This window comes from Rhodococcus sp. NPDC003348, from assembly GCF_053589375.1.
The window spans coordinates 57,292-98,100 of record NZ_JBSFRT010000021.1; the positions used below are offsets into that span (position 1 = coordinate 57,292).

A 40,809-nucleotide genomic window follows, 5' to 3' on the forward strand; every position below is an offset into this window, starting at 1 on the left:
CGGTCCGACAGGCTCGGCTCCACGGCACGGGCGGCGCGGACCATGTCGACGACGGCGTGCGCCTCCGACGCCCCGTCCAGGTAGGGGTGCACGCCCTCGGTGCCGAGGCCGACGTAGTCGGTCGCGACGATCGCGTAGCCCTGCGCGAGCCATCGACCCAGGTAGGGTCCTCCGATCTTGCCGGTGACGGTGGGTGCGCAGCCGTCCGCGATGCCGACGGCACCGTGTGCCCACGAGAGCACCGGCCATCCACCCGGCGGGGGAGTTCCCGACGGAAGGAACACCGCGCCGGTGCTGATCGCGGGCCGATTCTGCGCGCCGAGGGTGCCGTAGGTCAGTGCAGAACCGGAGACCGCGCCGGGGATCCACTGTTCCGCGGGCAGTGCGCGGACCGCTGCCACCTCACCCGGGGCGACCGTCGTCGTGGCCGCCGAGGGCGAGGTCGCCAGCACCAGTGCGGCGAGGGTTGCCGTCGCGAGTCGCGTGAGCACGGTTCTCAGTGGACCACGGGGGGCGCCGCGCGACGAATCATGTTGGTTTCTTCTTGGATTCGTCTTGATATCGGCCCGATGTAGGTGGGGGTGAGCGCTCAGCGTGGGCCGATCGGTGCACCCGTGTAAGACTCGAGGAGCCGGAGGTTGGTCTCGGCGTAGGTCTGAGCCGCGCCGGGCGACAGCAGCGTCGACGGCGTGCTGACGATGTCACATCCAGGTGCGGTGGGAGCGCCGGTGAGCCGGTCGCGCAGCCAGTTCAGCGTGTCCGAGGCGCCGGTGATGAGCACCGTCGCGTGCAGTCCGGTCTCGTGTCGTCGGTAGGTGACCGGCGTGCCGCCCCGGCAGTACTGATCGACGAGGTGATCCACCGTGCCGATCGGGACGATCTCGTCGGTTACGGCGCTATAGACGTACACCGGCGCCATGGGAGCGGCCGAGCCCAGCTTGATCTCCCGCACGGCGGCCGTGATCGCAGGCAGTTCCATCAGCTGCGCGTACGGGACCGTGAGGTAGGGGCTGTTGTCCCGGAGGATGTTCGAGGCGACGGTAGCGATCACGCACTGGTCACCCATCTCGTCCAGGGCGGCCCGACCCGCCGGGGTGAGGTGCGCGTCGATCTCGCGCGCGGCCTCCGGGAAGATCTGCCGGGTGCCTGCGATTCCGATCAACTGCAGACCCGCCCAGAACGTCCCGCTGAGGTGGTTCATGGCGACGGGGTCCGGGACCGGTGAGCCGAGCGCGGCGCCGCGGATGTTCAGCTCCGGCGCGTACGACGGCTGCAGCTGCGCGGCCCAGCCGGTGACGAGTCCGCCACCGGAGTAGCCCCACAGTCCCACCGGTGTGCCCGACGCGGAAAGTTCGAGCGGCGCGAACTGCTCGGCGGCCCGGACGCCGTCCAGGACCGCGTAACCGGGCTCGCGCGGTGCGCCGATGCGTGCCGCGGGACCCTCGTGATCGGGAACCGACACCGCCCAGCCCTGTTGCAGGGCATAGGTGATGAAGGTCATCTCGCCCTGGGTGAAGAAGCCCTCGGGGTCGGAGCCGGCCTGCATCGTGACCGAGGGTCCGCACGCGGGATCGACGCTGTCGTGCGCGACCTGGTAGGAGAGCAGCGGCCGCCCGCCCGGAGCGGGCGCGCCGGAGGGTCGGATCACGGTGGTGACTGTCGCGGTGGGCTCACCGGCGAGATCGGTTGTCCGGTAGAGGAGTTGCCATGCCTCCGCGTGGAACGGCAGGACGGAGTAGGACGCGAGCTCCACGGGCCGCTCCCTCAGGATCGAGCCGGGTGTCGCGGATTCGAATCCGTCCGGGGGAGTGTAGAACGCGTCGATGGCAGGCTGGGCTTGTGCGGATGCCGTGGGGACCGCGGCGGCGCCGGTGCCGAGAAGGGTCGTCGCGACGAGGGTGGCGAGGACTCCCGACAGGCGCATGAGCGGCAGCGTAGTCGGCCGATCGCGAGTGCGAGGCGCCTTGTGTGACGTGACTCCCGCACGTCGGTGGCGGCCGGTCGGACCGAGTGCGTGATTCCATACCCGGAGCGAGGTGTTCCGGCTTCGCCGCCGGCGAGAGGAACGATCCAGATGCACTTCCACGTGGCCGGACGACCGGACCGCGAGCCCTGCTCCGCGCTCGTGGCGGTGACGAAGTGATCGATCCTCGGGTCGTGCAGCTCGGCGTCGCGGAGTCGATCGAGACGGTGCGCGAGGTGGCGCAGTTGATCACTCGGTTGCGTTCCGCCGCAGAGGATCTCGGCAACCGCGAGGCCGTCGGTGCTCAGCTCGACCAGGCCGCCGCCGCGCTCGCCGTGGCAATGGATGCACTGTCGGGAGCCGCTGGGTCGCTTGCCGAGGTGACGCAGGTCGAGCGCGCCGAAAGAGGTGTGCCCGTGGGGGAGTGCACCGCCGTCATCGACCCGGAGGGCGAGACCCGCTGGGTCGAGAGCCCCGACCCGCTCGAGCGTGCGCGCACGTACGGATGTATCCGCGTCGTCAGTGGAGATGACGGTGACGAGGTCGCGGTTGTGGCATTCGACTCGGTGGCCCGGTGGGAGCCGGGGATCTACGACAGGGTGCTGTTCGACGCGGGCTGGGTCCGTGTCGGGCCGTGGTGCGGGCAGAGCTTCTGCGCGGTCGAGCCGGGTCCGGGAGCGTTCCCCGGGTCCGACTGACCCGCCCGGCAGATCCGGTGCGCCCGGGCGCGGTTCAGCGCCGGGCGTGCTCGCCGAGCCGGCTGCGGACGCCGTCCACGAAGAGGCTCAGTCCGTAGTCGAAACGCGCTGTGCCGCTGGTGCTGTCGTACAGCGGCGAGGCGTCCTCGGTGAGTGCGCCGTGGCTGTCCATCTGCATCCGGGACTGCTCGTCCGTCGTCTGCCCGAGGATGTAGAACAGCAGCGTGTCGGCGGCGAACTCGGCCTCGTCGGCCGGCAGTCCGGCCTCGGTGCACGACCGTGCCAGGGTGTCGCGGGCGTCGTTGGTCGCCAGTCGTGCCGCGTAGGAGGCGGCCGCCAGCTCCGCGCCGTCGCGGTGGGCGAGCAGGGCGTCCCGGATGCGGTGTGCCAGCACGTCGAGGCGCTCGTCCCACGCGGACGCGTCGATCGGCCCGGACACCCGGCCGAGCATGTCGTCGGTGATCGCCGCCAGCAGCGTCTGCTTGTTGGGGAAGTGCCAGTACAGCGCGCCGGGCTGCACGCCGAGCGAGGTGGCCAGCCTGCGCATGGTCAGGTCGCCCAGGCCGTACTCGTCGAGGATGGTGATCGCCCCGGCCAGGACGTCGGCTCGTCGCAGCTGCACGTGTTGTCCGTTTCCGTCGGTGTTGGTTGACACCATTTCACCACGACCCTAACCTGAACGCCGTTCAACTTGTACGGTGTTCAAGTTCGTCGAGCTAATCACTTCGCGACCGGAACACTCGCCCGGCATTCAGGAGCTACCCGTGACCCAGGCCCCCGTCCGCACCGACATCCTCGCGATCGCGCGGGAGCAGGTCCTCGAGCGTGGTGAGGGCCTGACCCAGGAGCAGACGCTGCAGGTGCTGCAGCTGCCCGACGATCGGCTAGAGGACCTGCTCTCGCTCGCGCACGACGTGCGCATGAAGTGGTGCGGTCCGGAGGTCGAGGTCGAGGGCATCATCTCGCTCAAGACCGGCGGCTGCCCCGAGGACTGCCACTTCTGTTCGCAGTCCGGGCTTTTCGCGTCCCCGGTCCGCGCCGCCTGGCTCGACATCCCGAGCCTGGTCGAGGCCGCCAAGCAGACCGCCAAGACCGGCGCCACCGAGTTCTGCATCGTCGCGGCCGTGCGTGGGCCCGACGAGAAGCTGATGGCGCAGGTCGCCGCCGGTGTCGAGGCGATCCGGGGCGAGGTCGACATCCAGGTCGCGTGCTCGCTCGGCATGCTCACCCAGGAGCAGGTCGACCAGCTGGCCGCGATCGGCGTGCACCGCTACAACCACAACCTCGAGACCTCCCGGTCGCACTTCCCGAACGTCGTCACCACCCACACCTGGGAGGAGCGTTGGGACACCCTGCGGATGGTCCGTGAGGCCGGCATGGAGGTCTGCTGCGGCGGCATCCTCGGCATGGGGGAGAGTCTCGAACAGCGCGCCGAGTTCGCCGCGAACCTGGCCGAGCTCGAGCCCGACGAGGTGCCCCTGAACTTCCTCAATCCCCGCCCCGGCACCCCGTTCGGCGACCTCGAGGTGCTGCCTGCGGCCGACGCGCTGCGGGCCGTGGCCGCATTCCGGCTCGCGTTGCCGCGGACGATCCTGCGTTTCGCCGGCGGCCGGGAGATCACCCTGGGCGACCTCGGCGCCAAGCAGGGCATCCTCGGCGGCATCAACGCCGTCATCGTCGGCAACTACCTGACCACCCTCGGTCGTCCCGCCGAATCCGACCTGGACCTGCTCGGCGAACTGCAGATGCCGATCAAGGCCCTGAACCAGACCATCTAGGAGTACCCGCTATGGACACGCCTGTCACCGATGTGGCCGAGCGGTACAACCCGTACACGGGGCTGCGGATCGTGCCCGGCGTCCCGGATTCGGTGCCCGCCGCCGCGGAGATGGGGCTCGAGCCGCCCCGCTTCTGCGAGCACTGCGGTCGCCGGATGATCGTGCAGGTCAGTCCCGACGGCTGGTGGGCCAAATGCTCGCGTCACGGGGTCAGCGACTCCACGGAGGGCGAGCGGCGCTGAGCAGGCCGGGGCGCACTGAGGGGGGCGCCCCGGCCGAGCGCACTGAGGGGGGGCGCCCCGGCCGAGCGCACTGAAGGGGACGCCCCGGCCGACGGCCCGAGCCGAAGCCCTCGCGCTCGTGAGGTCCGGCGCGCACGATCCGGAGCCGTGTCCGCGTCGTGCGTGGCACCTCGCGGTGCACCTCTAAGGTGGATGATCGTGACCACCGAGACCGACACACCCGATGCGCAGCACGCGCCCACCGCGGCGGAGCGCCGGACCCGCCGGGCCGACACGGCCGCGGCCGCCCGCGTCGTCGTCGGGATCGTCGTGGTCAGCGCGCTCGCCGGGATCGTCTGGGGTCTGCTCGTGCCCGCACAGCACTTCCTGGTCGTCTCCGGTGGCGGCGCCGTGTCGTTGACGGGGGAGAGCGGTCACCAGTTCGACGCGGTTGCGCTGTTCCTGTGCCTGGGGGCGATCCTCGGGGTGCTGTCGGCGGTCGCGGTCTGGACGCGGCGGGCGCACCGCGGAGTCGCGCAGGTGATCGGGCTGGTCGTCGGCTCCGTGGTCGGCGCATCCGCCGCCGCGGTCGTCGGGCTCGGGGTGGCCCGGTTGCGCTTCCCTGGGGTCGAGGATCTCGAACTGGGGCAGATCGTGCCCGCGACGCCGGGGCTCGGCACGATGATGGCGCTGATCGCGCAACCGTTCGCGGCGTCGCTGGTGTACCTGCTGCTCGTCTCGCTCAGCTCGCGTCCCGATCTCGGTCGCACCGCCCCCTCCGCCGCCGTCGAGCGTGCACCTGCCGACGTCGCGTCGCGGCCGTTGCCCCGATAACTGCCCTCTCGCGGGATCAGGTGGGGGGCCGCAGCGCGGCGAACTCGTCGGTGACGCGCAACCGCGACTCGGCAAACCGGTACAGGGCGGGCGGACGGCCGCCGAAACGTCCGGGAGCGGCGGTCGCGCCGGTCGCGACCAGCACCCCGCGCCGACCGAGGACGCGCTGCAGATTCGTCGCGTCCACCTGATAACCCAAAGCCGCGCAGTAGATCTCACGCAACGTCGACATCGCGAACTCGTCGGGCGCGAGCGCGAACGCGATGTTCGTGTAGGACAGTTTCGCGGCCAGTCGCGTGCGGGCGTGCTCGACGACGACACCGTGATCGAATGCGGTCGGGAGGAGAGCCGAGACCGGATGCCAGGCGGTGTCCGGGGGAATGTCCGGGTCGGCGTCGAGTGGGACGAGGCCGAGGAATGTCGAGGCGATCAGCCGGACGCCGGGCACCCGGTGCGGATCGGAGAACACCGACAGCTGTTCGAGGTGCGCGACCTCCCGCACGTCGACCTTCTCGGCGAGTTGCCGCCGCGCCGAGGTCTTCAGGTCCTCGTCGTCGCGCAGCAGTCCGCCGGGCAGTGACCAGGCGCCGCGTTCGGGTTCGAGGGCGCGCTGCCAGAGCAGCACGCACAGCTCGGGATTGTCGTTCACATTGCGAACCTGGAACACCGCGGTGAGCACTTCGTGAAGGGTGTTACCATTGGGCACGTTTTCGATCCTAAGTCGAAAACCCCCGAAACGGAAATCCGGGCAGCCCCCCGGCATTACCAGCGACACGGCTTCGCGGTAAGGAGAACGGCCATGACATCGACGTTGTGGGCAGGTGCAGGTCAGATCACCGACGGTCCCGGTGGCTACACCGGCGTCGAAGCCGGCCCCGAATGGGCCGCCGAGGTGCGACGACTCGCCAAGGAGCGCGGCGCGACGCTGCTCGCGCACAACTACCAGCTGCCGGCCATCCAGGACGTCGCCGACCATGTCGGGGACTCGCTGGCGCTGTCCCGGATCGCGGCCGAGGCCGAAGAGGACACCATCGTCTTCTGCGGCGTGCACTTCATGGCCGAGACGGCCAAGATCCTCAGCCCGAACAAGACGGTCCTGATCCCCGACGAGCGGGCCGGCTGCTCGCTCGCCGACTCCATCACCGCCGACCAGCTGCGGGAGTGGAAGGCCGAGTACCCCGACGCCGTGGTCGTGTCGTACGTCAACACGACCGCCGAGGTGAAGGGCCTGACCGACATCTGCTGCACGTCGTCGAACGCCGTCGACGTCGTCGCGTCGATCGACCCCGACCGCGAGGTGCTGTTCCTGCCCGACCAGTTCCTCGGGGCGCACGTCAAGCGCGTCACCGGCCGGCAGAACATGCACATCTGGGCGGGTGAGTGCCACGTGCACGCCGGCATCAACGGCGACGAGCTGACCGCCCAGGCCAAGGCCCACCCGGACGCCGAACTGTTCGTGCACCCCGAGTGCGGCTGTGCCACCTCCGCGCTGTACCTGGCCGGCGAGGGCTTCGTGCCCGAGGACAAGGTCAAGATCCTGTCCACCGGCGGCATGCTCGACGCCGCCCGCGCCACCGGCGCCAGGCAGGTCCTCGTGGCCACCGAGGTCGGCATGCTGCACCAGCTGCGCAAGGCCGCGCCCGAGGTGGACTTCCAGGCCGTCAACGACCGCGCGTCGTGCCCGTACATGAAGATGATCACCCCCGCCGCCCTGCTGCGCTGCCTGCAGGAGGGCAAGGACGAGGTGCACGTCGACCCCGCGGTCGCCGAACGTGCCCGCAAGTCCGTGCAGCGGATGATCGAGATCGGCAACCCGGGCGGCGGCGAGTAGTGAACGGGCTCGCGCCCGGCGCCGGGGTGCACGACAGCTGGGAGGCGCACGCCGACCTGGTCGTGGTCGGCGGTGGGGTCGCGGGACTGACCGCGGCCCGCACCGCGACCCGCGCCGGCCTGCGGGTGCTCACCGTCAGCAAAGGCGGTCCCACCGACACCGCGACCGTGTACGCGCAGGGCGGCATCGCGGTAAGCAGCGGTTACGACGTCGACGCCCACGTCGCCGACACCCTCGCCGCCGGCGGTGGGCTTTGCGACGAGGCGGCGGTGCGGTCGATCGTCGCGGCAGGCGCGGACGCGGTCACGGCGCTCGCCGACCTCGGCGCGGTGTTCGACCGCGGACGCGACGGTCAGGTCTCGCGCACCCGCGAGGGCGGGCACAGCGCCCGCCGGATCATCCACGCCGGGGGCGACGCCACCGGCGCCGAGGTGCAGCGGGCGCTGAACGCAGCGGGCATGCCGGTGCTCTTCGGTGCCGCCGCCGCGCGGGTGGTGACGGGCGTCGACGGCGTCCAGGGCCTGGTCGTCCTGTCGGACAAGGGCTTCGGCGCCGGCATCGACGGCACCGCCGTCGGCACCGGCATCGACAGCACCGCCGTCGGTGTCATCCACGCACCGGCCGTGCTGCTCGCCACCGGCGGCCTCGGTCAGCTGTACTCGTGCAGCACCAACCCGCCCGGTGCGACCGCCGACGGCATCGCGCTGGCCCTCGACGCCGGTGCGATCGTCGCGGACCTGGAGTTCGTCCAGTTCCATCCGACCGTGCTGTTCGCGGCCGGCGGGGTCGGCCGGCGTCCGCTGATCTCCGAGGCGGTGCGCGGCGAGGGCGCGGTTCTCGTGGACTCCCACGGGAATTCGGTGACCGCGGGTGTGCACCCGATGGGTGACCTGGCGCCGCGGGACGTGGTGTCCAAGGCGATCGCAGCACGGTTGCGGACGCTCGGGGAGGATCACGTGTACCTCGACGCCCGCCGCGTCGACGGCTTCGCGGAGCGGTTCCCGACCATCACCGCGTCCTGCCGGGAGGTGGGCCTCGATCCCGCCGCCGACCTGATCCCCGTCGCGCCTGCCGCGCACTACTCGTGTGGCGGCGTCGTCACCGACACCCACGGGCGCACCCGGGTGCCCGGCCTGCTCGCGGCCGGTGAGGTCGCGCGCACCGGGCTGCACGGAGCCAACCGGCTCGCCTCCAACAGCCTGCTCGAGGGCCTGGTCGTCGGAGAGCGCGCCGGGCTGGCCGCAGCCGAGCGCATCGGAACTTCAGTGGAGGTGGCCTCCTCGGATCTCCCTGCCGCGGAGGTGGTGTCGCGGGCCACGGTGCAGTCGCTGATGACCGCGCACGCGTCCGTCGTGCGCGACGGGGACGGCCTGTCCACGGTGTCGGTGGCGCTGGCGAGCCGCGAGACGGTGCGGCCGTCGACCGTCACCGACCTCGAGGACTCCGCGCTCACCACGGCGGCGTCCGCGCTGGTGCTGGCCGCGTCCGCCCGCACGGAGAGCCGTGGCTGCCACACCCGGCTCGACCACCCCGACACCGACGACGACGACTGGCGGCGGCCGCTGCCCGTGCGCCGCGAACCCGACGGCACCCTCGCCCTCACCGACCTCGTGAGCGCCGAACCGATCCCGACAGGAGCACGATGACCACCCTGGCTGACGGCCTCGACCGCGACGAGATCCGCGCGCTGGTGCGGGTAGCCCTCGACGAGGACCTGCGCTACGGACCCGACGTCACCTCGGTGGCGACCGTCCCCGAGGGGGCGGTCGCGAAGGCGTCCGTCGTCTCCCGCAGTGCCGGTGTGGTCGCGGGCATCGACGTCGGGCTGCTCGTCCTCGACGAGGTCGTCGGCGCGGGCAACTACGAGGTCCTCGCCCGCGTCGACGACGGCACCGCCGTGGCGGCGGGCGATGCGGTGCTGACCGTCTCCGCGCCGACCCGGGACCTGCTCACCGCCGAACGCACGATGCTGAACCTGCTGTGCCACCTGTCCGGCATCGCCACTGCCACCGCGCGGTGGGTCGAGGCGGTCGCGGGCACCGACTGCAAGATCCGCGACAGCCGCAAGACGCTGCCCGGGCTGCGGTCGCTGCAGAAGTACGCGGTGCGGATGGGCGGCGGCGTCAACCACCGGATGGGTCTCGGTGACGCGGCGCTGATCAAGGACAACCACGTCGCGGCCGCCGGGTCCGTGGTCGCTGCGCTGCGGGCGGTCCGTGAGGTCGCGCCGGACATCGAGTGCGAGGTCGAGGTGGACAGTCTCGCGCAGCTCGACGAGGTTCTCGCGGAGGGCGTCGACCTGGTGCTGCTGGACAACTTCGCGCTCTGGGAGACCCAGTCCGCGGTGCAGCGCCGCAACACCCGCTCGCCGAAGACCAAGCTGGAATCGTCCGGCGGCCTGACCCTCGACGTCGCCGCCGACTACGCCGGCACCGGCGTGGACTTCCTCGCCGTCGGCGCGCTCACCCACTCGGTGACGGTCCTGGACCTCGGTCTCGACATGTGACGCCGGCGCCCGGGCGGTGTCCGGGCGCCGACGCGGTCGCCGGCGCGGGCTCAGGCCGCCGGTGTCACCGTGACGGTCACCTCGTCGACACCGGTCTCGGTCCGCACCGTCAGCAGGCGGTTCTGCCGGTCCCAGGTCACGACGTCCGCACCCGCGACCGTGACATCCCCGGGAAACCCGTTGCGCGGCAGGTAGATCTCGGTGGGGGCTGTGACGGCGGGGTCGGAACGGAAGGTCAGCTCGAGGTGGTCGGTGGACGACGACCACTCGTGCGGTGTGCCCGCAACCGCGCGCGGGTAGGGCTTGTTCACGGTGTCGACGAGAATCGTCCGCGTCCCGTCCTCCAGGTGCGGGCCCCAGGGACCGGGGTCGCTCGACCAGTACGCGACTCCCGCACCCATCTCCCGAGCCTCGGTGTAGACGCGATCGAGGTACTCCTGGGCGCCCGGCAGCGTGGTGTCTAGCCCGAACTCGCCGAGGATGATCGGTGCCCCCTGAAGGACGTTCCCGGCGATGTGTTCGATGCTTGCGCGCCAGGTCTCGATGGTCGCGTCGGTGAGGTCCTTCGACACACCCGAGTAACCGTCACCGAGATCGAGGGGCAGCGGGTACAGGTGCGGGCAGTAGGCGATGCGTCGCTCGCCCGCACGGGGGTCGTCGATGTTGGTGAGCCCGCTCGGCACGCCCTGATTGACACCGACGGCCTGCGGGGCGACACACACCCAGCTGTCCTGGTCGGCCTGCCGAATGGCGTTGGTGGTCCGCTGGTACAGCGCGGCCAGCGGACCGGACTCGAACGCAGGCCCCTGCAGCGAGCCTCCCCACGGCTCGTTCATCAGGTCGTACGCCACGACGGTGTCGTTGTTCGCGAATCGTTCGGCGACCGCCCGCCACGCATTCGCGTAGTGCTCCGTCAGCTCGGGATGCTTGCCGGTGGTGTTCCAGAAGTTGTCGAATGCGCGGATGACGCCCGGCTCGACGTAATACAGCTCCCAGCGGTCCCTTTCGTTGACCGGAAGGCCGTCCATGTACGTCGCCCAACCCGGAGCCCCGTTGCCGGTCCTGCCGTCAGGGGTGATCGCGCCGGAGTAGAGGTCCTGGTGCATGTCGAGCATCACCTTGTAGCCGCGTTCGGCGTACCAGCCGACCCGGTCCTCGACTCGGTCCAGGTACGCCTGGTCGTACTGTCCCGGTTCGGGTTCCACGGAACGCCACGAGATCAGGAAGCGTACGAAGTTCGTTCCCATGTCGGTCTGTTCGCGGTCGAGGTCGGCTTCGGTGAAGGCAGGCATGCCGTCCGGCGCGCTCTTCGCGCTCGATGCAGTGTTGAATCCCCGCAGGATCAGTGACCGGCCGGCGTCGTCCTTGAGGTAGGTCCGCGTCGTGCCACCGCCACCGCCACTCCCGGACGTGGGCAGACTGCTCTGTGCGGTCGCGATCCCGCCTCCGAGGATCAGTGTGCTCGTGACGATCAGGGATGCGAGCCGGATGCGGCGCATGAAACCTCCTGGTGTTCTGCGGGTCAGCGGGATGTCGTGCCTTGCGGTGGTCACGCCGGCTGGCTGGTGCTCTCTCGACCGTTCTCGATGTGTCCGACGAGTCTGCGCCGGAAGTCCGGGTCCTCCTCGACGGTGATGGTGCAGTCGTACCAGCCGTCGCCCGACGGAGCCGTCCACGACGCCCGGCCGCCGGATGCGAGTTGCCGGCGGCCCCCGTCGACGACGATCGTCAGAGCGTGTGGTCCTCGGTTCTCCACCGACAGGTCGAGGGCCATCGCGGTAGGGTCCGCCGACGCGGATACGTCGAGTGCCGCGGCCGCGCCCTCGGCCGAGCCGGCGAACTCGCGTCGGAAGCCGTTCGGGCCCACCAAGAGCAGGTCGTACCGTGGGGCGGGCAGGTTGGCGGTGTGCGTGATCTCGCCGAGGACGTCGAAATGCCGCGGCAGGTCGAACTCGCCCGCGTACGGATACAGGGCCAGATGTGCCGACGACGCACCGGTGTTGGACAGGTGCACCGTCACCGAACGAGCGGCGGTGTCCACGCGGGCGTCTGCGCCGGGTTGATAGGGCAGCGCCCTGGCGGGCCGGGTGCCGCTCTCCTGCAGTGGCATTCGCTGCTCGACGGGTGGGGTCGGAGTCCATCGCGGCTCCAGCGGCGGGGTCGGCTGCGGCCGGGTGAGGGTTGGGCGAGCGCGTGGATGGGCGAAGTCGAACACCGAGGTGAGGTCCCCGCTGACCGTGCGCCGCCACGGGTCGATCTCCGGCTGGGCGATCCCGAATCGCTTCTCCAGGAACTGGGCCACCGAGGTGTGGTCGAACACCTGCGAACAGACGAACCCCCCTACGGTCCAGGGCGAGATGATCGTCATCGGCACCCGCGGGCCGAGGCCCAGTGGTTGGTCACCCACCCATTCCGTGGCGGCGGTGCGGGGCGGGCGGGGTGGCGGGACGTGGTCGAAGTAGCCGTCGTTCTCGTCGAAGTTCACGATCACGGCCGTTTTCGCCCACAGGTCCGGGTCGGAGGCGATCGCGTCGAGCACCTGGTACAGCAGCGTCGCGCTCGCCGCGGGTGACGATCCGGAGGGATGCTCCGAATCGACCTCGGACGGAACCAGATAGCTGACCTGCGGCAGTCTGCCCGACTCGACGTCCTTCCGGAACTCGGCCGCGAGTGTTCCCGGTCGGGACCGGTACAGCGCGCGGTCGTACAGCTCACGGTCGGCCGGTGACAACTGATCGGCGGCGATCTCGAGCGCGCGCACCGCCGCGTCCTGGACGGGCGGGGGCATCGTCGGCAGCGCCAGGTAGAACCCCGCCAGGGTCTGCAGCTGGTAGGGCAGCAGGCCGGGGTGGCCGAGCAGGGCGGCCCCGACCTTCTTGAAGGTGGTGAAGTACTCGAGGTTGTTGTCCCCGAAGTTGTCCCACTCCTGGTACGTCTTCCAGGTCACGCCCGCCGCCTGCAGCCGCTCGGGGACGGTGGTCCACCCGTAGCCGGCGTGCCACGGGTCGTAGGCGGCGTTGGTGACGGCGCGGCCTTCCGGACCCGGATCCGACGACAGTGTCACGCCCGAGGACCCCGCCAGATCCGACGAGGCCGCGCTCTTCGGTAGCGGGGCGGGAGGCTCGAAACCGGTGTATCCGGACACCCAGTAGTTGCGGTTCGGGCTGGTCGACGTCGGCGCCGAGCAGTGGTAGGCGTCGCAGATCGTGAACGCGTCCGCGAGCTCGTAGTGGAACGGGATGTCCTGGCGGTCGTAGTACGCCATCGTGGTGCCCGTCTTGGCCTCGACCCATCCGTCGTGCCAGCCGTCGGCAAGCGCCCGGTGGCCGCCTTCCCAGCTGTGGTCGAGGCCGGTGACGTTCTGGGCGTCCATCTGCTGCGCGGCGGCGGAGTCCCGGATGGGGAAGGGCAGCACCCTGCCGGTCGGTGCGGGCTGCTCGAAGACCGAGGCCCCGTCCCGGAGCCGCAGCGCGTTCGGGTCACCGAATCCCCGGACCCCACGCAGCGTTCCGTAGTAGTGATCGAACGACCGGTTCTCCTGCATCAGCAGCACGACGTGCTCGACCGACTCCAGCCCGCCGGGGGGCACCGGGGTCGCGAGTGCGCGCTGCAGGGAGGGTGGGAGCAGTGACGATGTGGCGACCGCCGCCACCGCGCCCGCGCTCGCTGTGAGAAAACTCCTCCGGGAGAAGGTGTTTCGGTTCGCATCCGGTGCGCTGTGGGTGGGGTCGGTACGGCTCACGATCCGAGACTGTAGACCAAACGTCCAGTTGTTTTGGGGGAGTGTGGGAATTCGCTGCGCCGAGCCATCGGGGCGGGGTCATGTCGTAGTGTGGTCCACGCCACTGTTCGGCCGACCCGAGGAGCAGCGATGAGTTCACGTCTCAACCCGTACATCAGCTTCAAGGACAACGCCCGCGAGGCGATGGAGTTCTACAAGGGTGTGTTCGGCGGCACCCTGAACCTGAGCACGTTCGGCGAGTTCGGCGACAAGGACGCGCCCGGTGCCGACGGCATCATGCACGCCATGCTCGAGACGCCACAGGGATTCACCCTGATGGGTGCGGACACCCCGCCCGGCATGGAACACAACCCCGGTACCAACTTCTCGGTGAGCCTGAGCGGTGACGACGCCGACGAACTGCGAGGCTGGTGGGAGAAGCTCTCCCAGGGCGGTCAGGTCGCGGTGCCGCTGGAGAAGCAGATGTGGGGTGACGTGTTCGGCATGTGCACCGACCGATTCGGCATCGGCTGGATGGTCAACATCGCCGGCGAGTCGTCCTGACGGCGCTCGCGCCGACGGCGCTCACACGGTCGCGGCCCGTCGCACCAGCGACAGGAACCCGGCGGCAGTGAAGAACAGGCCGGCGAACACCCGGCCGGTGATGCGCTGCTGCCGGGGCGAGCGCATGAACGTCAGCACCCGTGCGGCGAGACCGGTGTAGCCGGTCATCACGATCACGTCCACGCAGATCATCGTCGCCGCGATGATCGCGTACTGCGGGACCAGCGGCCGTGCCGGGTCGAGGAACTGCGGCAGCACCGCGAGCATGAACACCACGGCCTTCGGGTTGCTCGCGTTCACCAGAAAGCCGCGGGCGACCATGCCGAGCGCCGACCCGGTCGGCTTCGCGCTGTCGGTGTCGACCTCCGTCGGCGCGGCCCGCCACTGCCGGATCCCCAGATAGACCAGGTAGGCGACCCCGAACCACTTGATGACGGTGAACGCCACCGCCGACGACGCGAGGAGGGCGCCGACCCCGGCCGCCACGATCACGATCTGCAGCAGCAGTCCGAGTTGCAGGCCGAGGATGTTCCAGTAGCCGCGGCGCAGTCCGTGGCTGAGCCCGGACGACATCGACGCGATCGCCCCTGCGCCGGGGGACAGGCTGATCACCCACGCCGCGCCGAGGAAACCCAACCACACCTGCCACGTCACCCGAACAGCATAGGGGCAGGTCCGGTGCCACTTTCGGGCGGAGGGCCGGCGCCGTCAGCTGCCGGACGTCGCCAGGCAGCTCTGCGGCGGATTCACCAGCGAGCACACCGAGTCGGCCATGACGGGGCGGTAGTCGGCCGGGACGCCGTGGCCGGCGATCACCTCCCGGTACGTCGCGACCGCGTCGGTGGGTCTGCGGGTCAGGGTCGGATCGGTGAGCACGTCGACGGTGTAGAGGCCGAAGCGGTTGCGGTAGTTGCCCCACTCGTAGTTGTCGGTGATCGACCAGTAGTTGTAACCGATCACGTGGGCGCCGTCCGCCTTCGCGCGCTGCAGCCAGTAGACGTGATCCCGCAGATGGTCGGAGCGGGTGTAGCCGTCCGGGCGGGGCTTTCCGTCGTCCATCGGCATCCCGTTCTCCACCACGAAGATCGGCAGCTCCGGATACTTGTGCTCGAAATGCATTGCCGCGTGGTAGATCCCGTCCGGCTGCGGGCGGACGTCGTAGAACTTGTCGGTCGCGGCGGCCGCCGCGGTGAGGTTGTCCAGTGAGACCCCGTAGTAGTAGTCGAGACCGAGGAAGTCGAGCTTGTCGCGGACACGATCGGTGAACTGCCCGTCGATCACGTCCATCACGGCGGGGATGTACGCGACGTTGCTCGACACCCGGGTGCCCGGGTCGAGGCGGTGGATGACGTCGTACACGGCGCGGTGGGCGCGCACCATCCGGTCGAGCACCGCGGTGGCGTCGAGCGGGGAGATGCCGCCGAACGTGGTCTCCTTGAGCACGAACGCGGTCGGCTCGTTGAACGTGATCCAGGTGGCGCCCTGACCGGCGTAGCGGGCGATCACCTTGTCCGCGTTCGCCAGCCACAACCCGATCGTCTCGTCGGTGCGCCAGCCGCCGCGGTCGGCGACCCAGCCGGGGTACACGAAGTGGTCGAGGGTGATCATCGGCCGCATCCCGTGCGCGCGGATCTGCCGCACCACGTCGTCGTAGTACGCGAACTCGGCCTCGTCCCAGCTGTCGGGTGTCGGCTGGACCCGCGCCCACTCCACCGAGAACCGGAACGTGTCGACGCCCATGGCCGCGGCGTTGGCGATGTCCTCGGCGTAGCGGTGCCGGAAGTCCGGGCCGCTGCCGTACGGATCGTGCGTCTTGCCCGCCGCGATGTAGCGCGACCAGTTGCTGTCCGGCGGCGGACCCTCGGCCTGGAACCCGGACGTCGCCACACCCCACTCGAAGTCGGGTCCGAGCGGGTCCGCCGCGGGCGTCGCGGTCGCGGGGGAAACCGCGACGGCGGGAAGGGTCAGGGCGGCGGCGAGCAGGGCGAGAAATCGTGCGAATCGGGCCACGGTGAGCAGGTTAGGGCAGAGTCGCCGACCGCTATGGCGAAACTCACAAAGAATTCCGTTCGATGGATTAACGGTTTCGGGGACGGGCCGCCGGGCGGCCCGGAATCATGACGGCGATCCTCTTCGAAAGGCGACGACCGTGACCGACCAGCTCGCGTTCTTCAGTTCGACCCCCGACGGCTTCGTTGCGCAACACTTCGCCGTCAGCAGGTGGTCGCCCGACATGGTCAACGGCGCCGCCCTGTGCGGGCTGATCGCGCGTGCCCTCGAAAAGGGCCACGGTGGAGACGGATTCGTGCCCGCCCGGCTCACCGTCGACCTGTTCGCTCCGGCGCGCACCGCGCCGCTGACCACCCGCACGACCGCCGTCCGCGACGGCAACCGGATCCGCGTGGCCGACGCCGAACTGATCCAGGACGGCCGGCCGGTGGTCCGCGCGACGGCGGTGTTCCTGCAGCCGTCGCAGCAGCCGCCGGGCCAGGTGTGGACCCGTGCGCTGCGGCCGTCGCCGCCGCCGGAGCACATCGCGCCGCCCACCGATGAACTGGTCCCGCCGTTCTTCGGCAGCGACGACCACCCCGAGGGCTGGTCGACCGCGATGCTCGAACATCAGGGAGCGAGCCGCAAACGCATGTGGGCCCAGCACCTGCCGGTCGTCGCGGGTGAGCCCCCCTCGCCGTTCGTGCGGGCCGCGATGGCCGGTGAACCGACCAGCCTGATGACCAACTGGGGTACCGAGGGCGTCGGGTACATCAATGTCGACATGACCCTCGTGCTCGCCCGATTGCCCGAGGGTGTCGAGGTGGGGATCGAGGCCGACGACCACATCAGCGCAGATGGTGTCGCGGTCGGCACCACGACCATGTACGACCGTCGCGGTCCGATCGGCACCTGCGTCGTCAGCGCCCTCGCCAACGCACGCCGTCAGGTCGACTTCGGCGGTCAGGGGGAGTTCGTGCTGCCCGAGAAGGCCTGACCGTCGACGGCGGCGCCCGGGGTCAGAAACGTCCGCATCAGGTCGACCGGCAGCGGCACGACCACCGTCGACTTGCTGTCGCCGCCGACCTCGCGCAGCGTCTGGAGATACCGCAACTGCAGCGTCGTCGGGTTCCGGGAGATCACCGCCGCCGCCTCCGCCAGCTTCGCCGACGCCTGGTACTCGGCCTCGGCGTTGATGATCTTCGCGCGCCGCTCCCGCTCGGCCTCCGCCTGCCGGGCGATGGCGCGCTGCATGCGTTCGGGGATCTCGACGTCCTTGATCTCGACGGTGGTCACCTTCACGCCCCACGGCTCGGTCTGCTGGTCGATGACCTTCTGCAGGTCCTCGTTCAGCTTGTCCCGGTCCGCGAGCAGGGTGTCCAGCTCGGCCTTGCCGAGCACCGAACGCAGCGTCGTCTGCGCGATCTGTGTGGTCGCGGCCAGGAAGTTCTCCACCTCGATCACCGCGCGATCGGCGTCCAGGACCCGGAAGTACGCCACTGCGGTGACCTTCGCCGGCACGTTGTCCCGGGTGATGACCTCCTGGACCGGGATGTTCAACGTCACCGTCCGCAGGCCGACCCGGACCATCCGGTCCACCACCGGTATCAGCAACACCAGGCCGGGGCCCTTGACGCCCTGTGCCCGGCCGAGCCGGAAGACCACCGCGCGTTCGTACTCGCGCAGGACCCGGATCGCGGTGCCCGGGACGATCAGGGCGAAGATCATCAGGACCAGCAGCACGATCAGCAGCACGGTCATGGGAGTTCCTCCCAGGATTCGCGGCGGCGCACGTTCAGCGTGAGCCCGTGCACCGACTCGACGACGACGGATTCCCCCGCCTCGGGGCGGGGCGTCTGGGGGTAGCCGAACTCGATCTTCGCCATCCAGAGCCCACCGTCGGCGCGGACCTGACCCGTCGCGCCGTCCCAGTTGCTCACGGTCGCCTCCCGGCCGACCAGCGCCTGGGGGCCGCTGTGAACCGGGGTCCGGCGGGTCGCGACCATCGTCCGTCCCAGTGCCGCGGTGCCGACCAGCCCGATTCCGGTGAGCCCGATCGCGACCGGGACCGCGACGACCTGCGCGACCCCGCCGGCGAGGAAGAGCAACGCGACGCCGCCGCCGATCAGCAGAGCGGACAGTCCCGAGAGCACTCCGGCCGTGGGCGCGTGCGCCTCGACCAGGATCATCACCAGGCCCAGCACCACGGCCACCACGCCGATCGTGGCCATCACGGCTCCCACACTCGCGCACCGGCGGCACAGCACGCCGGGAGGGTGGGCGCCTCGCGTAGCCACTTCGCGCCCGGCCCTCGACTTCCACGGTAATCCCGTCCGCGCCGACCGGCCACCACGTGTGCCACCGATCGTCCCGGCGGCCCGCCGCACGGTCGGATTCGGGTTCCTCGTGTTACGGGCTCGTAAATGTGTCGCAGGTCACGTACCATGAATCAGCTGCCCGTGAACTCAGGCAGCGCGGTCGGGTCGTAGTAGTCAAGTGCTCAGTTCGTTCGTGCTCGCCAGGAGCTCACGATGACAACGCAACCGTCATCAATTCAATCCTCCCCAGGACAATCCCCACGTCGCGGACAGGTCCGCCGGCGCCGGTCGGCGACTCCCGTCGTCGCCGTCACCGTCGAACCGTGCTTCGTGCCAGGTGCCAGCGTCCGATCGCAGATCCTCGCCCATGCCGTCCGGCTCGGTGTCAAACCAGTCCTCAACGTCTGGGGTCGGTACCCGAGCCCGTTGTGGCCGGCGGGGCTGCTCGACCAGTCCGTCCGGTACCTGCAGCCGGTGCGTGGGGTGAGCCGGCATCGTGTCCACCTCGACGAGTGCGACGCCGAATGGTGGCCGCGCCACAACGACGGTGACGGCGGCGGTGTCGCGATCCTCTACCTGCACGGCGGCGGGTTCCTGACCTGCGGACTGAACACCCACCGGGTGCTGTCGCTGCGGATCGCCGCGGCTGCGGGGGCGTCCGTCCTCGCCGTCGGATATCGGATGCTGCCGCGGCATCCGATCGCGGATTCGATCGCCGACTGCGCCTCGGGGTACCGGTGGCTGCTCGAGAAGGGGTATCCACCGGAGCGGATCGTCGTCGCCGGCGACTCGGCCGGCGGGTTCCTGACCTTCGCGACGGCACTGGCACTCCCGGAACTCGGACTTCGGCAACCGGCCGCCCTGGTCGCGCTGTCGCCGCTGACCGACCTCGACCCGTCGACCAAGCTCGCTCGACCCGAGGGCAATGCGTGTCCGCTCATTCCCCGTTCGGTGCTCGTCACCCTCGCGGACATCGCGGGACGCGCCGACGGCGCGACTCCGACCGTCTCGCCCGTCGACGGCGCGCTCGCTGGACTGCCACCGGTCCTCATCCAGGTCGGGTCGACGGAGATGCTGTACCCGGATGCCGAACTGATGGCGCAGCGTCTCGGTGCCGCGGGCGTGCCCGTGACCTTCGAGGTGTGGGACCGGCAGGTGCACGTCTTCCAGGCGGCCGCCGACATCCTGCCCGAAGCGGCCCGTGCGGTGGTCCGCATCGGCGAGTTCGTCCGCGACACCACCCGAGCGCCGGTACGGACCTCCGCGACGGGGTGAGCCGATGGCCGGCGCGCGGCGGCGCGCTGCTCGCCGGAGCCCTGCCTGCCCTCGCGTTTCCCGGCCCGAATCTGGCTCTTCTCGCATGGGTCGCGCTGGTGCCGGCGCTGCTGGTGTTGCGCGGATCCCGCTCCGGTGGGGACGCGGCGGTGCGCGGCTGGTGCGTGGGGGTGGGCCTGGTCGCCGCCACCCAGTACTGGGTGGCGCCCAATCTGGTCTTCTTCTTTCCGCTCGGCGTCGCGGCACTCGCCCTGCTGTGGTCCGCCTGGGGCGTGCTCGCGTGGACCCTGCTGCGCGGCGTTCTCACCGCACGCCGTGCCGTGGCGGCGGTGATCGGGGTGCCCGCGGGATGGGTGCTGATCGAGGCGGTCCGGTCCTGGCAGTGGCTGGGCGGCCCGTGGGCGCTGTTCGGTGCGACGCAGTGGCGTCACCCCGCGGTCCTGGCGCTCGCCGCGGTCGGCGGGGTGTGGCTGGTGGGGTTCGCGGTGGTCGCGGTGAACACAGGGATCGTCGTCGCGGTCGCGTCGCCGGGTGCGTCCGGGCGGGCGGTGGGCGGCGCCGCGGTGGTGTTCGCGCTCGCGGCCGGGCCGGCCTGGTACTCCCTCGGACCGGTGCCGGCGACGGCCGGGCGACTGCGGGTCGCGCTGATCCAGGTCGAAACAGGGCTGGCCGACAACATGATTCGACAGGAGGAGCTGACCCGCGCCGCGGCACCCGGGGCCGATCTGGTGGTGTGGGGGGAGAGCAGCGTCGATGTCGACCCGGGGGAGCGGCCCGAGGTGCTCGCCCGGCTGACCACACTGTCCCGCGAGGTGGGCGCCGACCTGCTCGTCAACGTCGACGCCCACGTCGTCGGCACCGACGCCCACGTCGTCGGCACCGACGCGATCGCCAAGACTGCCACCCTGATCGACGGCACCGGGGTGGTCGCGACCTACCGCAAGACCCGTCTCGTGCCGTTCGGCGAGTACATCCCGTTCCGGGATCGGCTCGGCTGGCTGAGCCGCATCACCGCGGCGACCGCGCAGAACCGGGTGCCGGGCCACGAGCTGGTGGTCATGGACACCGGCAGGACACGGATCGGGCCGCTCATCTCGTTCGAGCTGACCTTCCCGGACCTGGCGCGACAGCAGGCGAAGGGCGGTGCGGCGCTTCTCGTCTACCAGACCTCGACGTCCACGTTCCAGGGCAGTTCGGGTCCGGCGCAGTTGACGAGCGTCGGGGCGGTTCGCGCCGCGGAGACCGGCCGCCCCGTCGCGGTCGCGGCGCTGACCGGGGTGTCGGCGGCGTTCGACGCGCGCGGGCGGGTCCTCGCCTGGCTGCCCGCCGCGGGCGCCGGGTCGCTGGTCGTGGACCTCGAGCCGTCCTCGGGGCGGACGCCGTACGTACGGTTCGGCGACTGGCTGCCCGCGGTGTGCGCGGTGGCCGTGATCGCGATCGCCGGCGGGACGGTGGTGCGGCGGGTCCGGAGCAGTCGCGGGTGAAGGTTGCCTGCGCCGCGACGCTGCAACTCGTCGGGGCGTGGTCGAGACGTTCTCCGCTCAGCGTCCCCCGCCGGCGCGGATGCGGACCGCGGTGAGGGTCAGATCCAGGTAGCTGCGGGCGGCGGCGGTCGCGGCGGCCGGGTCGCGGGCCTCGACGGCGGCGACCGCCGCCCGGTGGTCGGCGGTGGACATGTCGTGACCGTGCACGCCCTCGGTGTACGAGTAGGTGGCGCGCATCGGTTCCAGGAGCGCGCCGATCAGGTCCACCAGCACCGGGTTGTGCGCCGCCGCGACGATCGCGAGGTGGAAGTCGAGGTCGTGGGAGGCGAACACGGCCTCGTCGCCGTTGGCGGCGTCCCTCCCGTCGAGTGCGGTGCGCAGCCGTGTGAGGTCGTCCTCGGTGCGGCGTTCGCACGCCAGCGTGATGGCCTCGAGTTCGAGTGCGCGTCGCACCTCGTGCACGTGCAGCAACTCGGTGACGTCGACGACGCGGCCGAGCAGTCCGCCGATGTCGGTGCGGGCCCGCACGAAGGTTCCGGATCCGCGACGGATCTCGAGAATCCCGGTGGATGTGAGCGTCTTGATCGCCTCACGCACGGTGTTGCGGCCGACGCCGAGCGTGGCCATCAGTTCGGGCTCGGTCGGTATCCGGGCTCCAACCACCCACTCGCCACCTTCGATCCGTTCTCGGAGCCAGGCGAGTGACTGCTGGTAGGCGGTTCCCCGCTGCACTACTGACACGCGACCATCCTGTCACGCGGCTCATCGGATATCCTACGTCGGACGTCCTACCTATTGTCCCGAGGTGATTCCCACGTCCTCAGATGTGCTGTCCGACGCCGTCGTCTCGACCGGCCCCGCTGCCTCCACCGGACCCGCTGGCGCCGCACCGCCGGTCCGCTGGCGAGGAAGGCACTTCCATGGGGTGTTCTACGTCCTGGTGATCGTGGTGATCGGCGCCAACATGCCCAGCGCCCTCTACGGCCTCTACCGCACCGAGTTCGGTTTCAGTGCGGCCGTGCAGACCGCGATCTTCGCGGTCTACGTCGCCGGACTGATCCCCGCGCTGTTGCTGTTCGGACCGTTGTCGGATGCGCTGGGACGCCGCGCCGTCCTCGCCGTCGCGGTCGGCGCGGGGGTGGTCGGAGCGGCCACCCTGGCGTTCGCGGACACCACCGCGTGGCTGTTTCTCGGCCGTATCGCGCAGGGTGTCGCGGTCGGGACGGTGTCCGCGGCGGGTACGGCCGCCCTCGTCGAGCACGAACCCGACGGCAACCACAGCCGCGCAGCCCTCGCGTCCTCGCTGGGCGGTGCACTCGGTGCCGCGCTCGGCCCCCTGATCGGGGGTGCCGTCGCGCAGTACCTCCCCGATCCACTGCGCACTCCTTACGTGCTGTTCCTGGTCGGCCTGGTGCCCGCGGTGATCGCCCTCTGCCTGCTGCCCCGCGGTGACCGCGACCGCGGTGCCCGGCTCCTGCGCCTGCCCGCGGTGCCGATCACCATCCGGCGCACGTTCTGGATCTCGACGATCGCGGTCGCGTTGGCATGGGGTGCGGTCGGACTGTTCCAGTCGGTCGTCCCGTCCTGGATCTCCGGACTCCTCGGTGTGCAGAACCTCGTCGTCGGAGCGTTCGCGGCGGCCCTGGTGACGCTGGTCTCCGTCGCCACCCAGGCAGTGTCCGGGCGGCTGGCCGGGCGACGGGCGGAACGGCTCGGGCTGGTGACGCTCGCCGTCGGCATGGTCGGCTTGCTGATCGTCGACCTCACCCCGTCGTTGGCGTTGCTGTTCGCGGTGACCGCGGTCGTCGGCGTCGGACACGGCCTGGCCTTCGCCGGTGGTCTGCGCAGCGTCAACGCCGCGGTCCTCGAACACGCCCCGGGCTCGCAGGGCGCCGTGATCGGTGCCTTCTTCGCGGTCAGCTACGTGGGGTTGGCCGTCCCCGCCATCTGCGCCGGCGTCGCGATCACGGCGTGGGGAATGCGCACCGCGGTGATCGGCCTCGCGGTGATCGGCGTCGTGCTGTGCGCGGGCACACTCGTCGCAGGCGGCCGGAGCGGCGGGCGCGCCGCGCGGGACCGAACCGGCGCCCGGTAGCGCCGGCCGCACACCGGATGCCGACACGGGATCGGGCGTGTCGGCCGGCCGTGCGGCGGCGTCACTCCCAGCGCCGCACCCGCCGGTACCGCGGATTCCAGCGGTACCGGTAGACCAGCCGCAGGGGAGGCGCGAGCACGCCGACCACGATGCGGACCCGGTGCTCCGGGGCACCCTCCGTCAGGTACGGCGCGGCGTCGGCGAGTTCCCGGTACGTCAGGTCGTGGATGGCGTGCTTCGAGACGGCACGAAATTCCTCGGAGGTGACCGTCGCTCGGATCAACGGCACCGCCTCGCGCTCCTCGTGGGCGAGATGCGAGTGCAGGATGGAGACCAGGTCGTCGACCCGGTCGGCCAGCTGGTCGTGACCGTGGTCGGGATCGGCGAATGCCGACTCCACGGCGGCGAGCGCCGGATCGACGAGCGCATGTTCGGCCTCCATCGCGTCGAGCACCGCGAGGTCGTCGGGGCGGTCTGTGAGCTTGCGCCGCATCAGCGGCCAGATGTAGGTGTCCTCGACGGTGTGATGATGGTGCAGCTCGCGGCTGAAGCCGTGCCATCCGGTGAGCAGGGCGTCGTGAGCGGCGGGATCCTCGGGATCACCCCGCTGTGCGGCCCGCGCCAGGCGCGCGGCGTCGCGGCGGAACGCATCGTGCAGGATTCCCATGATCTCGATGTCGGCGTCGGACATCCTCGTGGGCTTGGTGGTCGTCATGGCTTACCTCGGCTCGTCGAACTCTCCCCGGTTCGAGTGTCGAACCATCGCACGGGGGTTCCAATCCCACATTCGAGGGGGGAGGATCGGACCATGACCCCAGCGTCGCGAGCCGGCGCCCGGTTGCAGGCCGCGATCCACGATGCGGCGTCGGCCGCCACGGACGCTGTCGACTTCCGCGGTGCGGCTCTCGAAGCAATCCTCGCGGTCGTTCCGTCCGACTGCTCCGTCCTTGCCCCGGTCGACCCGGCGATCGTCGTGCCCACCGCGGCGACCACCGTCGGTTTCGCCGACCAGACCCGTGCCTGCGAACTCGCCTTTGCGCTGGAGTACGGGACCACCCCGCCGGAGAACAGTTACGTGTCGTTGCTGCGCCGGCGGCGGGGGATCAGGACGATCGGCGAGGCGACCGGCGGCAGTGTCCGCGAGAGCCGGACCTATCGAGAGCTCCTCCAGCCGCTCGGACTGCGAGACCACATCCGCATGGTCTTCCGCGGGCGGGACGGGTTGTGTTGGGGGGTCGGCGATCTGATCCGCGGGCGGGGTTCGGGCTTCACGGGCGACGAGGTCGACGTGCTCGCGGGCGTGCTGCGCGATGTCGGTGACGGCATGCGCGCGACCCTGCTGCGGCAGGCCCCGCATGTGTGTGCCGCGGTCGACGGTGGACCGGCGATGGTGCTCGTGGGAGCGGACAACGAGTTCGAACTGGTGACCCCGGCGGCGCGGGACTTCTTCGCACGCCTCGACTGGGGTCCGCCCGACGGACTCGACCGGATGGCGCCCGTCGTGGTGGCCGCGATCAGGCAGCGCACGTTGCACTCTGACTCCATCACGCTGCGCACCCGCACCATCGACGGCGAGTGGGTCGTGATCCGGGTCGGGCGACTCGATCGGCGTGCGAGCGGCCGCGTCGTGTTGACGTTCGAACGTGCCCAGTTGCCGGAGATCGTCTCGCTGGTGGTGGCCGCGTACGGCCTGACCACTCGGGAGGCGGAGGTGCTCGCGCAGGTGTTCGCGGGCCGGACGCGGGACCAGATCGGGCGGCGGCTGCACATCAGCCCGTACACCGTGCAGGACCACCTCAAGAGCATCTTCGCGAAGACCGGGGTGAACAGTTGTCTGAGCCTGGTCGCGCGGCTGGTGTACACCGAGTACCGGCCGCGGCTGGGCGCTCCGGTGGGCCCGGACGGCTGGTTCGTGGCGGAGAACGATCGGAGCCGGGACGGCTCGCCGGTGGTGACGTAGCTCTCGTCGATCCCGAAGTGCCGGGCCGCGGCTTTGCCGGGTGCACGCGGCGTCGACGGTGGGCGAAAACCGGTAGCGCCTATCCTGGATAATCGACTGCACACACTTCCTCTTGTGAAGGGACCCTCATGCCTGCCCGCACCGAGCTCGCCCGCGTCGACCTGCGCGGACGAACCCCGTCCGTCGCCGAACTCCGGTCGGCCCTGCCCCGCGGCGGAACGGACGTGGACGCGGTGCTGCATCAGGTGCGTCCCGTGGTCGAGGCCGTCCGCGATCGTGGTGCCGAGGCCGCGCTCGAATTCGGGGAGAAGTTCGACGGGATCCGCCCCGCGCAGGTCCGGGTGCCGCGCGCCGAGCTGACTCGCGCACTCGCGGAACTGGACGCCGACGTGCGGGCCGCGCTCGAGGTCGCGATCGAACGCACCCGTAAGGTGCACGCCGACCAGCGCCGCACCGACACCACCACCGAGGTCGTGCCCGGCGGCACCGTCACCGAACGCTGGGTGCCGGTCGAGCGGGTCGGTCTGTACGTGCCCGGCGGCAACGCGGTCTACCCGTCGTCGGTCGTGATGAACGTCGTCCCCGCGCAGGCCGCCGGCGTCGAGTCGCTCGTCGTGGCCTCGCCGCCGCAGGCCGCGTTCGGCGGGCTGCCGCACCCGACCATCCTCGCCGCCGCCGAGCTGCTCGGCGTGGAAGAGGTGTGGGCCGTGGGCGGCGCGCAGGCGGTCGCCCTGCTCACCTACGGCGGCACCGACACGGATGCGAGCGAACTCGCCCCCGTCGACCTGATCACCGGCCCCGGCAACATCTTCGTCACCGCGGCCAAGAGGCTCTGCCGCGGCCTCGTCGGCATCGACGCCGAGGCGGGCCCGACGGAGATCGCGATCCTCGCCGACGGCACCGCCGATCCGGTGCACGTGGCCGCCGACCTGATCAGTCAGGCCGAGCACGACGTGATGGCCGCGTCCGTCCTGGTCACCACCTCGACCGAGCTGGCCGACGCCGTCGACGACGCACTGACCGCGCAGCTGGAGCTGACCAAGCACCGCGAGCGGGTCGCGACCGCGCTGGCGGGCAGCCAGTCCGGGATCGTGCTGGTCGACTCCATCGACGATGGGCTGCGGGTGGTCAACGCGTACGCCGCCGAGCACCTCGAGATCCAGACCGAGGACGCCACCGCCGTCGCCGCCCGGGTCCGCAGCGCCGGCGCGATCTTCGTCGGACCGTGGGCACCGGTCAGCCTCGGCGACTACTGCGCCGGCTCGAACCACGTGCTCCCGACCGCCGGCTGCGCGCGCCACTCGTCCGGTCTGAGCGTGCAGACCTTCCTGCGCGGCATCCACGTCGTCGACTACTCGGAGTCGGCCCTCAAGGACGTGGCGCAGCACGTGATCAACCTCGCCAACGCCGAGGACCTGCCCGCCCACGGCGAGGCCGTGCGGCTGCGATTCGAGTCGCTCCGGTGAGCGCCGTGCCCGGCGCGGCGGTGAGGGTCGACGACCTGCCGCTGCGGGAGAACCTGCGCGGCAAGTCGGCCTACGGCGCCCCGCAGCTGACCGTGCCCGTGCAGCTCAACACCAACGAGAACCCGCACCCGCCGACGCAGGCACTCGTCGACGACGTCGCCGAGTCGGTCCGGGAGGCGGCCCGGGAGCTGCACCGCTACCCGGACCGCGACGCGGTCGCGCTTCGGACCGACCTGGCCGCCTACCTGACGCGCCAGACCGGGGTGACGGTCACCGTCGACAACGTGTGGGCGGCCAACGGATCCAACGAGATCCTGCAGCAACTGCTGCAGGCGTTCGCCGGACCGGGCCGCAGCGCAATGGGTTTCGTCCCGTCGTACTCGATGCACCCGATCATCGCCGACGGCACCGACACCACGTGGCTGCCGGTGATGCGCGGCGCCGACTTCGCCCTCGACGTCGAAGCGGCCGTCGCCGCGATCGCCGAGCAGCGGCCCGACGTCGTGTTCGTCACCAGCCCCAACAACCCGACCGGGCACAGCATCCCGATCGAGTCGCTGCGCCTGCTGCTCGACGCCGCACCGGGCATCGTGATCGTCGACGAGGCGTACGCCGAGTTCTCCGAGGCGCCGAGCGCGCTGACCCTGATCGACGACTACCCGACCAAGCTCGTCGTCTCGCGGACCATGAGCAAGGCGTTCGCGTTCGCCGGCGGCCGGCTCGGATACCTCGCCGCGGCACCGGCGTTCGTCGATGCGCTGCTGCTGGTGCGGCTGCCGTACCACCTGTCGGTGGTCACGCAGGCCGCCGCCCGGGCCGCACTGCGGCACGCCGACGAGACGCTCGGCAGCGTGCACGCCCTCGCCGCCGAGCGGGTGCGGGTGTCGAAGGCGCTGGCGGACACCGGGTTCCATGTCATCCCGTCGGACGCCAACTTCATCCTGTTCGGTGAGTTCGCCGACAGCGCCCGCGCCTGGCAGGCGTACCTGGACCGCGGGGTGCTGATCCGCGACGTCGGCATTCCCGGATACCTGCGCACCACCGTCGGACTCGCCTCCGAGAACGACGCCTTCATCGCCGCCAGCGACGAGATCGCCGCCACCGAACTCAACCGGGGAGAGAATCGATGACCGACCGCATCGCCAAGATCGAGCGGACCACCAAGGAGTCCTCGATCTCCGTCGAACTGAACCTCGACGGCACCGGCATCGTCGACATCTCCACGGGAGTGCCGTTCTTCGACCACATGCTCACCGCCCTCGGCGCGCACGCCAGCTTCGACCTGACGGTCAAGGCGGAGGGCGACATCGAGATCGAGGCCCACCACACGGTCGAGGACACCTCGATCGTGCTGGGTCAGGCCCTCGGACAGGCGCTCGGCGACAAGAGGGGCATCCGCCGCTTCGGTGACGCGTTCATCCCGATGGACGAGTCCCTCGTGCACGCCTCCGTGGATGTCTCCGGACGGCCCTACTGTGTGCACACCGGCGAGCCGGAACACATGCTGCACACGGTGATCGGCGGGTACCCGGGTGTCCCGTACGCGACGGTGATCAACCGGCACGTCTTCGAGTCGATCGCGTCGAACGCGCGGATCGCGCTGCACGTGCGGGTGCTCTACGGCCGCGACCAGCACCACATCACCGAGGGCGAGTTCAAGGCCGTCGCCCGTGCACTGCGTGAGGCCGTCGAACCCGACCCGCGGGTGACCGGGGTGCCGTCCACCAAGGGCGCGCTGTAGGCCGGGGGATCATGAGCACAATCCTGATCTACGCCCTGTTCCTGATCGCGGGTTTCGCGATCGGCGGCGCGTACTCGATGTGGAAGAACGACAACAAGCTCGGTGCCGGGGTGCTGGTGGCACTCGCGATCCTCGCGGCGGCCGGCGGCATCCTCCGGTTGATCTAGGACCGAAAACGACTCTGTGACATCACTGCTCCGCACTCGGACGCCTTCACTGCTCCGCACTCGCGGGGTGCCGGTGGCCATGCTGATGGGCTTCACGGCATTCGGCGGGTGGTCTCTTCTGCTGCCCGTCGTCCCGCTGGCGATCTCCCGGTCCGGGGGATCCGACGCCCTCGCCGGCGCCAGTACCGCGATCTTCATGGCCGCGACGGTCCTCACCCAGCTCGGCACCCCGCGCCTGCTGCACGCCCGCGGCTACCGTCAGGTGCTGGCGCTGGGCAGCCTGCTGCTCGGGGTGCCGGCGCTGGCGCTGCTGTGGTCCACCGCCGCGGTTCCCGCCCTGACCACCTCCGCGATCCGGGGAATCGGTTTCGGCCTGGTCAGCGTGGCGGGCAGTGCCCTGGTCGCCGAGTTGGTGCCACGCGCCCAGCTCGGTCGGGCGACTGGCGCCCAGGGCATCGCGATCGCGGTCGGGCAGATGATCGCGCTCCCCGTCGGCCTCGCACTGTTCGACCGTGGGCACGCGAACCTGGTGTTCGTTCTCGGCGCCCTGGTGCCCTCGCTCGCGGTGCTCGCCGTGGCGGCGCTGCCGTCCGTCCGGCCCACCCGCTCGGACGGGCAGGGGAGCAGGCCGCCGCTGTCGATGCTGCTCGTGCCGTGTCTGGCGATGCTGGTGGTCGCGTCGATGTACGGCGGGGTGTCGAGCCTGCTGCCGATCGCGATCACCGACCGGGCCGCCGTCGCGGGAGTGGCGCTGTCTGTGGTCAGCGGCGCGATGCTGATCGGACGGTACGGCGCCGGGATCCTGGTGGACCGGATCGGGGTCGGGCGGATCATGGTGCCCGCGTTGGCCTGCGCCGCCCTCGGTGGCGTGCTGTACGTCGGTGGGGTCCACGGCGACGGCTCCGTCGCGCTGCTGCTCGCCGGCTCGGCCGCGTTCGGGCTCGGCTTCGGCGCGGTGCAGAACGACGCCCTGGTGTCGCTGTTCACCGCGGCCGGACCGGGCCGGGTCGGTGCGGCGAGCGCGGCCTGGAACATCAGCTACGACTCCGGCACCGGAGTCGGCGCGCTGGCGCTCGGCGTGGTGGCCGGGATCGCCGGGTACCCCGCGGTGTTCGTGGTCGCTGCCGTTGCGGTCGCGGCGGTGATCCCGGTCGCGCTGCTGCGGGGTGCCCCGGCGGATCCGTCGCCGGACGGACCGGGAATTCGGGAGGCAACCGTCCGGGCCGATAGAGTTGCGTCATGACCTCCGTCGCCCTCCTCGATTACGGCTCCGGGAACCTGCACTCGGCGCAGCGGGCCCTCGCGCGCGTCGGCGCCGACGTGACCGTCACCTCCGACCCCGAGGTCGCGCTCGCCGCCGACGGCCTCGTCGTGCCCGGCGTCGGTGCGTTCGCCGCGTGCATGGAGGGCCTCAAGCAGGTCCGCGGCGAACGGATCATCGGCAAGCGGCTGGCCGGCGGCCGACCCGTCCTTGGGATCTGCGTCGGCATGCAGATCATGTTCGAGCGCGGCGTCGAGCACGGCGTCGAGGCGGACGGCTGCGGCGAGTGGCCCGGCACCGTCGAACTGCTCAAGGCCGACGTGCTTCCGCACATGGGCTGGAACACCCTGCAGGCCCCCGCCGACAGCGTCCTGTTCGCCGGCATCGACGCCGACACCCGCTTCTACTTCGTGCACTCGTACGGTGTCCAGAAGTGGGAGCTGGCCGACGACACCCTGATCGCGCCGGCGAAACTGACCTGGGCCGAGCACGGCGGCCCGTTCCTCGCCGCCGTCGAGAACGGCCCGCTCTCGGCCACCCAGTTCCACCCCGAGAAGTCGGGTGACGCCGGCGCCGCGCTCCTCGAGAACTGGGTTCGCAGCCTGTGAGCGGGCAGCGCGGGAACCTGTCGTTCGGCAAGCTCGCGCTGTTCTCGATGGGCGCGGCCGCCGCGGTCCTGCTCGCCGTCACCATCCTGCTCGCGGTGCTGAAGCCGGGGCCGGTGGTGGGACTGGTCATCGGCCTGGCGGGAGTGGCCGGGGCGATCGCGGCGATGGGTGTGGTGTCCACCCGGATGACGCGCCGCGCGTTCGACGGCGACGACACCGAGCCGTGACACCCACCCGGGGCACGGTCCGCGTGTGTGACGCAGTAGGGTCGACGCACGTGAGCCTGGTCCTTTTGCCTGCGGTAGATGTCGTCGACGGTCAAGCTGTTCGCCTCGTTCAGGGGGAGGCCGGCAGTGAAACCAACTACGGTTCCCCCCGAGACGCCGCCCTCGCGTGGCAGAACGCCGGTGCCGAATGGGTGCACCTGGTCGACCTGGACGCCGCGTTCGGGCGCGGATCGAACCGCGACATGCTCGCCGGTGTCATCGGCGAACTGGACGTGAAGGTCGAGCTGTCCGGCGGCATCCGCGACGACGCCTCCCTCGAGGCCGCGCTGGCCACCGGCTGCGCCCGCGTCAACCTCGGCACCGCCGCCATCGAGAACCCCGAGTGGTGTGCGAGCGCCATCGCCCGCTTCGGCGACAAGATCGCCGTCGGTCTCGACGTCCGGAACGTCGACGGCCGGTACCAGCTGCGCGGTCGCGGCTGGGTCACCGAGGGCGGCGACCTGTTCGAGACCCTCACCCGGCTCGACCGCGACGGCTGTGCCCGCTACGTCGTCACCGACGTCTCCAAGGACGGCACCCTCACCGGCCCGAACCTCGACCTGCTGCGCGAGGTGTGCGCCGCCACCGACGCCCCCGTCGTCGCGTCCGGCGGCATCTCCGCGCTGGACGACGTCGTCGCGATCGCCGGCCTGACCGAGCTCGGTGTCGAGGGTGCGATCATCGGAAAGGCGCTGTACGCAGGCCGATTCACGCTGCCCGAGGCTCTCGCCGCGGTATCCGGATAGTCTCGCCGTATGACCGACCCACACGAGTTGCTCACGGTTGCCGGGGGAGTGCTCGACGGGGTCGTCGACAGGTTCCTCGCCGGCGTCGGCGCGCCAAGCGCCGTCGCGAAGGGGCCGCGGGACTTCGCGACCGCGGTCGACCTCGAACTGGAGCGGAGACTGTCCGCCGAACTCGTCGACCGCACCGGGATCCCGGTGCACGGCGAGGAGTTCGGCGGTCCCGATCTCGACACCGGACTGGTGTGGGTGCTCGACCCCGTCGACGGCACCCTGAACTACTCTGCCGGACTGCCGAACGCGGGCATCCTGCTCGCGCTGCTCAGGGATGGTCAGCCGATCCTCGGGCTGACGTGGTTGCCGATGATGAACCGGCGCTACGCGGCCGTCGTGGACGGTCCCCTGCTGTGCAACGGTGAGGAACTGCCGCGGCTGACCCCGCGGGACCTGACGGAAACGATGGTCGGCTTCGGCGCGTTCAACCTCGACGGCCGCGGTCCGATCCCCGGCGAGTACCGGGTGCGGGCCCTGGCCCAGGTCAGCCGGGTGTGCCGGCGGCTGCGCATGCACGGGTCCACCGGCGCGGACCTCGCGTTCACCGCGGCCGGGGTGCTCGGCGCCGCGGTGGTCTACGGCCACCATCCGTGGGACAACGCTCCCGGGGTGGCGCTGGTGCGGGCGGCGGGTGGCGTCGTCACCGACCTCGCCGGCGAGCCGTGGCACCTCGGGTCGCGGTCGCTGCTCGCGGCGGCGCCGGGTGTGCACGAACAGATCTTGAACATTCTCGTCCCCCTGGGAGATCCGGGGGACTACCGGGACGGCGCAAGTCGGGAAGGAACGACATGAGTGTGGCGGTACGGGTCATCCCGTGTCTGGATGTCGACGCGGGCCGGGTGGTCAAGGGCGTCAACTTCGAGAACCTGCGCGACGCCGGCGACCCGGTCGAGCTGGCGGCGCTCTACGACGCGCAGGGAGCCGACGAGCTGACCTTCCTGGACGTGACCGCATCCACCTCCGACCGCGGCACGATGATCGACGTCGTCACCCGCACCGCCGAGCAGGTGTTCATCCCGCTCACCGTCGGTGGCGGGGTCCGCACCGAGGAGGACGTGGACCGGCTGCTGCGCGCCGGCGCCGACAAGGTCAGCGTCAACACCGCCGCGATCGCCCGGCCGGAACTGCTGCGCGAGCTCAGCCACCGGTTCGGCGCCCAGTGCATCGTGCTGTCCGTCGACGCGCGCACCGTCCCGGAGGGACAGCAGCCGACGCCGTCCGGCTGGGAGGTCACCACCCACGGCGGCAAGCGTGGCACCGGAATCGACGCGATCGAGTGGGCGCAGCGCGGCGCCGAGCTCGGGGTCGGGGAGATCCTGCTGAACTCGATGGACGCCGACGGCACCAAGGCCGGATTCGACCTGCCGATGATCCGCGCGGTCCGCGCGGCGGTGCACGTGCCGGTGATCGCCAGCGGTGGCGCCGGTGCCGTCGAGCACTTCGCACCGGCCGTGCAGGCGGGAGCGGACGCGGTCCTCGCCGCCAGCGTCTTCCACTTCGGGGACATGACCATCGGGGACGTGAAGGCGTCCATGCGAGCCGACGGGATCACCGTCCGCTGACGTAGCCTCGCGGGTCGCGCCAGAGTGCCGTCACGGACGCGACCACCGAATCGGGATCGGCGATCAGTGGGGCGATGTGACCGCCGCCGCCCACTGTCACGCTGCGCGCGGACGGCATGATCGCGGCGGACGACTCGGCCTGGGCCGGCCTCCACATCGGGTCGTCGGCCGCGGCGATCATCACCGTCGGGACCTCGACCCCGGGCAGGGTGTCGGTCAGATCCGGGCGATCGAGCATGACGGACTGCATCGCCCGCAGCATCGCGGCGCGGTCGGCGCGGCGGAACGCATCCATGACCCGCGCCGACGAGTCGGGATGCTCGACGAGGCAGACAGTGCCGAGCAGGGCCTTGGCGAGTGCACGGGTGACGGGGGACGCGGGTCCGGCGAACCGGTAGAGGGTGACCAGCGGCACGACGCGCACCCACCGCTCCGTCGGTGTCAGTGCGTGGACCGGGGTGCCTATGGTTGCCAGCGACCGGCAGCGTGCCGGGTGGAGCGCTGCGAACCTCAGCCCCACGTGGCCGCCCCAGGCGTTCCCCACCCAGTCGACGGCGTCGGTGATGCTCAGGTTGTCGAGGACGCTCACTGCCGCGTCGGCGCACGCATCGAGGTCGAAGCGGCCCGGTGCGGCGTCGCTGCCGCCGTGGCACGGCCCGTCGACGAGGATCAGCGTGCGGTCGACCGCCAGCGCATCGACAACCGTGTGCCACGAGTCCGAGTCGACGAACAGACTGTGCCACAGGAGCGCGGGTGGGCCCGTGCCGACGCAGCGGACGGACAGCCGTCCGAGTGTGGTGGGGATGTTCCGGGAGCTGATCGTCATGGCCCCTCCCGATGACGCCTCGGATACCGAACCCTCGGTTTCCGAGTGTTCTCCGGTGGCGGTGAGCGAGTCAAGGCCGGTCGACGGCCGTGCACGCCCCGAGCGTCGACCGGAAACGTGCCACGGTATAACGGTCACATGAGTCTTGATCCCGCAATCTCGGCCCGGCTCAAGCGCAACGAGGCCGGTCTGTTCAGTGCTGTCGCGCAGGAGCGTTCGACGGGTGATGTGCTGATGGTCGCGTGGATGGACGACGAGGCGCTGGCGCGCACGCTGGAAACCCGTAAGGGAACGTATTTTTCGCGCTCCCGGCAGCAGTACTGGGTCAAGGGGGAAACCTCGGGCCACACCCAGTACGTGCACGAGGTGCGCCTCGACTGCGACGGCGACACCGTCCTGCTGATCGTCGATCAGGAGGGCGCGGCCTGCCACACCGGCACCCACACCTGCTTCGACTCCGACGTGCTGCTGCCGCGCCCCTGATCTCACCTGTAGAAGTGGTGAATACGCAGGTGTCCGTCCTCGACGACGCGGAACTGCGGCGGGTGCAGAAGCGCACATTGACCGTCGTCGTCCTGAGCCAGATCCTCGGCGGTGCCGGTCTGGCCGCCGGAATCACGGTCGGTGCCCTGCTGGCGCAGGAGATGCTCGGTTCGGACAGTCTGGCGGGCGCGCCGACCGCCCTGTTCACGCTCGGGTCGGCCCTCGCCGCCTTCCTGGTCGGGCGCATCACGCAGCGCCACGGACGCCGGGTGGGCCTCGGGCTCGGTTTCGGTGCCGGTGGCATCGGTGCGATCGGGGTGGTTCTCGCCGCCGCGAGCGACAACGTGCCCCTGCTGCTGGTGTCGCTGTTCGTCTACGGCGCGGGTACGGCGACGAACCTGCAGGCGCGGTACGCCGGGACGGATCTCGCCACGGCAGCGCGCCGGGGGACGGCGATCAGCGTGGCGATGGTGTCGACCACCCTCGGCGCGGTCGCGGGCCCGAACCTCGTCGAGCCGCTCGGTCACGTCGCGGAGGCGTTCGGCCTGCCTGCGCTGTCGGGGCCGTTCCTGCTCGCCGCCGCTGCCTACCTCGCGGCGGGTTCGGTGCTGTTCGCGTTGCTTCGTCCGGACCCGTATCTCGTTGCCCGGCAACTCGATTCCGCTGGTATCGGCGCGGGCACCCTCGACGGCGCGCCGCCGCGTCCGGGGGTGGGCGCCTATGTCGGTGCCGCGGTCATGGTGCTCACGCAGGTCGCGATGATCGCCATCATGACGATGACCCCGGTGCACATGCGGGCGCACGGTCACGCGTTGGGGGAGGTCGGTCTGGTGATCGGAATCCACGTCGGCGCCATGTATCTGCCGTCGCTGGTCACCGGTGTCCTCGTCGACAGGATCGGACGGCTTCCGATGGCGGCCGCGTCGGGGGTCACCCTGCTGCTCGCCGGGGTGACCGCCGCGGTGGCGCCGGCCGATTCGCTCACGTTGCTGATCGTGGCGTTGGCACTGCTCGGCCTGGGCTGGAACTTCGGGTTGATCGCCGGGACGGCGCTGGTCGTCGACGCCACCGTCCCGGAGAACCGGCCGCGCACGCAGGGGACGATCGACGTCCTGATCGCCCTCGCCGGTGCGGGCGGCGGCGCGCTGTCGGGGGTGGTGATGTCCGCGACCGACTATGCGACGCTCTCGCTCGGTGGTGGCGTGCTCGCGTTGCTTCTCGTTCCGGTGCTGTACTGGGCCCGCCGCGGAGCGCGCACCCCGTCGACCGGAGCGCCGCCCCTCCCGTCGTCAATCGGTGACGGGCGTGGCGACCCCGAGTGAGAGTGCGCCCATCATCTTCGGGGCGCCCTTCTCGTAGAACGTGTCCAGGTCCCGGATCTCGAAGCCCGCGGATCGTACGAGGGCGGGGATCTCACGCGTGAGGTGGCAGCCACCGGCGACGGCCTTCTGGATCGGCTCGAAGCGGTACTGCCAGCGGCGCACCTTCTCGTGCGGCGCGAGCCCATGTTCGACGAAGTGCAGGGTTCCGCCCGGCTTGAGGACGCGCCGCACCTCCTTCAAGGCTGCATCGACATCGGGGATCGTGCACATCGTCCACGTCGACAGGGCGGTGTCGAAGCTGTTGTCCGGGAACGGGAGTGACTGCCCGTCGAGCCCGGATCGCTGGACCGGAACGGTGGACGCCGACAGGCGTTTGCCGGCCAGCTTCCAGCCGAGGTCGGCAGGCTCGACCGCGCTGACCGAATCGACCGCGTCCGGATAGAACGGGACGTTGAGCCCCGACCCGAACCCGATCTCGACGACTCGGCCGTGCAGCCCGGCGCACGCCCGTTTCCGGGAGGGGCCGGTGACCGACATCCCGCACGAGACGTCCACGAGGCGTGGCACGATCCGATCCGAGTAGAACCCCATGAAAGCCTCCCGACCGGCTCGTTGTCCCTGGTGTGACTCCAGCATCGCACGGCCCCGCCAGGGCGGCCCGCGGTTCGGTGATCAGTGCGGACGGTCCGCCCCGTCGAGTTTTGTGGTCCGACCGGCGCGGGCCGGGCCGGGGTCTTCTTGGGCACAGCAGTCGCAGTCGTGACCCGGGGGACTGTTCGGCGCGACTGTGCCCGGTGTGATGGGCGTGCGCGTTGTCGATGATCCGGTCCGAGGGGTGTCGGTGGTCGTCGAGGGTGGCACGGGTGGTAGGCAGCACGCGTCGGCGAGACCGTGCACGGGTGCGATGCTCACGTGGATCGGACCCGCGGCGGTCGACGTAGAGGTGAGTCCGGGCAGTGTGGTGGAGCGGGCCGCGCGGATGGCGTTGCCGATGACGAGCACCTCGGCGAACTCGTGAATGAACACCACGGTCGCGAGGCCGAGGACACCGGTCGCGGCCAGCGGGATGAGCACGGTGATGATGGCGAGCGAGAATCCGATGTTCTGCACCATGATTCGGCGGGCGCGGCGGGCGTGGGCGAGCACCTGGGGCAGGTGGCGCAGGTCCTCGCCCATCAGGGCGACATCGGCGGTCTCGATGGCGACGTCGGTTCCCATGGCCCCCATCGCGATGCCGACGTCGGAGGTGGCCAGGGCCGGGGCGTCGTTGATGCCGTCGCCGACCATCGCGACCCGGCGGCCCGCAGCGAGGACCGGCAGCATCTTCGCCTTGTCCTCGGGGAGCAGTTCGGCGTGGACTGTGGCGATCCCGGCGTCGGCGGCCAGGGCGTGGGCGGTGCGTTCGTTGTCGCCGGTGAGCATCGCGACGTCGACGCCGAGTCGGCGCAGCCGGTCGACGGTCTCGGCGGCTTCGGGGCGCAGTTCGTCGCGGACGGCGATCGCCCCGATCGCCGATCCGGCTTGTTCGACGATCACCACGGTGGCGCCCGCCTCCTGCAGCCCGGCGACGTCCGCGGCCAGGGAGCCGGCGTCGATCCATCCGGGCTTTCCCAACCGCAGCGCACGGCCTGCGAGGGTTCCGGTCAGTCCGTGGCCGGGCACCGCGGTGACGTCGTCGGCCGGGGTCACCGGTGTGGCGGTGGCGGTGAGGATCGCTGCGGCGAGGGGGTGTTCGCTGCGTGCTTCGAGCGCGGCCGCTGCGGCGAGGACCTCGGCTTCGGAGATGCCGGGCGCGGCGGTCGTGGCGACGACCTGCGGAGTGTTGCGGGTCAGGGTGCCGGTCTTGTCGAGGGCGACGACGCGGATGCGGCCGAGTTCCTCGAGCGCGGCGCCGCCCTTGATCAACGCGCCGTGCCGGCTCGACGCCCCGATCGCGGCGACCACGGTGAGGGGGACCGCGATCGCCAGCGCGCAGGGGGAGGCGGCGACGAGCACGACCAGGGCGCGTTCGATCCACAGCAGCGGATCGCCGAACAGCGAGCCGATACCGGCGACCAGGGCGGCGACGACCATGATCATGGGAACGAGTGGCCTGGCGATGGTGTCGGCCAGTCGCTGCCCGGCGCCCTTGCGTTCCTGGGCTTCCTCGACGATGTGCACGATGCGGGCCAGGGAGCTGTCGGAGGCGAGGGCGGTGACATCGACCTCGATGGCGCCACCGCCGTTGATCGTGCCGGCGTACAGCTCGTCGCCCGGACCGGCCTCGAGCGGAACGGATTCGCCGGTGATGGCGGACAGGTCGAGGCTGGTGCGGCCCGAGCGGATCACGCCGTCGGTGGCGGCCCGCTCACCGGGGCGTAGCAGCATCCGGTCGCCGAGCGCGAGATCGTCCGGCGCAACCGACATCTCGTGGCCGCCGCGCAGGACCGTCGCGGTCGGCGGGACCAGGGACAGGAGCGCTCGCAGTCCGCGTCGGGTGCGGGTGACCGCGTAGCGCTCGAGTCCCTCGGCGATCGAGAAGAGGATGCCGAGCATCGCCGCCTCGGGGTACTGGCCGAGGGCGACCGCGCCGACCGCGGCGATGGTCATCAGGGTTCCGACCCCGATTCGCCGGTGTCGGAGGTTGGTCAGCGCGGCGGGCACGAAGGTCGACGCGGCGGCGACGACGGCCGCGAGTTCGAGTGCCGTGGCCACCGGGTGGGCTCCTGCGCGGCCAACCGCCCAGGCGAGGGCGAGCAGGATCGCCGCGGCGGCCGCGCACTGCAGCTCGCGGACCTGCCACAACCGGCCGGGGCCCCGGTCGGGCTCGGGTGCTCCGGTCTCGGTGTCGGAGGGTGAGGGCCCGCAGCAGGCGTCAGACACGCTCGGACTCCAGTGCATCGATCTCGGGGGCGCCGACGACGGCGTCGACGAGTGCCCGGCCGCGCGGGGTCAGCGCGTACATCACCAGTCGGCCCTGACGGCGGGAGGTGACCAGTCCGGCGACCTTCAGCTGCCGCAGATGATGCGACACGAGGTTCTGGGCCTGTCCGACCACCCACGCCATGTCGCACACGCACAACTCGTCGCCGGCGCGCAGTGCGGTCGCGATGGTCAGGCGGGTGGGGTCGCCGAGCGCGCGGGCCGCGGTGGCGGCGGGTTCGACACGTGCCGGCGTCGGGAGCTCGGCCCGGATCCGCTCGGCGTGTGGCAGGTCGAGGCAGAGCAGGTCGCAGGTGTCCGCGGGGTCTGTCATATCGATATTCTAATGGACATTGATATGACTGGGAACCGTCTCAGGTTCCTCATATCGCCGGCCGTTAGGGTGCCGACATGGAAAATGTGCCCTGTTTGTCCGGGTTATTCGCCGGATCGGATGCCGCCGCGTGACGCGCGGGGTGAAGATCTCGCTGGCTCTGCTGGTCGCGTTCGTCGTCGCGGTGGCGGCGATTCTGCTGGTCGGTCGAACCGGAGACGAGGCCGACGAATCCGCCGCGGATGCCGGTTCGAACCCGGCGGCGGTGGTGCGCGCGGACAGCCACCGTCTCTCGTCGGCACCGGAGGGAAGTCCGGCGTTCGTGGAGTTCCTCGACTTCGAGTGCGAGGCCTGCCGGTCGGTGTATCCCGCGATCGAGGACCTGCGCGCCGAGTACGGAGACCGCGTCGCCTTCGTGGTTCGCTACTTCCCGCTGCCCGGGCACTTCAATGCCGAGCGAGCGGCCCGGGCCGTGGAAGCTGCTGCGCAGCAAGGCAACTTCGAGCAGATGTATCAGCGGATGTACGAGACGCAGGCGGAGTGGGGTGAGCAGCGGGTCCCGAAGGACGACGTCTTCCGGGCCTTCGCCGTCGACCTCGGGCTCGACATGGCCGCCTACGACGCCGCGTACGCCGACCCGGCGACCGCGGCCCGGATCGCCGCGGACGTCGCCGACGGCGAAGCGCTCGGAGTGCAGGGCACCCCGTCGTTCTTCCTCGACGGCCAACGATTCGAGCCCTCCACCTACCAGGATCTGACCGATGCGCTCGACGCCGCCCTCGGCTGACGCCGACATCTCGGGAGCGGAGGTCGGTGACAGCGCGCCGTTCGACCGGGCGCTGCCGTGGCTGCTGCTCGTCGGCGGCCTGACGGGACTGGTGGCCGCGTTCGTGCTCACGGTCGAGAAGTTCGCCCTCGCAGCGGATTCGAACTACATCCCGTCCTGCAGCCTGAACCCGGTCCTCAACTGCGGTTCGGTGATGTCCACCGCCCAGGCGTCGGTTTTCGGATTCCCCAACTCCCTGCTCGGCATCACGGGGTTCGCAGCGGTCGCGGCCACCGGCGCCGGGTTGCTCGCCGGCGCCCGCTTCGCCCGCTGGTACTGGCTGGGCCTGCAGGTCGGGGTGACCGCTGCGGTCGTGTTCGTGCACTGGCTGATCGCGCAGAGTCTCTACGTCATCGGCGCCCTCTGCCCGTACTGCATGGTCGTGTGGGCGGTGACCGTCCCGATCTTCTGGTACGTCACCCTGCGGAACCTGCACCACGGCACCTTCTCCCGGCCGGTACGTGCCGAGGTGGTGGCCGCGGGAGGGAACCACCTGGTGCCGGTCACGGTGTGGTTCCTGGCGGTGGCCGCACTGGTGATCCACCGGTTCTACTCGTACTGGTCCACGCTGCTGTGACGAACGCGGCCGTGATCGGCTCGTGCGGGTCGGTTCGCCGCTGTGGCAGCGCCCGGTGCGTCCATTCTCCGTTCCCTCCGTCTGATCTGGTGTCCATCCCACCGATCAAGGAGTCACCATGACCAACCCCAACGAGTTCGAGGCCCCGGCTGCGGATCGAACGGACGTAACATCTCAGGCTGCGGCGCCCACGTGTTGCAGCTCCGAACGGCAGGCCATCTGCTGCGACCACAGTGAGAAGTCGACGTGCTGTGGTCCGGCGGCGACTGCCGGCGGCGGGTGCGGCTGCCAGTAGCCTTCAGGGCGAGAGGCGCGGTGCGAGCGAACGGGGCTCGCAGCCCCCCCCCACAGATATGGGGGGGTGAGTGAAGGGAACGGGGGGGGTAGAGTAGTATAAATTAGGTGTTTATATTAGTGGGGGGGGGGAGAAAAAAA

General features: G+C 70.7%; 43 protein-coding genes (1 of these 43 only partly in view). 27 read left to right on the plus strand and 16 right to left on the minus strand.

The window, feature by feature from the left end; all coding sequences use genetic code 11:
• Both ACWDU4_RS15460 and ACWDU4_RS15465 read right to left on the minus strand, forming a co-directional pair.
• Positions 1 to 491 carry the beginning of a lipase family protein gene (locus ACWDU4_RS15460; protein WP_450114782.1) on the minus strand. It extends 616 nt beyond the left edge of the window, so 491 of the gene's 1,107 nt are visible here — the first part of the coding sequence; the start codon lies at positions 489 to 491; its stop codon lies beyond the left edge, outside the window.
• Positions 492 to 589: 98 nt separating this feature from the next.
• The gene (locus ACWDU4_RS15465; protein ID WP_450114783.1) at positions 590 to 1,924 is read right to left on the minus strand and encodes a lipase family protein; all 1,335 of its coding nucleotides are present in this window, start codon (positions 1,922 to 1,924) and stop codon (positions 590 to 592) included.
• Between the two features lie 215 nt (positions 1,925 to 2,139).
• Here ACWDU4_RS15465 and ACWDU4_RS15470 point away from each other — a divergent pair, with 215 nt between their 5' ends.
• Complete coding sequence (locus ACWDU4_RS15470; protein ID WP_450114784.1) at positions 2,140 to 2,661, plus strand: hypothetical protein; 522 nt, start codon at positions 2,140 to 2,142, stop codon at positions 2,659 to 2,661.
• Between the two features lie 34 nt (positions 2,662 to 2,695).
• Here ACWDU4_RS15470 and ACWDU4_RS15475 read toward each other — a convergent pair whose 3' ends face one another.
• Positions 2,696 to 3,283 (minus strand): TetR/AcrR family transcriptional regulator C-terminal domain-containing protein, encoded by a 588-nt coding sequence (locus tag ACWDU4_RS15475; protein WP_450114785.1) that lies wholly within the window; start codon positions 3,281 to 3,283, stop codon positions 2,696 to 2,698.
• Between the two features lie 142 nt (positions 3,284 to 3,425).
• Between ACWDU4_RS15475 and bioB the strand changes: the two genes are divergently transcribed.
• The 3 genes from bioB (at position 3,426) to ACWDU4_RS15490 (ending at position 5,494) form a co-directional block, all read left to right on the plus strand.
• Positions 3,426 to 4,439, plus strand: coding sequence for a biotin synthase BioB (gene bioB / locus ACWDU4_RS15480; RefSeq protein WP_450114786.1), 1,014 nt, complete (start codon positions 3,426 to 3,428; stop codon positions 4,437 to 4,439).
• A gap of 11 nt (positions 4,440 to 4,450) precedes the next feature.
• Positions 4,451 to 4,681 carry a biotin synthase auxiliary protein BsaP gene (gene bsaP / locus ACWDU4_RS15485; protein WP_450114787.1) on the plus strand — a complete coding sequence of 77 codons (231 nt, stop codon included), beginning with the start codon at positions 4,451 to 4,453 and terminating at the stop codon, positions 4,679 to 4,681.
• 198 nt (positions 4,682 to 4,879) lie between these two features.
• Positions 4,880 to 5,494, plus strand: a complete 615-nt coding sequence (locus ACWDU4_RS15490) for a DUF2567 domain-containing protein (protein ID WP_450114788.1) — start codon at positions 4,880 to 4,882, stop codon at positions 5,492 to 5,494.
• A gap of 16 nt (positions 5,495 to 5,510) precedes the next feature.
• Here the strand turns inward: ACWDU4_RS15490 and ACWDU4_RS15495 are convergent, their stop codons facing one another.
• Positions 5,511 to 6,200 (minus strand): NUDIX hydrolase, encoded by a 690-nt coding sequence (locus tag ACWDU4_RS15495; RefSeq protein ID WP_450114789.1) that lies wholly within the window; start codon positions 6,198 to 6,200, stop codon positions 5,511 to 5,513.
• Between the two features lie 93 nt (positions 6,201 to 6,293).
• Between ACWDU4_RS15495 and nadA the strand changes: the two genes are divergently transcribed.
• The 3 genes from nadA to nadC are packed head-to-tail and all read left to right on the plus strand — an operon-like array spanning position 6,294 to position 9,831.
• Positions 6,294 to 7,325, plus strand: coding sequence for a quinolinate synthase NadA (nadA, locus tag ACWDU4_RS15500; protein WP_450114790.1), 1,032 nt, complete (start codon positions 6,294 to 6,296; stop codon positions 7,323 to 7,325).
• A complete protein-coding gene (locus ACWDU4_RS15505; RefSeq protein WP_450114791.1) occupies positions 7,325 to 8,971 on the plus strand; it encodes an L-aspartate oxidase in 1,647 nt (548 codons plus the stop codon). Before nadA ends, ACWDU4_RS15505 begins: the two co-directional genes overlap by 1 nt.
• The gene (gene nadC / locus ACWDU4_RS15510; protein ID WP_450114792.1) at positions 8,968 to 9,831 is read left to right on the plus strand and encodes a carboxylating nicotinate-nucleotide diphosphorylase; all 864 of its coding nucleotides are present in this window, start codon (positions 8,968 to 8,970) and stop codon (positions 9,829 to 9,831) included. Before ACWDU4_RS15505 ends, nadC begins: the two co-directional genes overlap by 4 nt.
• Positions 9,832 to 9,881: 50 nt before the next feature.
• Here the strand turns inward: nadC and ACWDU4_RS15515 are convergent, their stop codons facing one another.
• Together ACWDU4_RS15515 and ACWDU4_RS15520 are read right to left on the minus strand one after the other, a co-directional pair.
• The gene (locus ACWDU4_RS15515) at positions 9,882 to 11,330 is read right to left on the minus strand and encodes a cellulase family glycosylhydrolase (RefSeq protein ID WP_450114793.1); all 1,449 of its coding nucleotides are present in this window, start codon (positions 11,328 to 11,330) and stop codon (positions 9,882 to 9,884) included.
• Between the two features lie 50 nt (positions 11,331 to 11,380).
• A complete protein-coding gene (locus ACWDU4_RS15520) occupies positions 11,381 to 13,573 on the minus strand; it encodes a phosphocholine-specific phospholipase C (protein ID WP_450114794.1) in 2,193 nt (730 codons plus the stop codon).
• 129 nt (positions 13,574 to 13,702) lie between these two features.
• On the opposite strand from ACWDU4_RS15520, the gene ACWDU4_RS15525 reads away from it, so the two are divergent.
• Entirely contained in the window at positions 13,703 to 14,116 is a 414-nt protein-coding gene (locus ACWDU4_RS15525; protein WP_450114795.1) for a VOC family protein, read from the plus strand.
• 21 nt (positions 14,117 to 14,137) lie between these two features.
• On the opposite strand, the gene rhtB is transcribed toward ACWDU4_RS15525, so the two are convergent.
• Both rhtB and ACWDU4_RS15535 read right to left on the minus strand, forming a co-directional pair.
• Positions 14,138 to 14,770: a homoserine/homoserine lactone efflux protein gene (gene rhtB / locus ACWDU4_RS15530; RefSeq protein ID WP_450114796.1), complete on the minus strand. Its 633-nt coding sequence runs from the start codon at positions 14,768 to 14,770 to the stop codon at positions 14,138 to 14,140.
• Positions 14,771 to 14,824: 54 nt separating this feature from the next.
• Entirely contained in the window at positions 14,825 to 16,099 is a 1,275-nt protein-coding gene (locus ACWDU4_RS15535) for a glycoside hydrolase family 1 protein (RefSeq protein ID WP_450114825.1), read from the minus strand.
• A 166-nt stretch (positions 16,100 to 16,265) separates the two neighbouring features.
• Here ACWDU4_RS15535 and ACWDU4_RS15540 point away from each other — a divergent pair, with 166 nt between their 5' ends.
• Positions 16,266 to 17,102 carry a thioesterase family protein gene (locus tag ACWDU4_RS15540; protein ID WP_450114797.1) on the plus strand — a complete coding sequence of 279 codons (837 nt, stop codon included), beginning with the start codon at positions 16,266 to 16,268 and terminating at the stop codon, positions 17,100 to 17,102.
• On the opposite strand, the gene ACWDU4_RS15545 is transcribed toward ACWDU4_RS15540, so the two are convergent.
• A complete protein-coding gene (locus tag ACWDU4_RS15545) occupies positions 17,069 to 17,866 on the minus strand; it encodes a slipin family protein (RefSeq protein WP_450114798.1) in 798 nt (265 codons plus the stop codon). The two genes, ACWDU4_RS15540 and ACWDU4_RS15545, sit on opposite strands and share 34 nt — an antisense overlap.
• A complete protein-coding gene (locus ACWDU4_RS15550; RefSeq protein WP_450114799.1) occupies positions 17,863 to 18,336 on the minus strand; it encodes an NfeD family protein in 474 nt (157 codons plus the stop codon). The genes ACWDU4_RS15545 and ACWDU4_RS15550 overlap by 4 nt, the downstream gene beginning before the upstream one ends.
• A 417-nt stretch (positions 18,337 to 18,753) precedes the next feature.
• Between ACWDU4_RS15550 and ACWDU4_RS15555 the strand changes: the two genes are divergently transcribed.
• Together ACWDU4_RS15555 and lnt are read left to right on the plus strand one after the other, a co-directional pair.
• Positions 18,754 to 19,698, plus strand: coding sequence for an alpha/beta hydrolase (locus ACWDU4_RS15555; protein WP_450114800.1), 945 nt, complete (start codon positions 18,754 to 18,756; stop codon positions 19,696 to 19,698).
• Entirely contained in the window at positions 19,695 to 21,182 is a 1,488-nt protein-coding gene (gene lnt, locus ACWDU4_RS15560; protein ID WP_450114801.1) for an apolipoprotein N-acyltransferase, read from the plus strand. The genes ACWDU4_RS15555 and lnt overlap by 4 nt, the downstream gene beginning before the upstream one ends.
• Positions 21,183 to 21,239: 57 nt before the next feature.
• Here lnt and ACWDU4_RS15565 read toward each other — a convergent pair whose 3' ends face one another.
• Positions 21,240 to 21,923 carry a FadR/GntR family transcriptional regulator gene (locus tag ACWDU4_RS15565; RefSeq protein ID WP_450114802.1) on the minus strand — a complete coding sequence of 228 codons (684 nt, stop codon included), beginning with the start codon at positions 21,921 to 21,923 and terminating at the stop codon, positions 21,240 to 21,242.
• A 64-nt stretch (positions 21,924 to 21,987) separates the two neighbouring features.
• Here ACWDU4_RS15565 and ACWDU4_RS15570 point away from each other — a divergent pair, with 64 nt between their 5' ends.
• A complete protein-coding gene (locus ACWDU4_RS15570; protein WP_450114803.1) occupies positions 21,988 to 23,277 on the plus strand; it encodes an MFS transporter in 1,290 nt (429 codons plus the stop codon).
• 61 nt (positions 23,278 to 23,338) lie between these two features.
• Here ACWDU4_RS15570 and ACWDU4_RS15575 read toward each other — a convergent pair whose 3' ends face one another.
• The gene (locus ACWDU4_RS15575; protein ID WP_450114804.1) at positions 23,339 to 23,992 is read right to left on the minus strand and encodes a hemerythrin domain-containing protein; all 654 of its coding nucleotides are present in this window, start codon (positions 23,990 to 23,992) and stop codon (positions 23,339 to 23,341) included.
• Positions 23,993 to 24,085: 93 nt separating this feature from the next.
• On the opposite strand from ACWDU4_RS15575, the gene ACWDU4_RS15580 reads away from it, so the two are divergent.
• From ACWDU4_RS15580 to hisF, 11 genes are all read left to right on the plus strand, one after another.
• A complete protein-coding gene (locus ACWDU4_RS15580) occupies positions 24,086 to 25,237 on the plus strand; it encodes a helix-turn-helix transcriptional regulator (RefSeq protein ID WP_450114805.1) in 1,152 nt (383 codons plus the stop codon).
• Positions 25,238 to 25,365: 128 nt separating this feature from the next.
• Positions 25,366 to 26,703 (plus strand): histidinol dehydrogenase, encoded by a 1,338-nt coding sequence (hisD, locus tag ACWDU4_RS15585; RefSeq protein WP_450114806.1) that lies wholly within the window; start codon positions 25,366 to 25,368, stop codon positions 26,701 to 26,703.
• Positions 26,700 to 27,833 (plus strand): histidinol-phosphate transaminase, encoded by a 1,134-nt coding sequence (locus ACWDU4_RS15590; protein ID WP_450114807.1) that lies wholly within the window; start codon positions 26,700 to 26,702, stop codon positions 27,831 to 27,833. Before hisD ends, ACWDU4_RS15590 begins: the two co-directional genes overlap by 4 nt.
• The gene (hisB, locus tag ACWDU4_RS15595) at positions 27,830 to 28,444 is read left to right on the plus strand and encodes an imidazoleglycerol-phosphate dehydratase HisB (RefSeq protein WP_450114808.1); all 615 of its coding nucleotides are present in this window, start codon (positions 27,830 to 27,832) and stop codon (positions 28,442 to 28,444) included. Before ACWDU4_RS15590 ends, hisB begins: the two co-directional genes overlap by 4 nt.
• 11 nt (positions 28,445 to 28,455) lie before the next feature.
• The gene (locus ACWDU4_RS15600) at positions 28,456 to 28,611 is read left to right on the plus strand and encodes a hypothetical protein (RefSeq protein ID WP_450114809.1); all 156 of its coding nucleotides are present in this window, start codon (positions 28,456 to 28,458) and stop codon (positions 28,609 to 28,611) included.
• A gap of 79 nt (positions 28,612 to 28,690) precedes the next feature.
• Positions 28,691 to 29,854, plus strand: a complete 1,164-nt coding sequence (locus tag ACWDU4_RS15605) for an MFS transporter (RefSeq protein ID WP_450114826.1) — start codon at positions 28,691 to 28,693, stop codon at positions 29,852 to 29,854.
• The gene (hisH, locus tag ACWDU4_RS15610; protein ID WP_450114810.1) at positions 29,851 to 30,480 is read left to right on the plus strand and encodes an imidazole glycerol phosphate synthase subunit HisH; all 630 of its coding nucleotides are present in this window, start codon (positions 29,851 to 29,853) and stop codon (positions 30,478 to 30,480) included. Before ACWDU4_RS15605 ends, hisH begins: the two co-directional genes overlap by 4 nt.
• A 47-nt stretch (positions 30,481 to 30,527) precedes the next feature.
• Positions 30,528 to 30,707 (plus strand): hypothetical protein, encoded by a 180-nt coding sequence (locus ACWDU4_RS15615; RefSeq protein WP_450114827.1) that lies wholly within the window; start codon positions 30,528 to 30,530, stop codon positions 30,705 to 30,707.
• Positions 30,708 to 30,757: 50 nt separating this feature from the next.
• Positions 30,758 to 31,492 (plus strand): bifunctional 1-(5-phosphoribosyl)-5-((5-phosphoribosylamino)methylideneamino)imidazole-4-carboxamide isomerase/phosphoribosylanthranilate isomerase PriA, encoded by a 735-nt coding sequence (gene priA, locus ACWDU4_RS15620; RefSeq protein ID WP_450114811.1) that lies wholly within the window; start codon positions 30,758 to 30,760, stop codon positions 31,490 to 31,492.
• Between the two features lie 9 nt (positions 31,493 to 31,501).
• Complete coding sequence (locus ACWDU4_RS15625; protein ID WP_450114812.1) at positions 31,502 to 32,335, plus strand: inositol monophosphatase family protein; 834 nt, start codon at positions 31,502 to 31,504, stop codon at positions 32,333 to 32,335.
• On the plus strand, positions 32,332 to 33,105 hold the full coding sequence (gene hisF, locus ACWDU4_RS15630) for an imidazole glycerol phosphate synthase subunit HisF (RefSeq protein ID WP_450114813.1): 774 nt from the start codon (positions 32,332 to 32,334) through the stop codon (positions 33,103 to 33,105). The genes ACWDU4_RS15625 and hisF overlap by 4 nt, the downstream gene beginning before the upstream one ends.
• Here hisF and ACWDU4_RS15635 read toward each other — a convergent pair.
• Entirely contained in the window at positions 33,092 to 33,931 is an 840-nt protein-coding gene (locus tag ACWDU4_RS15635) for an alpha/beta fold hydrolase (RefSeq protein ID WP_450114814.1), read from the minus strand. The two genes, hisF and ACWDU4_RS15635, sit on opposite strands and share 14 nt — an antisense overlap.
• A gap of 138 nt (positions 33,932 to 34,069) precedes the next feature.
• Between ACWDU4_RS15635 and hisI the strand changes: the two genes are divergently transcribed.
• Together hisI and ACWDU4_RS15645 are read left to right on the plus strand one after the other, a co-directional pair.
• Positions 34,070 to 34,414 (plus strand): phosphoribosyl-AMP cyclohydrolase, encoded by a 345-nt coding sequence (gene hisI, locus ACWDU4_RS15640; protein WP_345345785.1) that lies wholly within the window; start codon positions 34,070 to 34,072, stop codon positions 34,412 to 34,414.
• A gap of 14 nt (positions 34,415 to 34,428) precedes the next feature.
• Positions 34,429 to 35,736: an MFS transporter gene (locus ACWDU4_RS15645; protein WP_450114815.1), complete on the plus strand. Its 1,308-nt coding sequence runs from the start codon at positions 34,429 to 34,431 to the stop codon at positions 35,734 to 35,736.
• On the opposite strand, the gene ACWDU4_RS15650 is transcribed toward ACWDU4_RS15645, so the two are convergent.
• The 3 genes from ACWDU4_RS15650 to ACWDU4_RS15660 form a co-directional block, all read right to left on the minus strand.
• Positions 35,704 to 36,327 carry a class I SAM-dependent methyltransferase gene (locus tag ACWDU4_RS15650; RefSeq protein ID WP_450114816.1) on the minus strand — a complete coding sequence of 208 codons (624 nt, stop codon included), beginning with the start codon at positions 36,325 to 36,327 and terminating at the stop codon, positions 35,704 to 35,706. The genes ACWDU4_RS15645 and ACWDU4_RS15650 overlap by 33 nt on opposite strands.
• A gap of 81 nt (positions 36,328 to 36,408) precedes the next feature.
• The gene (locus tag ACWDU4_RS15655; protein ID WP_450114817.1) at positions 36,409 to 38,598 is read right to left on the minus strand and encodes a heavy metal translocating P-type ATPase; all 2,190 of its coding nucleotides are present in this window, start codon (positions 38,596 to 38,598) and stop codon (positions 36,409 to 36,411) included.
• Positions 38,591 to 38,971, minus strand: a complete 381-nt coding sequence (locus ACWDU4_RS15660) for an ArsR/SmtB family transcription factor (RefSeq protein WP_450114818.1) — start codon at positions 38,969 to 38,971, stop codon at positions 38,591 to 38,593. The genes ACWDU4_RS15655 and ACWDU4_RS15660 overlap by 8 nt, the downstream gene beginning before the upstream one ends.
• Before the next feature lie 130 nt (positions 38,972 to 39,101).
• On the opposite strand from ACWDU4_RS15660, the gene ACWDU4_RS15665 reads away from it, so the two are divergent.
• On the plus strand, positions 39,102 to 39,758 hold the full coding sequence (locus ACWDU4_RS15665; RefSeq protein ID WP_450114819.1) for a DsbA family protein: 657 nt from the start codon (positions 39,102 to 39,104) through the stop codon (positions 39,756 to 39,758).
• The gene (locus ACWDU4_RS15670; protein ID WP_450114820.1) at positions 39,733 to 40,374 is read left to right on the plus strand and encodes a vitamin K epoxide reductase family protein; all 642 of its coding nucleotides are present in this window, start codon (positions 39,733 to 39,735) and stop codon (positions 40,372 to 40,374) included. Before ACWDU4_RS15665 ends, ACWDU4_RS15670 begins: the two co-directional genes overlap by 26 nt.
• Positions 40,375 to 40,809 lie beyond the last annotated feature (435 nt).

Bases quoted from the DNA above. Each gene is read 5' to 3' on its own strand.
- ACWDU4_RS15545 (WP_450114798.1), bottom strand. From the start codon at position 17,866: ATGACCGTGCTGCTGATCGTGCTGCTGGTCCTGATGATCTTCGCCCTG.
- ACWDU4_RS15525 (WP_450114795.1), top strand. From the start codon at position 13,703: ATGAGTTCACGTCTCAACCCGTACATCAGCTTCAAGGACAACGCCCGC.
- ACWDU4_RS15465 (WP_450114783.1), bottom strand. From the start codon at position 1,924: ATGCGCCTGTCGGGAGTCCTCGCCACCCTCGTCGCGACGACCCTTCTC.
- hisF (WP_450114813.1), top strand. From the start codon at position 32,332: ATGAGTGTGGCGGTACGGGTCATCCCGTGTCTGGATGTCGACGCGGGC.
- ACWDU4_RS15575 (WP_450114804.1), bottom strand. From the start codon at position 23,992: ATGACGACCACCAAGCCCACGAGGATGTCCGACGCCGACATCGAGATC.
- ACWDU4_RS15660 (WP_450114818.1), bottom strand. From the start codon at position 38,971: ATGACAGACCCCGCGGACACCTGCGACCTGCTCTGCCTCGACCTGCCA.
- ACWDU4_RS15605 (WP_450114826.1), top strand. From the start codon at position 28,691: ATGCTGATGGGCTTCACGGCATTCGGCGGGTGGTCTCTTCTGCTGCCC.
- bsaP (WP_450114787.1), top strand. From the start codon at position 4,451: ATGGACACGCCTGTCACCGATGTGGCCGAGCGGTACAACCCGTACACG.
- ACWDU4_RS15600 (WP_450114809.1), top strand. From the start codon at position 28,456: ATGAGCACAATCCTGATCTACGCCCTGTTCCTGATCGCGGGTTTCGCG.
- ACWDU4_RS15615 (WP_450114827.1), top strand. From the start codon at position 30,528: ATGGGCGCGGCCGCCGCGGTCCTGCTCGCCGTCACCATCCTGCTCGCG.
- hisH (WP_450114810.1), top strand. From the start codon at position 29,851: ATGACCTCCGTCGCCCTCCTCGATTACGGCTCCGGGAACCTGCACTCG.
- ACWDU4_RS15635 (WP_450114814.1), bottom strand. From the start codon at position 33,931: ATGACGATCAGCTCCCGGAACATCCCCACCACACTCGGACGGCTGTCC.
- hisB (WP_450114808.1), top strand. From the start codon at position 27,830: ATGACCGACCGCATCGCCAAGATCGAGCGGACCACCAAGGAGTCCTCG.
- ACWDU4_RS15550 (WP_450114799.1), bottom strand. From the start codon at position 18,336: ATGGCCACGATCGGCGTGGTGGCCGTGGTGCTGGGCCTGGTGATGATC.
- nadA (WP_450114790.1), top strand. From the start codon at position 6,294: ATGACATCGACGTTGTGGGCAGGTGCAGGTCAGATCACCGACGGTCCC.
- hisI (WP_345345785.1), top strand. From the start codon at position 34,070: ATGAGTCTTGATCCCGCAATCTCGGCCCGGCTCAAGCGCAACGAGGCC.
- ACWDU4_RS15625 (WP_450114812.1), top strand. From the start codon at position 31,502: ATGACCGACCCACACGAGTTGCTCACGGTTGCCGGGGGAGTGCTCGAC.
- ACWDU4_RS15650 (WP_450114816.1), bottom strand. From the start codon at position 36,327: ATGGGGTTCTACTCGGATCGGATCGTGCCACGCCTCGTGGACGTCTCG.
- ACWDU4_RS15580 (WP_450114805.1), top strand. From the start codon at position 24,086: ATGACCCCAGCGTCGCGAGCCGGCGCCCGGTTGCAGGCCGCGATCCAC.
- nadC (WP_450114792.1), top strand. From the start codon at position 8,968: ATGACCACCCTGGCTGACGGCCTCGACCGCGACGAGATCCGCGCGCTG.
- ACWDU4_RS15670 (WP_450114820.1), top strand. From the start codon at position 39,733: ATGCGCTCGACGCCGCCCTCGGCTGACGCCGACATCTCGGGAGCGGAG.
- ACWDU4_RS15515 (WP_450114793.1), bottom strand. From the start codon at position 11,330: ATGCGCCGCATCCGGCTCGCATCCCTGATCGTCACGAGCACACTGATC.
- hisD (WP_450114806.1), top strand. From the start codon at position 25,366: ATGCCTGCCCGCACCGAGCTCGCCCGCGTCGACCTGCGCGGACGAACC.